This window comes from Bradyrhizobium sp. 2S1, assembly GCF_011516625.5.
Taxonomy (GTDB): Bacteria; Pseudomonadota; Alphaproteobacteria; order Rhizobiales; family Xanthobacteraceae; genus Bradyrhizobium; species Bradyrhizobium septentrionale.
Genome location: NZ_CP147717.1, coordinates 2,286,868 through 2,344,538, shown reverse-complemented (window position 1 = coordinate 2,344,538; position 57,671 = coordinate 2,286,868). Strand labels below are relative to the sequence as shown.

The following is a 57,671-nucleotide window of genomic DNA, read 5'->3' as shown; positions in this document are numbered from 1 at the left end:
GATCTTCCTTCTCTCCCCGGTCATTGGCGCGTTGTCCGACTTTATCGGCCGGACTGCGACCATGACGATCGGAACCGTTGCGGCGCTCGTTTTGGCCTACCCGGCCTTCGCCGTGGTGAAGCAGTCTCCGACGCTCGGCATGTTGGTGACCGTGCAAGGTCTGCTGGGCCTCGTCATTGCGCTCTATTTTGCGCCATTGCCCGCGCTGATGGCCGAGATCTTTCCGGCCAGGATGCGTACGAGTGGTCTTGCGCTTAGCTACAATCTCGGCGTGGGCATCTTTGGCGGATTTACGCCCTTCGTGCTGACGGGCCTGAGTTCGATAAGCGGTGACCCGCTTTTGCCAAGCTACTACGTCATGTTTGGCGCGCTGGTCAGCGGAGTGGCGATCTGGGTTGTCCGAGTTCGCTTCGCGTTGCGGTAAGTCTTTTAAAACAGGCGCGGTAGCATCGGTCGTCCGGCGATTGCCGGGCGACGGAACTTCGACGTGATCGCGACCCTCGCCGACGATCTCCGGACGCCATGCTACTCCGCGGCCAGCGGCGTCGGCGACGGCGGCGACCAGCACACGCAGCAATTCCGCCCCTGCGCTTTCGCCTGATACAGCGCCTGGTCGGCGGCGCTCATCAGGGCTTCCGTGCCAGCCATGCTGAGCGAGGCTTCGGCGATCCCGATACTCGCCGTGATCTGGAACGGTGCATCACGCACGCGCAGCGTCTGGGAGGCGATGCGCTTGCGGACGCGCTCCGCAACGATCCTGGCGCGCGACAGATTCGTCTCCGGCAGCACGATGGCGAACTCCTCGCCGCCGACCCGGCCGACAATGTCGGATTTCCGCTTGCCGTGCAGGCAGGCGCTGACCATGGCCTTGATCGCCTCGTCGCCGATGGCGTGGCCATAGCGGTCGTTGACGTTCTTGAAGTGATCGATGTCCACCATCAGAACCGACATCGCGCGGTGGTAGCGCTGGAAACGGCTCCACTCGGCATCCAGCGTGAATAGGAAGTGCCGCCGGTTGAAGAGACCGGTCAGCGGATCGGTGGTCGCGAGCCGCTCGAGCTGCTCCGCATTCCGGATCAGATCGGTGACGTCGTAATAGGTGATCATGCGGCCGCCACCGGCCATGGTGGTGCAATGCGCCCGGAGGCGGCGGCCGTCGGGGGTCTGCAGCTCGCGGACATGATCGCCTGCCTTGACCTCGGCGATCCGTTTGCTCGCAAAGCCCATGAGCTCCTTCGGCGATGCATGCGGATCGACCGCCCGCCGCGCGCGGGTGATCAACGAGGCATAGGTCGGACGTGTCGCCACCTCCTGTTCGTCGATCTCCCAGAACAGCCGTACTTTTTGATTCATGAATGTCGCCCTGAGCTCGCTGTCGAGCAGCAGCACGCCGTCCTGCACGGTTTCCAGCGCGTCGCGCAGTGCCTTCAGCTCATCCGACTGACGGACGATATCGGTGACCTCCATGTAACTCAGCATCCGGCCGCCGTCGGGCAGCGGCGTGCATTGCATGCGGATGACGTCGCCCTTGCTGCGACGCAGATCGAGCTGAAAACTCTCGTTCCGCGCGACGCGCTCGATGCGCTCGGCGACATAGGCTTCGATCCGGTCTGCCGGAATGTCATAGGCGCCGGTATCGCGCCCGTGGAAGATCAGCTCCGCAAAGGATGGATGCCGGTCGGCGACCGCGTCGGACAACGCCCACATCCGCCGGAACGCCTGGTTGATGAAACGGGCATTCAGCCTCGGGTCGAGCAGAACGATGCCGAGCGGCACCTGATCGAGCGCCGCCCGCAGGGCCAGCATCTGGCGGCGCACGACCTGATCTCCACCATGCTCGCCTGACGCCTTCTCATTCGACGCGGCGGTGTCGGCGACCTGCTGCAGTTCGAAGGTGACCCCGATCTGCTTTTCGGATTGCCAGGTCCGCCTGCAAGCAAGCACCGCGCTTTCGCTGGCGATCGAGAGCTGGAAGTGCTCGGGAATCCCGAGCCCGCTTTCCAGTTCGATGGTCGCGCCATCGTCGGTGATCCGGCGCACCACGCAATCGATCGCGGATTGGCCGAAGTTGAAGATGACCTTGGCGGCGAGCAGCGTGCGGCCGCGGATTTTGAGATTGGGTACGGACATGGCGGCGTTTCCCAATGAAGAGCCGCTATTCGAAACTCACAGACGATACAATGGCCCGAGGTTTCTTCTTGAGAGTTCGGTTCCTGCCTAACATGCGGTTGACGGGAACCGGCGACTTTGCCGCAACAACGCCGTGCTCGCGCGGCTTGGGATGGGTCATTGCGAGACTGGCCGGGCCCTGTTCGGCCGCCGGATGAAGTGCTCCCTCACACGCCCTTGTCGTTCGGATTGGCGACCGCGTCCTTGAGCGGCGCTGTCATCGGAAAGTTCAGGTTCACGTTCTTCGGCGGGATCGGCCGCGTGAACCATTTTGCGTAGAGTTCCTGGAATTCATTGCTCTTCATCATGGTGACCAGCGTCTTGTCGACCAGCGCCTTGAACTCCGGATCGCCCTTGCGAATGATCAGCCCGTAGGGCTCGGTGCGCAGGCTGTCGTCGATGATGCGCCAGTCGGCCGGGTTGGGGCTGCCCGCGATCAGGCTGGCGAGCAGGATGTCATCCATCACGAAGGCGTCGCTGCGCCCGGTGGTCAGCGCCAAGAACGAGGCGGCATGATCCGGCGTCAGGATGTTCTTGGTCTGAAAGTTCTTCGCCTGGGCGCGCGCGCTCAACAGCCCGATCGAGGTCGAGCCTGAGGTCAGCGAGACCGGCCGGCCGGCGAGATCCTCGAAGCTCTTGATCGGCGCGTCCTTCTGCACCACCGCCCGGATGCTCGACACGAAGATCGTGGTGCTGAAGGCCACCACCTTCTGCCGCTCCAGCGTGTTGGTGGCAGGACCGCAGACGATGTCGATGGTGCCGTTCTCGATCAGCGGGATCTGGGTGGAGAGCTGGATCGGCTGCAACCTGGTCTGCAGCGCGGGCAGCTTGAGCTCGCCCTTCACCGCGTCGACGATCCGCGCGCAGAGGTCCATGGCGAAGCCGACCGGCTTCTGGTTGTCGTCGAGATAGGAGAACGGGACCGAGACGTCGCGGTGCCCGAGCCGGATTTCGCCGGCGTCGCGGATCTTGGTCAGCGTGCCGCCGGCTGATTGGGCCTGCGTCGGGGCTGATGCCGCCACTGAAAGAAAAGCCATACAAATCAACTGCTTGAAAGTCTGATTCATCAGATGGGCTCTCGACCGTCGGCAGAATTGGATATGATAAGAGCAGATTTTATACATTACATTGCATAATCGGCAAATAGATTTTATACAATCTGAGCCCGGTCGGATATCATGACCGGGTTACCCATCGAGAGAGCAGTTGGATGGAACCTGCAACCGCAACAAGCCCTCGAGCGGCCGGACCGCACGGTTCCGCGCCGGATACCGTGCGCGAAGCGCTGCGGGCTGCTATCAGCTCGGGCGAGCTCGCGCCCGGATTGCAGCTGCGTCAGGACGAGCTCGCCGCGCGGTTCGGGACCAGCCGTATCCCGGTGCGCGAGGCGCTGCGCCAGCTCGAGGCCGAGGGCTTTGTCAGGTTCCTGCCCAACCGCGGCGCTGTTGTCTCCGACCTGTCGATCGACGAGGTGATCGAGCTGCTCGAGATCCGGATCGCGCTCGAATGTCATGCGTTGCGCTTGGCGATCCCCGCCATGGGCGAGATCGATCTCGAGCAGGCGACGAAAATCCTCCGCGCCTACGACACTGAGCCTGATCCGGCGCAATGGGGTGCCTTCAACTGGAAATTCCACGCGACGCTCTATGCGCCGTGCAATCGCCCGCGGCTGCTCAGCATGATCGAGGCGAATTACGGCCACGTCAGCCGCTTCACGCGGGCGCTGGTATCGCAAGCGACCGGCAAGGAACGTCCGCAACGCGAGCACTACCGGCTGCTCGAATTCTGCCGCGACGGCGAGGTCAAGAAGGCCGTCCGGCTGCTGCGCGATCATATCGAGGAAACCCAGAAGACGCTGCGATCGGCACAGCGTCAGGCGTTGCGCGATGCCGGCGAGGGGCGCCCGGTCTGATCGCTCGAACAATGTGAATCATCGCAGGCCCCGTTGCGGGCCTTTGGGAGACTACGCGTGAAGACCAATGACGTCGAAATCCTGGTGATCGGTGCGGGCATCGTCGGCATCGCCACGGCCTATTACCTCGCGGTCCAGCACAAGCGCGCGCGTCTGTTGATCGTCGATGAGGGCCAGCCGATGGCGCTGACCTCGGCGCAGTCGGGCGAGAACTATCGCAACTGGTGGCCGCACCCGACGATGGCCAATTTCACCAACCATTCCACCGACCTGATGGAGGAGATCGCGCGCCGCAGCGACAACCGCATCCACATGACGCGGCGCGGATATCTCCTGGTCACGCGCGAGGAGCGATCGGACGACCTGTTGCAGCAACTCTACGCCGGCTATGGCGAGCAGGCTGCGAAACTGATCCGCCTGCATGAGGGCGCAAGCCGCGGCTATCTGCCGCCGCATTCGGCGGACTGGCAGAGCGCGCCCGACGGTGTCGACGTCCTGCTCGGCCGCGATCTGATCGCGGCGCATTACCCGACCTTCGACAAGGAGGTTGCGACCGCGCTGCACATCCGCCGCGCCGGCGATATCAGCGGGCAGCAGCTCGGCCAGTACATGCTGGAGACCATGCGACCTCTGGGTGCGCAATTCCAGCAGGCAAAAGTCGTCGGCATTGCGAAGACCGATCGCTTTGCCGTCGATGTGCTGGCCGATGGCGCAAGACAGACCATCAAGGCCGATATCATCGTCAATGCCGCGGGCCCATTTGCCGCGCATGTGGCTGCGATGCATGGCGAGCGGCTTCCGATCGTCAACGTGCTGCAGCAGAAGATCGCCTTCGCCGACCGCAACCGCGCGGTCGATCGCAAAATGCCGTTTGCAATCGATCTCGACGGCCAGACCCTGGCCTGGTCCGATGACGAGCGCGAGGCGCTGTCCGCGGCGCCGGAATTTTCGCGCCTGCTGCAGCCGATGCCGGGCAGCATCCATTGCCGGCCCGATGGCGGAGATCATGGCGAGTGGATCAAGCTCGGCTGGGCCTTCAACGCCGAGCAGACCACGGAGCCGGTCCGCGAGCCGGAGCTGAATCCTTATTTCCCCGAAGTGGTGCTGCGCGCCGCGAGCCGGCTGCAGCCGCGGCTCGCGCACTATCTCGGCGCGCTGCCGCGCGACCGCGTGCATTACGGCGGCTATTATCCGATAACGAAAGAGAACTGGCCGCTGATCGGGGCGGCGAAGACATCAGGCGTGTTCCTCGCCACCGCGCTGTCCGGCTACGGCACCATGGGCGCCTGCGCCACCGGCGATCTCTGTGCCCGCACGGTCGTCGGCGCGCCCGTGCCGGCCTTCGCCCGCAGCCTTTCGCTCGCGCGCTATCAGGACAAGGCGCTGATGGACGAGCTCGCGGCGAGCGAAAGCCGCGGATTGCTGTAGCTTAAACCGACCTTCGTAGCCCGGATGCAGCGAAGCCAAATCCGGGATTGTAACCGCGGACGCTCCCGGACGCGCTCGGCTTCATCCGCGCCCGTCGCGCGCGCACTCAGTGGCTATCATTGCCGATGAGCGCCCTGATGCGCCTTGCCGGGGGCCCGAACAAGCTGGCCAAGGGCGTTCTCACCCGTTCCGGCAGCCTCAGCCAGAGGTCGCGGGCCTTGCCCGAGATGAGCGGATGCGGCTGTGGCGACCGCAGCTCAATTGGTGCGGTAAGAGGCAGGTGCGGCGTCAGTGCCGACCAGCTCTGTTGTTGCGCATCGATACGCACCAGCGCGAATGTCGGCCGCCGCTCGCGCGGTGGACCAAGCGTGCTGGCTTGCTCGATCGCCTCGTCGATGTCGCTGACAAATCGGTGGTAGCCATACGCGCCGCCTAGAATGACGTCGTGATAGGCGCGATCGACCGTTTTTTGCAGGCTGGGTACGTCGGCGAGCCGCTTCAGCACGTCATCCAGATTCCTGTAGTCCTTTCGGAGCGGAATGTAGTGTTCGTCGGGTCGGATCACATTGGAGTAGGAACCTTCGAACAATATCAGCCCGGTCTTCAGTGCAATCGCTTCGAAGAATTTTGGGCTCATTTGGCCCATGCTGACGTTGTTCTCGTGCGGAGCCACGACGCGCGCGTAGATCTCATCGTCGCTGAGGTCGGGATGCGCCCTTGCCGTGGCCTCAACACTGCTGCGAATATCACCCCACGCGTCCATGATATTGGCGCCACTCTCGGTCCCGAGCATGGCTCTCGTATCCGTCATGAAGGCGAACCAGGCGGAGCCGTTAACTCGTTTGTCTTCCTCCCATTCGATGTCGTGAGGGACATTGCGAGCGGCGCATTCAGCCTTCATCCGCTGCGCGATGGTGGATTTTTCGAATCCCAATTGCCCGTACCAGATCGGCAGCTTTCTTCCACGGTAAGCGAGCCAGAGGCGTCGTTCCGCCAGCGGCGTGCCAACTCGAACGGCAGTTCGTCGGGAACATAGCCCGTCAGGCAGGATCTGAACTTCACGTTCGGGAGTTCGGCGGACGGATAGAACTTTTCGACAAACGGCTTGGGCACGGTCGTGAAGATCGTGTCGACGCCGAGCTTCCTGATCAAGGCGCATGCCTTCCGCGGCATGTCGTATTCGTCCTGGATCAGCAGCACCTTGGGTCCGCTGAACCTGGACACAAGCTCCACGAACGAGGGCGACATCGTTTCGAACGGCATGCGCACCGAGAAATGAATGACAAGCGCATCGAACAATTCGAGAGGAAAATCGGCCTTGCAATCGAACGTCGCGGCGGCATAGGCCACGTCATGCCTCGAATGGCGCTGGATCGCCATCAGGTGCTGACGGACGAATTCGGTGGCCAGGGCATTCGGGTCGTAGAGAACGAGAATGCTGTGCGATCTGGTCTGAATGACGCTGTGCATCGGCTGGCGGCTGCTTCAACGATCTCCGGAATGCCGGTCTCGCAGGATGGAAATGGCCGGCGTCGGCCAATCGAACGGGTTGCCGTACCGCGTGAGATAGTCCTCGACGGTCGGGAAATAGTACAGGAGATCGGATGGTCGGAATTGCCCCTCCAGCAGTGCCGTAATGAAGACAACTCTTGAAGCGTTGAGTTGTTCCGTCGCGCCGATGATCGCGATCGCATCAGCCGGAACCGGCTTGCCCGACGCGATATCGTCAAAGCTCGCGATGCAGGCGATGCCCAGGGTCGGATCGATTGCCAGATGCGGCGTCTTGCCGGGTTCGCTCAGGAACAGCATCTGATGATTTCCGACGGCGCCTCCGTCCCATCCGACAAAGGAGAGCGGCCTGCGATCTGCTTCGCCGAGGAGAAGACGCGAGAAGTAATAGGTCAGCAGGCCGTAGTTCGAGCAGTCGAGATGCTCCGAGCGCAGCAGCTCACTGTAGTCCTGCGACGAGCATCCTTCGCCGTAGGGCTTGAGATTATGCGCCTCAGTTGAGGCAAACACGTATAAGAGATCCGCGCGGGTCAGCCCTGACCAGGATTGCGGCAAACAGCGCTGCATGTGTTCCAGCGCCGTCGCTGAAACATCCCGCAGAACATCCGGTCGCTCGGACATCGCATCGCCGGTGATTGCGCCGAGGCGAGGCAATTCGACGATCTTGATCTGAGATAGTGCGCGCGTTGTCCGTAGCGAAGATATTTTTTTTGCGAAACGAAGAAACATTTTGAAATTGAAGGCTGGCGAAAATATTTCGCTCCGCCTTCTTACTTCAATAAGCCGCTCCATGACAGTCGCCGCCCCGGGATTGTGTCATCTCAACGATGCAATTCGGCGAGCGGGTTGTCAGGTTAAAAATCGGCAAAGCTTCTCATGGCAGCATGTGATCTTGTCCTACGGCGTGGTCACACTTCCCGCGCGCGCGGCGCAACGTGCTGATCGCTCGGCTGAATCGGCTTCACGCCCGCGGCAGGCGCTGCGGCCTCTGCTGCGGGGAGAGGCCGCCTCGCATCCGTCGGAACAGATGATCTTATTCCTTGCCGAAGGCGCCGTGACGACCGACGCCGGAGGCGAAGCGCGTTGCGCCCGACAGCGTCTCGCCCGAGGCGATCACATCGAGCCCGCCGCGCATCTCGTTCCTGATCGCCTCTTCCTCGTCGAGGTCCCACTGCCGCAGCGCCGACAAGCGGTCGGCGCGCATGCAGTTCTGCGGAAAGCGGGTGATGTCATTGGCAAGCGCGATCGCGTGCGCGCGCGTCTCGCCCTTCGGCACCAATCGGTTGGCGAGGCCCATGCGATACGCCTCCGCGCCGCCGACCGGGCGTCCGGTGAGGATCAGATCGATCGCCTGCGAATGGCCGATCAGCCGCGGTAGGCGGATGGTGCCGAGATCGATCAGCGGCACGCCGAAGCGGCGGCAGAACACGCCGAAGGTCGCGTCCTCGGCAACCACGCGCATGTCGGCCCACAGCGCGAGCTCCATGCCGCCGGCCACCGCAAAGCCCTCGATCGCGGCGATCACGGGTTTCGAAAGCCGCAGCCGGCTCGGTCCCATCGGCGCGATCGTGTTGTGGCCACCGATCTCGCGCTTCTTGTTGGGATCGCCTGCCGCCACCGCTTTCAAATCGGCGCCGGCACAAAAATAGCCGCCGGTGCCGGTGAACACCGCGACCGCCGCGCTCGCATCGGCGTCGAAGGCAAGAAACGCGTCATACAGTTTGCGCGCGGTGGCGCCGTCGACGGCGTTGCGGTTGTGCGGACGGTTGATGGAAATGATTGTGATCGGGCCATCGCGCTCGACGAGCACGGTATCGGCATAGGACATGGGGCGCTCCCTGGGCTGTTCTTGTTGTGCCCAGAGAGTGACATCAGTGGCGAGGTGCGCGCAATCCCGTGACAGACAGCACAATTCCGTAGGGTGGACGTCGCGGCGCACGCCGTTCTTTCCCCGTCATCCTGAGGTGCGAGCGGAGCGAGCCTCGAAGGATGCACGGCCTCGCTGGTGGCCGTCGACCCTTCGAGGCTCGCTTTCGCGAGCACCTCAGGGTGACGGTGATAGATCAAAAGTGACGGTGATAGATCGAATATGAGGACGGTAGCTAAACCTTCAGCTCGGTCCCCGTCACGCGGCGATATGCCTCAAGGTATCGCTTGCTGGTCGCATCCACCACGCTGGCCGGCAGCGGCGGGGCGGGCGCGTCGCCGTTCCAGCGGCCGGCGTGGCGCTCGACGTCGAGATAGTCGCGCAGCGGCTGCTTGTCGAAACTCGGCTGCGGCTGGCCGGGCTTGTAGGCGTCGACCGCCCAGAAGCGCGACGAATCCGGCGTCATCACCTCGTCGATCAGGATGATGCGGCCATCCTTGTCGCGCCCGAACTCGAATTTCGTGTCCGCGATGATGATGCCGCGGGCGCGGCTGGTCTGTTCGCCGTAGCCGTAGACGTCGCGCGCCATCTTCTCGAGCGTCGCGGCAACCTCGGCGCCTACGATCTCGCGCACCCGCGCCACCGTGATGTTCTCGTCATGGCCGGCCTCAGCCTTGGTCGCCGGGCTGAAGATCGACGGCTCCAGCTTCTGGCTCTCGACCAGGCCGGCCGGCAGTTTCTCGCCCGCAAGCGTGCCGTCGGCCGCGTATTCCTTCCACGCCGAGCCGGAGATGTAGCCGCGGATCACGCATTCGATCGGGAACACGGTGGTGCGCTTGCACAGCATCGCGCGCCCCAGGATGTCGGCGCGATGGTTCTTGAGCTCAGGCACCGCGCGGATGATCTCGTCGGCGTCGGCGCTGATCATGTGATGCGGCACGGTGCCTTCGAGCTGCCGAAACCACCAGGCGCTGATCTGGGTCAGCACCGCGCCCTTCATCGGAATTGTTTCCGCCATCACGACGTCGAACGCCGAGATGCGGTCGGTGGTGAGCAGCAGCACCCGATCATCGCCGACGGCGTAGATATCGCGCACCTTGCCGCGGCCGATCCGGGGCAGAGGCAAATCGCTGGATAGCATCGCGGTCATGGGCGGGGTCTTTCCGGGCTCGTTTCTCAAAGACGGACGCCCGCACGAGGCGTGCGGGCGCCGAAGATTAACACAGGAAATAGCTCACTCCGGCAGCGGAATGAACTCGTGTTCGTGCGGAACCTGCGCGAAACGCCCGGTTTTCCAGTCCTGTTTGGCCTGCTCGATCCGCTCCTTCGAGGAGGAGACGAAATTCCACCAGATGTGGCGCGGCCCTTCCAGGGCGTCGCCGCCCAAAAACATCATGCGGGTCGGCCGCAGCGTCTTCACGGTGATGCGGTCGCCGGGCCGGAAGATCAGGAGGCGCGGTCCCTCATGGCGGTCGCCCGCGATCTCGACCTCGCCGTCGACGAGGTAGATCGCGCGCTCCTCGTGATCGGGGTCGAGCGGCACCGAGGTGCCGGCCTGGGCGGTCACCTCGGTGTAGAACCATGGCGAGACCATGCTGACCGGCGAGGTGATGCCGAAGGCAGAGCCCGCGATGACGCGCGCGGTGAAGTCGCGCTCGGAGATCATCGGCAGGTCGCCCGCGCCATAATGCTGGAACGACGGCGCGATCTCTTCCTTGCCCGCAGGCAGCGCGATCCAGCTTTGCAGCCCGAGCATCTTCTGGCCGTCGCGGCGCTGCACGTCGGGGGTGCGCTCGGAATGCGCGATGCCGCGGCCCGCGGTCATCAGGTTCATCGCGCCGGGCTGGATCTCCTGGATGTTGCCCTCGCTGTCGCGATGCATGATGCTGCCGTCGAATAGATAGGTGACGGTGGCAAGCCCGATATGCGGATGCGGCCGCACGTCCATGCCCTTGCCGGCGAGGAATTGCACCGGCCCGAAGTGGTCGAAGAAGATGAAGGGCCCGACCATCTGCCGCTTGCCATGCGGCAGCGCGCGGCGCACCGCAAAGCCGTCGCCGAGATCGCGGGTGCGCGGCACGATGATCAGATCCAGCGCGTCGCAGGTCTGGGGATCGCCGAGTTCGGGATCGGTCGAGGGCTGCCAGCTCATGGAAAGTCTCCTTCTCTTTTGCCGCGATCATACTCCAATCGTCGTCCCGGCCAAGCCAACGGGTCGGCGCGAAGCGCCGCCCGATGACAGGCTCCGCGCGAGCCGGGACCCATAACCACGGATGCTTACGTTACGAACGCTGTGGCCCCAGCTCTCCGCACCAACTGATAGCGGTGGGTATGGGTCCCGGCCTTCGCCGGGACGACGACATACTTCTGACGCGTGAGCGCGCGTGATAACAGCGTAAACTTGGAAACTGGAGGAGGCCATGGTTTCTCTGATCAGGCCGGGCGCAAAGCTGTTGCAGGTCGACGGTCCCGTGATCGAGACGGAACGGCTGTTGCTGCGGCCGTGGCGGGCGTCCGACATCGCTGACAACACGAAAATGCTGTCCGATCCCGAGACGGCGCGCTTCATCACGCCGGATCATCAGCCGGTCACCTCGGAGCTGAAGGGCTGGCGCAATGCCGCCGTCATCTCGGGCCATTGGGCGCTGTATGGCTTCGGCATGTTCGCGCTCGAGGAGAAATCCTCAAGCCGCTACATCGGCCGGGTCGGCCCATATTATCCGCCGGAATGGCCGGGCTTCGAGGTCGGCTGGGGCATCGCCAAGGCACATCGCGGCAAGGGCTATGCGGTGGAAGCCGCGCGCGCCGCGATCGACTTTGTGTTCGCCAATTTCACCGTCGACCGCATCATCCATTGTATCGATCCGGCCAACGTCGCCTCGCAGGCCGTGGCGCGGCGGCTCGGTGCTGTCAACGAGGGGCCGGGCCAGCTCGAGGGCGATGTGGTCGATATCTGGGTGACGACACGTCAGCGCTGGCAGCACGAGCCGTCTTGAAAAACCTCGTTCAACCGACGATTGTTCGGCGATGAAATCGGCCGCACTTGAACTCTGCCTGCGCAGCGCCAGCGTGGCACTGCTGCTGGTGCTTGCCGCCTTGCTGCTCACTGATTTTCGCAAGGTGCTGTCCGGGCGCCTTGCGGCCGCCTTCGCGCTTGGTTCGGCCGCGCATGCGGTGACCGCGTCGATTGGTGCCGGGCCGCCGGTCTCGGACTGGCATGCGCCACTGATCGCGCTCTCGACCGGCGATATCGTAGTGTTCTGGCTGTTCACGCGTGCGCTGTTCGATGATGCGTTTCAGCTGCGCTGGTGGCACGGCCTGATCTGGGCCGCGGTCGTGGCTTACAGCTTCGTCGTGGCTTACAGCTTCGTCAATTGCATGTGGATTGCACCCGCCGGTCACGCGCGGATCGCGATCATCATGGTCAATTCGCTCACGCTCGTCTTCGTTGCGCTCGCGGTGGCGCAAACCATCGGATCGTGGTCGGCAGATCTGGTCGAGCGTCGCCGCCGTGTCCGCGTCTTCATCGTCGCCGCATCTGCGCTGTACGGCGGCATGAACGCGCTGCTTCAGATCGCCTATGCCGGCAGCCGCGTGACCGTGGAATGGGCCAATTTGCTGAACGTGGCCGTGCTCACCGCCATCGTGGCCGCAATCACCTGGGCGATGATGCGCGTCGACGGCGCCGAGTTGTTCACGGTGCCGGCGGAGGCCGTCGTGCTGACGAAGCCGGCCGCGGTCGAGGAGGCGGCGGACCAGAGGCTGGTCGATGCCCTGATGCGGCTGATGGCGGACGAGCGGGTCTATCGCCACGACAACGTCACGATCGGCACGCTGGCAACCCGGCTGAAGATCCCCGAATATCGTCTCCGGCGGCTGATCAACCAGCGGCTCGGCTACCGCAATTTCAACGTCTTCCTCAACAACCACCGCATCGAGGAAGCCAAGGCCGCGCTCGCCGATCCCTCGCAGGCTGAAGTCCCCGTCATCACCATTGCGATGGACGCCGGATTCCAGTCGCTCGGCCCCTTCAACCGCGCCTTCAAGGCGACCACCGGCGTGACCCCGACGGAGTACCGGAAGGTGAAGGCGGGTGTGGTGTGAGGGTTGCCGCCGGCTCCGCTGCACCCTCTCCCCTTGTGGGAGAGGGTGGCGCCGAAGGCGCGGGGTGAGGGGTTTCTCTCCGCGGATAGAGACCCCTCATCCGGCGCGGATTGCATCCGCGCCACCTTCTCCCACAAGGGGAGAAGGGAAGGGACGTCACCGCAGCTGTCTGTAATCACAACACAATTCCAGAATCGGCGAGCCGCCGCCAATCCTCGACTAGCCGCATTTCCAAATCCGGCGAGCGTTTCCCGGCGTCCCGCGGCCTGATCCCGGCCACGCCCATCGCGTCATTGCCGGAGGATCCCGTGACCCGTCGAAAGCTCTTTCTTGTTCTCGCCGCCACCACCGCTTTCGGTGCGTTGGCGCTGTCTGCCGCCCGCGCCCGCGATGTGCCCAGGGTCGCGACCGGTTTTGTTGCGAACATCGTCTGCTCGGAGACCTTCGTCAGCGGACTCGACCCGAAGCGAAACCTGGCCGAGACCACGGACGCGATGCCGGGGACCGGCCTGATCACCTGGGCGATGGACACCGAGGTCGACCTTGATCGCAAGGACGTCACCGTGACGCTGTTCGGGCTTGGCCGCAGCCACGCAGTCTATCGCGAGGGGCTCGGCTGCACGCTCGACCACGGCGCGGTGCTCGCCGATGGCCCGCTGCCGCCGTCGAGGCCGCAGGCCGCGTTGCTGCCCGAGATCGCCGGTCCCGCGATCGTTGCACCACAGACCCCGCAGCTTGCGGCCGCGCTGGATCGCGCCTTTGCGGAACCGGCCGAGCCGCCGTTCCGCCGCATCCGCGCGGTCGTCGTCATGAAGGATGGCCGCATCGTCGCCGAGCGCTATGCCGACGGCATCGGCATCGACACGCCGCTGCTCGGCTTCTCCGCGACCAAATCGGTGATCTCGGCCCTGATCGGAATTCTGGTGCGCGACGGCAAGCTTGCGGTCGACCAGCCGGTGCCGATCGCCGCCTGGCAGGATCCGAAGGATCCGCGCCACGCGATCACGGTCGATCAGCTCCTGCGCCACACCGCGGGCCTCGCGCTCGGCAGCTCGCTGCAGGCCTCGCTGGCCTCCGCGCTCGAGCCGGTCAACCGGATGAAGTTTATGGAGCCGGACATGGCCGCGTACGCCGAGAGCATTCCGCTCGAGACGGCGCCGGGCAAGGCGTGGAATTATCACGACGGCAATTTCATCATCCTCTCGCATCTGATCCGCAACGCGGCCGGTGGCCACGCCGCCGATGTGATACGGTTTGCGCGGGCTGAATTGTTCGGTCCGCTCGGCATGCGCAATGTCGTGATGCAGTTCGATGCTGCGGGCACGCCGGAAGGATCGGGCGCGATGATGGCGAGCGCACGCGACTGGGCGCGTCTCGGCCAGCTCTATCTCAATGACGGTGTCGTCGGGGGAAAACGCATCCTGCCCGAAGGCTGGGTGAGGTATTCGGCCGCGCCGACGGCGAATGCCTGGGTCGGCATCGGCGCGGGCTTCTGGACCAATCTCGGCGACAGCTTTGGCGCCAATTATCGTGTCGCGCACGGCATGCCGCGCGACGCCTTCTTCGCCAAGGGCACGATCGGGCAGTATGTCGTGATCGTGCCGTCGCAGCGGCTCGTTATCGTCCGGCTCGGCCGTTCGCCGAACATGCCGGCTGAGGCGGACGGCGTGTTCGACCTGGTCCGTGACGTCGTCACAGCGACTCCCACCGGCGCGCGGCTCCCGGCGGCAATTGACTAGGGCGTTTTCCAGCGAAGTGGATACCGGTTCGCGTGAAGAAAACGCGTCAAAACAAGAATCTAGAGCTCCGTTCCGATTCCATCGGAACGGAGATAGCTCTAGCACGTCACACACCCGCGCGATCGTGATTTGAATCTCCGCGTGAGGAATTTTCTGATGCCGCGGCGCATCTCGCGCCAGATGCGCCGCAGTTCCCTCAGATTGCCTCAGCCGGAGACCATCATGCCGAAAGCCTACTGGATCGTGCACGTCACGGTTCACGACGAAGCCCGCTATCCCGAATATCTCGCTGCCGCGATGCCGGTGTTCGCGAAATACGGCGCCAACTTCATCGTGCGCAACGGTCCCTATGAGGTGATGGAAGGCGCGACCCGCCAGCGCAACTTCGTCATCGAGTTCAAGGATCGCGCCACCGCGATGGAATGCTACACCTGCCCCGAATATCAGGCCGCGAAAGCAATCCGGCAGAAATATTCGGATGGGGATTTTGTGATCATCGATGGCGCGGAGTAGGCGAGCCTCGTACTCTCGGACATCGCAGTGAGGTGAGCACACCTCTCAGGCTCCCTCCCCCCTTGCGGGGGAGGGTTGGGGAGAGGGGTAAGCCGCGGGCTCAGATGTTCGATGAACGCATCGCCCTCGTAAATGCTTTTGTCTGTCGTCACGACAGATACGGAGAGCGCACGCCGTGTGACACCCCTCTCGCTAACCCTCCCCCGCAAGGGGGGAGTGAACCCTTCCATCTATGGCTCCCTTACGCGCTCAATCACTGAGTTGCCCGACGGGTCAAGCCCGGACGGTAAAAATATTTCGCTTTATCAGAAGTATGACTCAGTGTATGGTTTGCCCGTCTCACCCGATCGAGGGGCGCTTCGCGGTCGTCACGAACGCGGTGTGGGATGCGGTGGACGCTGAGATCACGACGGACGAAGCGTGATTGAGGCGGACGGTGAAGTCGTGTGGTTCTGGCGCCCAGTGGCAGGTGCCCCCTAGCAAAACGCACAAGCGTTTTTGCGACGGCGGTGACAAGCAAGCCCGGTCTCACCGGGAAGAGCACGAAGTAAGCCGTAACCCATTGCGCAGGGAAGGCCGGATGTTCCGGTTTCGCCTGTGGTCCTGTCTCCCGTGCTTTTTGTTGCACGGGACCCGCGGGTGCAATCGGCGCCCGGCCTTCCCAGCGCCCTCTCACGATCGAGGAGGGTGATTTGATCGCTCACTCGGGCGCAACGCGTCGCGAGGATGCGAACGCATATCCCTCACGCTGTTTGACAATGTTGATCCGGGACTAACGTGGCTCCGTCGGCGCTGCCGCTCCGTCACCCTGAGGAGCGCGCTCTTGCGCGCGTCTCGAAGGGTCGACGGCCACCAGTCGGGCCGCGCATCCTTCGAGGCTCGCCCGGCGGCGCTGTTGCGCCGCAAGGCTCGCACCTCAGGATGCACCTCAGGATGACGGGATTAACGGTTGTGCAGAAATCGCAAAAGCAGCGCGCAGCGTCAGCGCACGATGCGCTTCACGCGCGCCTTCTTCTTGGCGATGGGGGCTGGCGCCAGTTCGGCCTCGGCGGCGGCTTGGGCCTCGCGCGCTTCGCGCAGCGCGCGCAGCCGCTCCATGTTCTTGCGGATCGCGGCCGCGTCGCGCTCGACCATCGGCGATGGCGCGCGCGCCTTCCTCGGCCGCCATCCGCTGGCGGTCGGCTCTCGCAAGGCTTGCGGGCGATGGAGCGGGCTTCCTGGCGTTCATCGGCATCCTCTCAAGGGCATGATTCCCCCGCGCAAGCGCGTCGCGTCTGTGTCCTGCGGCGCTTCTGTCTCGCCAAACGGCGCGACGTCGCGTTCTCAGGGATCACGCGCAAAAGCACATGCTAAAGCCCGCCCAATCCGGGTGGATCGAGCGGGCAGCAACGTCATTCCAGTACATCCGTGGAATGACGAACCGGCATGATCTCCGCGCAAACGCTAGCGTTTGTCGCGAGCGAAAAGCGCGTCGCGCTTTCCGCCGTAATCATGCCCAAGCAGGAATCTCAGACGATCTGAAGATTCTCGGCGCTGGTCTTGCCGCGCATCTTGTCGGTCTTCAGCTCGAACGAGACCTTCTGTCCTTCAGCGAGGCCAGTCAGACCGGCACGCTCGACCGCGCTGATGTGAACGAACACATCCTTGCTGCCGTCGCTCGGCTCGATGAAACCGAAGCCCTTCTGGCCGTTGAACCACTTCACAGTACCTGTCGCCATCTTCTCTTCTCCAAAGCGCGTAAGCGCGTTTTTGCGCAATACTGCGCGTCACATCCATTCAACTGGCGATGTCTTTGGAGGAGGGCCGTTCTGGCCATTCAACAAGGCACAACGGCTAATCGAATGGCCCTAATATACACACTTTCCCCGCGAATGCAAGGTTTCGGCGGTAGCGGGTTCCCGCTGGCGGATGCGGCCGAGAACGCCGCAGCGATGCGAATTCTCAATCCGTCACCCTGAGGAGGCCGCAACGCGGCCGTCTCGAAGGGTCGACGGGCACGAGCGGGGCCGTGCACCCTTCGAGGCTCGCTCCGCTCGCGCCTCAGGATGACGGAATTGGGTGAGTGCACATCAATGACGAGTGGAGGAAGCAGGGCTCACTCCGCCGCCGCCTCGGCGCTCGGCTCGCCCTTCCAGCTCAGAATCTCCGCGGCGAGGATCGGGTGATTGAATCCCTTCAGCACGAGGTCGTCGATGGCGCGGCCTTCGACATGGGGTTCGACGATGCCGTAGACGCGGCGGCTCACCACGATCTGGCCGGCCTTGGCCTCGCCGCACAGGCGGGAGGCGAGGTTGGTGACGCTGCCGATCGCGGCATATTCCAGCCGCTGCTCGAAGCCGACCTGGCCGAGCGTGGCGTAGCCGACCGCGATGCCGATGCCGAACCCCAGGCTATGCCCGCGGTTGCGCCAGCGCTCGGTCAGCGGGCCGATGGTGTCGCGCATCTCGAGTGCCATCTTCACCGCGCGCAGCGTGTGGTCTGCGAGCAGGATCGGAGCGTTGAACAGGATCATCACGCCGTCGCCGGCATATTTGTCGAGCGTGCCCTCATACTTGAAGATCAGCGTGCCGAGCGCCGCGTGATACTCGCGCAGTACGTTCATCGCCTCTTCCGGCTCGGTCGCTTCGGTGAAGGCGGTGAAGCCGCGCAGATCGCAGAACACCACGGTGACTTCGCGGCGGTGGCTGGCGAGCAGCCCCTCGGGACTCTCGGAGGAGGCGATCAGCTGCGCCACCTGCGGCGCCAGGAAACGCTCGAGCTTGCGGATGCGCTCGATCTCCGAAAGCTGGGTCTCGACGCGGGCCTCCAGCGACTTGTTCCAGTCCTTGAGCTCCTCGGTCTGCTCGCGGAGCTTGTCGGCCTGCTCGCGCACGGTGGAATGGGCTTGTTCCAGCGCGTGACTCTTCTGGTCGACTTCGGTGAACAGCCGCGCGTTGCGCATCGCCAGCACCGCCTGGTTCGCAAAGGTCTTCATCAGGCCGATCAGGCTCGCGGGGAAGTCGCCCGCCGCCTTGCGCAGCACCACCAGCGAACCGAGCACGCCCTGCTGGTCGACCAGCGGCACCACCAGCACCGAGTGGAAGCCGGCGCCGACCACGACATCGCGCAGCGCATGATCGCCCTCGCCTGCGAGATTGGGGAACGCCAGCGGCTCGCCATTGGCCGCGGCTTCAGCAAGGGGGCTGTTCGCCGCATCGATCGCGCGATGGCGGCCCTCGGCCTCAGCGTCGATGCCGATCGATTGCGTCAGGTTGAAGCTGCGGTGCGCGGCGTCATAGCCATAGATCAGCACGGCGTCGGCATGGGTGATCTCGAGCGCGCGGGCGGCGACCGTCGGCAGCACCGCGTTGAGATCGAGCGAGGAGGCCACCGCGCGGCCGACCTCCTCGAGCACCTTCAGCTCGTTGATCGATTGCGCGAGGTCGCGGGTGCGCTCCTTCACCTTCCATTCGAGGTCGGAATAGGTTTCCGCAAGCTGCGAGGCCATGCTGTTGAACTGCCCGGCGAGCTCCTCCAGTTCGTCCGCGGTCTTGACCTCGATGCGATGGCCGAAGTCGCCGGCGCCGAGCCGCCGCGCGCCGGCACGAAGGGCTGTGATCGGCACCAGCATGCGGCGCGCCAAAATCGTGCCGGCGATGATTGCGACCAGGAGGCCGAGCGCGATCAGCAGCGCGATGCGCACCAGCTGGTCGCGGATCGGGGAGAGCGCCTGCGACGTCGGCTGCTCGACAAACACGTGCCAGCCGAGATTCGGTGCGGCGCTCGCCGTGGTCAGCACCGCGTTGCCGTTGATGTCGGTGCCGGAGGCGAGCCGCTTGCCGGCGGGCGACAGCACCGCGGCGACCTGCGGCAGCGCGGCGAGATCCTTGCCCGTCTCCGGGCCCTTCGACGAGCTCGCCAGCACGCGGCCCTTGCCGTCGACGACATAGGCAAAGGCGAGGCGGCCTATCTGGGAATCGCCGAAATAGTCGTTGAGAAAACGCAGGTCGATCTCGGCCACGGTGACGCCGGCATTGAAGCCGGAATGCTGCTCGCCGATCGACATGAAGGGCCGCCCGTCGCGGAAAGTGGCCGGCGCGTAGGCGGTGCCGCGGCTCACTGCCTCGATGAAGCGGAGGTCGCGGGACAAGTCGGCGTTGGAGTTCACGGTGATGCTCTGGCGCGACAGCCGCAGCAGCTCGCGGCCCTGGCCGTTGATCAGCGTGAGCTGGCTCACCGCCGGCACCTGGCCGAGCAGCTGGGCATAGTCGGCGCGGCGCAGCTCGATGGTGTTGGAGGAGGCGCGGGTCACCCAGGAAATCTGCCGCTCGAGATCGGAGATCGCCTGCTCGATGCGCTTGGCGGTGGCGTCCGCCTTCTCGCTCATCGCGTCGGTGAGCGTGCTCCTGATGCCGCGGTAGCTGATCCAGGTCTCAAGCGCGCCGTTGACCGCCAGCACGAACACGACAAGCCCGACCAGCGCGAGGACGTATTTGGCGAACAGGCCGCCGCGCAGGAACCAGATCTTGCCCTTGTCCATCACCCCGTTCATCCAGCCTCGTCCGCCCCCTCGCAATCGGGGGCGCCGCATCATCCGGCGCTGTTTAGCACGGATCGGCGGGGCAGGGCGGAGCCTCCCGCCGCATGGTTAGCCCCGGATATTGGCGGGGGATATCCGGGAATAATCAGCGATTGAACAGCTGGCGCAGCACGTCGTTCATCGCCGGATTGTCGTGCTGCTCGGCGGTCGTACCGGGCGGGGGATTGGGTGGCGGGGGTTGGTCGGCGGCCGGCGGTGCGTCGGGCGCGGATGGGGCCAAGTTGCGGCTCGGGCGGGAGGCGTTGCCCTGGTTCATTGTGGAGAGGCCCTGCTGCAGCAGGTTGCCGATGGTCTCGCCAAGCTGGCCGCCGAGCGGGTTGCTCTGGCCGGCGCCGCCTGGAGGTTGGCTGGTGCCGGGCTGTCCGCCGGTTCCGCCGCCCTGCGCGCCGTTGAGGAGATTGCTCAGCCCGCTGAGGCCCTCGGTCAGACCTTGGCCATTCGCGCCGAACAGGCCCTTGCCCATCTCCTTGAGCTTGGCATAGGCGGCCTGGGGATTGTTGAGGATGCCCTGCATCTCCGGATAGATCCGCGGGCTGACCCAGGGGCCCTCGACCATCACGGGGATGCCGAGGCCGACCGGATTGCCGGCGCGGCCCTGGCCTTCGGTGGTCATCACGAGCTGCGGCTCGACGCGAAACCCGATCTGCCTTGTGTTGAGGTCGACGGTGCCGACCCCGGTCATCTTCACCAGCGGGCCGACCAGATTGAGATCGGTGGTGATCGCCTGGCCCTTGTCGATCTTGAACGACGCCGAGAGCTGGCTGAGATCGGTCGAAAGCTCCTGGCTTTCCTGCCAGCCCGACAAGGTGCTGGTGGTGAGGCTCCGGATCATCTGCGCGACGTTGAGGCCGAGGATCTTGCCGTCCTGGAACACGACGAAGGCCGTGCCGCCGAGATTGCCGACGATGGCGCGCTCGCTTCCGCCCTGCGAGCTCAGCGCGATCTTGGCCTGCATGCGTCCGTCGAGCTTGTCGAACTCGGCGAGGCTCTTCAGCACCGGCAGCGCGCGCACGCCGGCGAGATCGAGCCGCAGCGCGTAGGTTGGAGCAGCGCCCCTCGCGTCGATGGTGAGGTCGCCATTGGCGGTGCCCTCATAGGCGCCGAGATTGGTGAGCCGGCCCTTGAGCACGCCGCTGTCGACCGAGGCATCGATCGCCGCGGACGCGAAGCGGCCGTCGCCGATCACAAGCTCGGCCGCCGAGATGCGCGCCTGCGCGTCGACATAGTTGAGCCCGCCAAGGTCGATCGAGGCGTTGCTCCAGCTGTTCGTGCCCAATGGCTGCGATGTGCCGGACTGGCTCGGCGTCAGCGCAATCGCAATGCGCTGGAAGTCGAGATCGAGCTTCACCAGCGGCTTGTTGCTGGCGAAGTCGACCGAGGCCCAGCCGGTGAAGCCGCCGTCGCCGAGCGTGCCGGACACGCCGTTGAACATCACGACCGTGCCGTTCAACCTCAGCTCGGCATTCGCCTTGATCGCCGCGGGCAACAGGCCCGGCGCATCGATGTTGAACTCGGCCGGCACGCTCTGACGCTCCAGCGGCGCTTGCGGTGTGGTCGCGCGGATCTCGAACTTCAGCGGCTTGTCGCTCGCGCGCGCGTCACCCGTGACCACGATCTTGCGGTCGGCGCCGATGGTCGCGTCGGCGTTGAGCATCTCGATCCGGTTCTCGATCCGATCGCGCACATTGGAAAACACGATGGTGCCGCCGCTGACGCTGACATGCCGGATCGTGATGCCGCCATTTTCGGACGCAGCAGACTTCGCCGGCGGATTATGGTCGCGGGTGCGCTCGCGCTGCAGCGGCAGGTTGATCACGGGCTTGACGATGATGAGGTCGGTGATATCGGGCTGGCCCGACCACAGGCTCGACAGCGTCATCTCGGCTTCGACGCTGGCAGCGGCGAACCGGTTATTGACCTCGCGCTCCCGCGGGTCCTGCAACACGACGTCGCTCAGCGTCACATTGACGGTCGGCCAGAGGCCAATCTTGGCGCCGCCATTGATCGCGAGCTTGTAGCCGGTCTCGCGCTCGACCCGCTCGGTGATACCAGAGGTGAGGAAGGTGGTCGGAATCCCGACCGCCGCCACCAGCGCGATGATCACAATCACGGCAGCAATGGCGGCCCCGGCAAATCTCAGTGCTCTCATGTCGTCGTTCCAGGCCGGGCAAGCGGGGTTCCGCCGCGGAAAAGCACGGCCGATCGCACGAGATTATCCCGCAAACGGGACCTCGCTCCAATGAGGCGAAAAATAATCCGTTACCAGCATGAACTTATGTGACCTCTCACACACTCCCATGAGGGTGATTTTTGCTAACCGAGCGTCGGGGACTGCTTGGATCGATTTGGAAGGCAGTACAATGAACAAACAGGCCGAATTTGCGGTCATTCTAAAGATGAACCCGATGTTCGCCGATCTCGGTGCGGACGAGTTGCAGCGGCTTTCGGGCCTCTGCCACACCCAGCAGCTCTCGGCCGGCGAGGTGTTGTTCCAGAAAGGCGATCCCGGCGACGCGCTGTTTGGGGTCCGCCGCGGCCAGATCCGGATCGAGACCGGGGCCTCCGACGGCAGCCGGCTCACGCTGAACTTCATGGGATCCGGCGATCTGTTCGGCGAAGTCGCCGTGCTCGACGGTCAGGACCGCACCGCGGACGCGACCGCGGGCGAAGCCAGCGAATTGTTCGTGTTGCGGCGGGAAGATTTCCTCAGCTTCCTCGAGCGCGAGCCGAAGGTCGCGGTCAGGTTGATCGAATTGCTGTGCCAGCGCATCCGCTGGCAGAGCGAGCGGATGGAAGAATCCGTGCTGCAGCCGTTGCCGGTCCGCCTCGCACGCCGGCTGTGCGCACTTGCCGAGGATTTCGGCTCCGAGGTACACATCTCGCAGGAACAGCTCGGCATCTTCGTCGGCGCCGCGCGCGAAAGCGTCAACCGGCAGCTGCAGACCTGGCGCAAGGACGGCATCGTCGACCTGCAGCGCGGCCGGATCATGCTGCACAACATGACCAAGCTGACGGCGGTCGCGCGCAACGACTAAGCGGATGCCTGCAATGTGCGCGCGAGGACCGCGAATGTCTCGCGCGCGCTGCTTCTCCTGCCCAAAAGACTTGCTTGCGGGAACAGGCCGGAGTCGCTTTCATTGCAGCCGGTCCTTGGGGTGACACCCAGCCTTGCTGGCCTCACGCCATCCACCAGCAACCCCTGCGGTCTCTTCCCGTGACCGCAGGGGTTTTGCGTTCCTGGCCATCGGCGCGACCGCGTCATCGTCCTGCAGAACGGCAGATCGTCGAGAAAAGCGCTGCGGCGGAAGCCCGCATGCGCCGCAGCGGGCATCAATTCAGGCATCGACGTGGTATAGACCGACCAGAGGGAGTCGGTCATGGACAGCCAGAACACGGACGGCAAGCCGCCGGTCAAGTCGCAGGAGGATCTGCGCGCGCATTTCGGGCAAGTGAGCCCGCTCGCGGAGAAGAAGGTCCTCAATCATCTCGACAAGTTCTGCCGCGACTTCATCGCACTGTCGCCGTTCCTCGTCATCGCCACCAGCGACGGCAAGGGCCATGCCGACGCCAGCCCGCGCGGTGATGCGCCGGGCTTCGTCTCCGTGCTCGACGACAAGACGCTGCTGATCCCGGACCGGCGCGGCAACAACCGGGTCGATACGTTCGGCAACATCATCGCTTCGCCCGGGGTCGGGCTGATCTTCCTGGTGCCCGGCATCAACGAGACGCTGCGCGTCAACGGGCGGGCGGAGATTTCGCAGGAGCCGGACCTCTTGACGCCACTCGCGGTGCAGAACGTCACGCCGATCATCGGCGTGAAGGTGCATGTCGATGAGACCTACTTCCATTGCGGTAAGGCGCTGATGCGCTCAAAGCTCTGGAGTCCCGCCACGCAGGTCGAGCGCCACAGCTTCCCGACGCTGGGCCGGATCATCGCCGAGCAGACCGCCGCCGTCGAAGTCGAGGTCGCCGAGAAGGCGATGGAAGAAGCCTATCGCACGAGACTTTACTAGACCGCGATGAAGTTGGGTTAGACGTCAGCGCGCTCACTCCGCTGCGGGTGAGATCATGCTCGGCGGGCCGGGCTTCTTGGCCTCGTCGGCCGGATGCTCGCTCGGAGTCAGCTCGTGGTCGGCGTGCGAAACGACAAGCCGCTTGCCGAAGCGCCAGATCAGGCTGCCGATATCGTCCATCACCATGAACATCGCCGGCACGAACACCAGCGACAGCACGGTCGAGAAGATCAGGCCGCCGATCACCGCGAGCGCCATCGGCGAGCGGAATTCGCCGCCGGCGCCGAACGCTAGCGCCGACGGCATCATGCCGGCGGCCATCGCGATCGTGGTCATCACGATCGGGCGGGCGCGCTTCATGCCGGCGTCGATCATGGCGTCTTCGCGCGCCTTGCCGTCGCGGATCGCCTCCACCGCGAACTCCACCAGCATGATGGCGTTCTTGGTGACGATCCCCATCAGCATCAGGATGCCGATCCACACCGGTGTGGTGAGCTGCTTGCCGGTCAGCAGCAGCGCGCCGATCGCGCCCCCGATCGAGAGCGGCAGCGAGAACAGGATGGTGATCGGCTGCAGGAAGGTGCCGAACAGCAGCACCAGCACGGCATAGACCATCATCAGGCCGGCGGTGATCGCGGTGGCGAAGCCGTCGGACAGTTCGGCGAGGCTCTCGGCGTCGCCGGACGGGCTGACCCTCACTCCCTTGGGCAGGCTCTTCATGACCGGTAGGTCGTAGATCAGCTTGGTGGCGTCGCCGAGCGCGGCATTGCCGACCAGATCGGCGGCGACGGTGGCCTGCCGCTCGCGGTCGTAGCGGTTGATGCTGGTCGGGCCCTGGTCGAGCTGGATGTCGGCAACCACGGAGAGCGGCACGCCGCCGCGTTCGCCGCGCTGGCCGAGCGGCACACGCAACTGCTCCAGCATCTGCAGGTCGCTGCGCGCATTGTCCTCGAGCTGGACGCGGATCGGCACCTGGCGGTCGCCGGCGTCGAACTTGGCCAGCGCCGGGCCGACGTCGCCGATGGTGGCGACGCGGATGGTCTGCGACAGGCTCTCGGTCGAGACGCCGAGCCGCGCGGCGAGCTCGGCGCGCGGACGGATGCGCAGCTCGGGCCGGTCGAGCGCGGTCTCCGAGATCACGTTGGCGATGATCGGGATCCGCTTCATCTGCGTTGCCAGTTCGCTGGCGACGTTGTTGACGATGTTGCTGTCGGTGCCGGTGACGACGAGCGAGATGGCGCGCAGGCCGTTCTCGTCGAGGAACCAGAACCTGATATCGGGAACGTTCTCGAGCTCCTTGCCGATCGCAAGCTCGAGCTCGCGCTGGGTGATCTTGCGGTCCGCCTTCGGCGTGTAGTTGATGATCAGCGCGGCGCGGCGCACTTCTTGCGTGCCCGGCGGCACGCGGCCGCCGTCGACGAAGATGCTCCTCACCTCGGGCCGCTTGCGCAAGCGCGCCACGATCTCCTCGGTCACCTTCTCGGTGTAGGCGAGCTGCGAGCCGGGCGGCAGCTCCATCGCGAGCAGCGAGCGCGCGGTGTCCTGCGCGGGCAGGAAGCCCTGCGGCAGCAGCGTGATGCTCCAGATCGACGCGGCAAAGACCGCAAAGCCGATCAGCACCGTGATGTAATGGTGCTTCACCGACCAGGCGACGAGGCTGTGATAGCCGCGCAGGATAGGGCCGGGCGGCGGGTCGTCGTGGTCATGGTGCTTGAGGAAATAGGCGGCCAGCACCGGCGTCACGAAGCGCGCGGCGAGCAGCGAGAAGAACACCTGCACCGACACGGTGATGCCGAACTGCTTGAAGAACTGTCCGGCGATCCCCGACATGAAGCTCGCCGGCGCGAAGATCGCGATGATGGTGAGCGAGATCGCGATCACCGCAAGGCCGATCTCGTCGGCCGCTTCAAGCGCGGCACGATAGGGCGACTTGCCCATCCGCATGTGGCGGACGATGTTCTCGATCTCGACGATGGCGTCGTCGACCAGAATACCGGTCGACAGCGTGATGGCGAGGAAGGAGACCAGGTTGAGCGAGAAGCCGAGCAGGTCCATCGCCCAGAATGCCGGGAAGATCGACAGCGGCAGCGAGACCGCCGCGATGATCGTGGCCCGGATATCGCGCAGGAACAGCAGCACGATGATGACGGCGAGGATCGCGCCCTCGAACAAGGTCGAGATCGCGGCTTCGTAATTGCCCTTGGTGAACTCGACCGAGGTGTCGATCAGCTTGAGGTCGACGTCGGGATAGGCCACCTTGAGCGCGTCGATCCGCTTCTGCACTGCGGCTGCGACCACCACGTCGCTGGCGCCCTTGGAGCGCTTGATGCCGAGCGCGACCACCGGCTCGCCGTTGAAGCGGGCGAAGGTGCGCCGGTCGGCGATGGTGTCGGTGACGGTGCCGAGGTCGTCGAGCCGGATTTCGCCGCCGCCGAACAGCGGGATCATCGTGCCGGCGAGTTCGTTCAGCGTCTTGGCGCCGGCCAACGTCCGGATCGCCTGGTCGTTCTTGCCGATCTCGGCGCGGCCGCCGGCGACGTCGACATTGGTGCCGCGCAGGATCTGGCTGACATTGACCGCGGTGAGCCCCACCGCCTGCAGCTTGTCGGGATCGAGCGAGACCAGGATCTCGCGCTCGACACCGCCGATGCGCTCGACCTGGGCGACGCCGCGCACGCCCTGCAGCGCGCGCTTGACCACGTCGTCGACGAAATAGGAGAGCTGCTCCGGCGTCTTGCCGGGCGAGATCGCGGCATAGGTCACGATCGGCAGGCCGATGACGTCGACGCGCTGGATCAAAGGCTCGGTGACGTTCTGCGGCAGGTTGGCGCGGACCCGCGTCACCGCGTCCTTGACGTCGTTGAGCGCGCGGTCGGTGTTGGTCTCCAGCGCGAACTGGATCGTGGTCACAGACAGGCCGTCGGTGATCGATGAGGAGATGTGGCGCACGCCCTCCACGCCGGAGACGCCGTCTTCGATCGTCTTGGTGACCTGCGATTCAAGTTCGGACGGCGCGGCGCCGAATTGCGAGACCGCGACCGAGATCACCGGAATGTCGGCGCTCGGCAGCCGCGTCACCGCGAGCTTGGTGAAGGAGACATAGCCCAGCACGAGCAGGATGATCGAGAAGACGATCGAGGGAAGCGGGTTCCGGATCGACCATGCCGAGATGTTCAAAGCCATTAGCGTGCCCGATTACCGTGTCCGAGTGCGATCGAGTTCGTCGGCGAACATGGTCTTGATCTGGTCGCCGTCATGCAGCGAGGTGCCAGCATCGGCCACGACGATTTCGCCGACGTCGAGGCCTTCAAGGATTTCGGTCGAGGTGTCCGAGGTCAGCCCGACACGCACCCTGCGGGTCTCGACCGTGTTGCCCTTGACGACCTGCAGGGTCAGGCGGTCGATCGCGGTGCGCGGCACCGCGACGCCGCAGGAGCGCTTGGCGTCGATATTGGCGCGCGCGAACATGCCGACCTTCAGCGTCGGATTGTTGTTGATGGTGATGCGGACATGCCCGAGCTGGGTGGTGCGGTCGATCTGCGGCGAGATCAGGCGGACCTTGCCGACCATGTCGGGCGCATCGTCGCGGCTGATCCGCACATTGGCGCCGGGGTTGAGCTTCAAGAGCTGGAAGCCCGGTACCTCGGCGTCGAGCTCGATCTCGTTGTTGATCGAGATCCTGAACATCGGCGGCGCCTGCGGCGAGGCCGGCGCGCCGGGCGCGGTACGCACCTCGGTGACGAGGCCGGCCGCGGGCGCGCGCAGCACGATCGGCTTGGCATTGCCCTGGGCGGCCCGCTGCGGCGGCGGAGTCAGCCGCGCCAGTTCCTGGTTCTCGGTCACGGTATCGCCCTCGCGGACCAGCACGTCGGTGACCTTGGAGCCTTCCTGGTCAACATTCACCTGAGCCTCGCGGCGCGGCACGATGAAGCCGGTGACGCGGACCATGTCGGAGAAGCAGGCATTGGTCGACTTCGTCACCACCACCAGCGCCTGGCCCGGCGTCTCCTTCTCCTCCGGATGGGAGCGGTGCTCAAACGCGTAATAGGCGACAGCGAGGATGATGACAAACAGCGTGCCGAGCGCAGGCTTGAGGTACTGGGAAAAATTCATCACCGGATCAATCCAGAACTTGTCGCGCCAGAACGTGTCGCGCCATGGGTGTTCGTCGAAGTCTCATCCCGCCCGCCATCGTATTTGTTTGAGCATGCGATAGGCCGGTGTCCATTGTTGGGGATCATGCCCTGACGTCATGTGAGGCGGGTCACGTGTGGGCCGCTTTGGACTTCGGTCCAAAGCATTGACCCAAAAGCAAATGCGCCCCGCCGGGGTGCGGGACGCATTGTAACCGCAAAAAGGCGGTCCGCCACGCCCATCGCTTCCAGATCACTTGGAGGTCACTTGGAGGCGGTGGCCTTGTTTTCCATATTCACGACCTGCACGCGCCGGTTCACGTCCGCCATCGGGTGGCCCGGGTCCTTCAGCTTGCTCTTGCCGTAGCCGACGGTGACGAGATCGGTGCCGTTGATGCCGTATTTGTCGACCAGATAGCGCTTGATGGCGTCGGCGCGGCGCTCCGAGAGGCCCTGATTGTACTCCTCGCCGCCGGCGGCGTCGGTGTGGCCGGCGACCACGAAGGTCGAGCCCTTCAGATCCTGATTGGTCAGGGCGCGGCCGAGTGCCTGCACCGACGTCAGCGATTTCGCGCTGATGTCGGCGGAGTTGTAGTCGAAGTTGATCTCGAGATCGATCTTGGGCTTGTCCTGGACGATGGTCGCGATTTCCTCGCGTTCGGCCGAGGACAGCGAGCGGGTGGCGCGGCCGCGGACGCTCTGCACGAATTTGGCCTGGTCGGCGTTCAGCTCGGGCGAGGTGGTCTGCGGGCCGGCCGACAGGCCGCGGGTCAGCGATTTCTTCTCGGGCGTCAGCGCCTTGATGATCTGGTCCTCGGTGACGTTGTCACCGGCGCGGACGGCGGTCATGCCGAACGACAGCACGACGCCGGCGGTCATGATTGAAAGGATCGCGGCCTTTGCCGACGGCTTGAACATTTCGGTCCCCCCCTGCGCGAGTTGGCGCGGTTCCAGGCAATTATTCAGATCGATTGCCGGCAGCGGTGGCCGGCACGCACCCTCTGATTAGTCGTGCAATTCCATCAGCGGTTCGAGTCGCGGGCAGGCCTCGTTCGATTGGTCATTGCACGCCGTAGTCGGCGAATTCCTTGACGATATTCGGATCCATCGCCTTGGCGTTGGCGATGTCGAGATCGCCTTCCGCGACCGCGCCGTTGCGCTTTTTGGCAAGGCCGCGCCCGTACAGCGACGAGGTCAGCCGCGGGTTGATCTTCAGCGCAGCGTCGAAATCGGCGATCGCGTTCTTGTTCTGGCCGCCCTTCAGGTTCATCAGCCCGCGGCTGTCGAGCGCATCGACGAAATTCGGGCGCAGCCGCAGCGCCTCGTTGCAGTCCTTCAGCGCCGCCTGCAGGTCGCCGATGACGGTGCGAACCCAGCAGCGGTTGTTATAGGCCTCGACGTCCTTCGGGTTCAGCCGCAGCGAATTGGTGAAATCCTTCACCGCGAGGTCGTAGGCACCCTTGCTGGCATAGACCTGGCCGCGGCGGTACAGCGCGGCCGCATCATCGGGGTTCTTGTCCAGTTTTTCGCTCAGGCTCTTGATGGTCGGATCGTCGGCAAGCACAGGCGAACTGCTCGGCGCGGGCGCCGGCTGGATCACCACCGGCGGGGGAGGCGCAGGTGGCGGCAGCGCGATCTCGGGCGCCTTTGGCGGGGGCGGCGGTGAGGTCGGCGCTGTGGCGACGGGCGGCTTCGGCGGCGCCGGTGCCGGCGTCGGCGCGGGTGGCGTCGGCGTGGTTGCCGGAGGCGGCGTCGGCGGAGGTGAAACCGGTGGCGCGGCTGCCACCTCGGGCGACGGCGATGCGGCAGGCGCGGGAGCCGGTGCCGCGGTCGACGGCCCCGCCGCGCCGCTTGGACTGGCTGCGCCGCTTGGACTGGCTGCGCCGCCTGGAATGAACGAGAAGTCCTCGGCGAGGGACGACGAGATCCACGGCACCTGTTCCTGGCGCGAGGCCCGGGTGACGCCGACGTGGGTGCGGTTCAGCGTTTCCTCCGCCATCAGATCCGGGGTGCGGATCTCCTTCAAGAGTTCCCGCACGAACAGGCTGTGGTCGCTGCCATTGTCCGAGATGACGGACGACAGTGCCGCCGAATACATCACCAGCGTACCGTTGGGCGCGATCACGGGGGCGAGCCCGGCCGAGAAGCTGCGGAAACGGCGCTCGAACGGGTTGCGCCTCGAGGCGTCGACCAGGGCGATCTTCACCCCGGCGCCGCGGCTGTTGATCTCGCCGAGCACGGTCTCGAGGCTGAAACCGTCGCGGCGAACGTCGGCTTCGGCCCAGATCTGGGCATCGACCGGGATCATGTAGCTCTGCCGGTTCGACTGGATGCCGTAGCCCGAGAAGAAGATCAGGGCGACCGAGCCCGGCTTGATCCTGCCATAGAGCCTGTCGAAGGCGCGGCGCATGCCGTCGCCGGTCAGGTTCTCGCCGACCTCGACGGTGAAGCCATCGCGCTTGAGCTCGTCGGCGACGTCGCGCGCGTCGTTGATCGGCTCCTTCAGCGGCGCGTCGGCGTCGGGATATTTGGCGTTGCCGATCACCAGCGCGAAGCGGTCGCCGGCGGCGAAGGACAGGGTCGGCGACGCGATTGAAAAAATCAGCGTGGCGAGCAAGGCAAGGCGGATTTTCATAATCGCGGCAAATCCAGATCGCGGCTTCCAATGAAATGGCGCCGCTTCGAGCCTGCGCCTCGGGGCGCCTTACTCTAGAGCCATTTCCGTTCCGATGGAAATCGGAACGGGGCTCTAGATTCTTGTTTTGACGCGTTTTCTTGACGCGAACCGGTGGCCATCCCGCATCGAGTGCGGGACAGGCTTCGCTCGAAAACGCACTGGCGAAAACCCATTATCAAGCCACGGCTAAACTCCCGTCAACGGCTTGCGGCGCCATCGCTAATCGCGGCGGTGCTGGCGAGGCCGCAGTGCAACAGCCGCGATCATGGCCGCCATCGCCATCGTGGCATGGTGCAGGTTCCTGCGACCGGATAATGTGATTGCACTCACAGAGGCGCTCGCCCCTGTCATGCGCTCGTCGCACTTCGCGCGGTTTGACCTTTGCGCGAGGCGATGGCTTTGTGTCCGGGACGGCAACGTGCACAACAAGTCACGCAAACAAGAGCGAAACCGATGGGAAACGCCTACGAAATCTACGCCCTGCGCTATGCGACGATGTCGCCGCGCACCCCACACCTCAACTTCCTGGTGCCCGATCCGCACGACACCACCGCGCAAGACCTCGATTATTTCGTCTGGCTGATCCGCGGCCACGGCCGCGACATCCTGGTCGACACCGGCTTCAACGCCGAGGAGGCCAAGGCGCGCGCCCGCAAGCTGACGCTCAATCCGGTCGATGCCCTGGCCGGCTTCGGCGTCAGTGCCGACGTGATCCGCGACGTTATCGTCACCCATCTGCATTATGACCACGCCGGCAATCTCGATCGCTTCCCGAACGCCAGATTCCATCTGCAGGAACGCGAAATGAGCTACGCAACCGGCCGCTGCATGTGCAACGGCATGCTGCGTGATCCGTTCTCCATTGAACATGTCACGCAGATGGTGCGCCATGTCTTTGGCGAGCGCGTCACCTTCCATTCCGGCGACGGCGAGATCGCGCCCGGCGTCACCGTGCATCGGGTCGGCGGCCATTCCGATGGCCTGCAGGTGGTGCGGGTCGAGACCGCGCGCGGCCCGGTCGTGCTGGCATCCGACGCCGCGCATTACTATGCCAACCTGCACAAGCGCAGCCCGTTCCCGATCGTCTACAATGTCGGCGACATGGCGCAGGGCTGGGAGACCGTCGAGCGGCTCGCCGGGCATCCGGACCGCTTCATCCCCGGCCACGATCCGATCGTCAGCGAGATCTATCCGCGCGCCAGCGACAAGGTCGATGCGTTCGCGCTGCATCTGGCGCCGTCGCGATCGTTCGCGAAATAGCCCCGCCGGTTCGGCGAGGCGCGTCCACAGCACCTCAAGAAACTTCAAAAAGAAGAAGCGATATGACGGACACCAAGACTGCTGACTACAAGACTCTTGGGTTCATCGGCCTCGGCGTGATGGGCGAGCCGATTTGCCGCAACCTGGTCAGGAAAAGCGGCAAGCGCGTCGTCGTGTTCGACATGTCGGCCGAACCGCTGCAACGGGTGCGCGCCGACGGCGCCGAAGTGGCTGAAACGGTCGCCGAAGTCGTCAGGCAGAGTGAGGTGCTGTTCCTCTGCCTGCCGAGCGCCAAACATGTGCGCGCGGTGTTCGAGGGCGACGGCATCCTGAAGAATGTGGGAAGCGGCCAAATCGTGGTCGATCTCGGCACGTCGTCGGTGAGCCAGACACGTGATTTCGCCGGGCAGTTGCGGGCCAAAGGCGCGGCCTGGGCCGATGCGCCGATCGCGCGCACGCGGCAGGCGGCGCAGGACGGCACGCTCAGCGTGATGGTCGGCGCGGTGCCCGCGCTCTATGCGGCGATCGAGCCGCTGATCCGCTGCTTTGCGACCGACGTCACCCATTGCGGCGAGGTCGGTGCGGGGCAGGTGACCAAGATCCTCAACAACATGGTGCTGTTCGAGACCGTGAACGCGCTGGCTGAGGCCGTCGCGGTGGCGAAGCACAATGGCGTCGATCCGAAGCTGTTGCTCGACACCCTGTCGAAGGGCTCGGCCGACAGCTTTGCGCTGCGCAACCACGGCATGAAGGCGATCGTGCCGGGCGTGTTTCCCGAGCGCGCTTTCTCGACCGAATATGCGCTGAAGGATTTGTCCTACGCGCTGGAGCTGGCGGCCGACGCCGGCATCAAGATCCGCGGCGCGGAGCTGATCGGCACTGTGCTGCAGGAGGCGATCGACAAGGGATCGAAGGATAATTACTTCCCAGTGATCGCCAAGCATATCGACAGGGCGTGACGGCTCCGTCATTGCGAGGAGCGTAGCGACGAAGCAATCCATCGTCCCGCATGCTCGGATGTATGGATTGCTTCGCTTCGCTCGCAATGACGCTGGAGGGAGCCGCGCACAGACATTCCATCACCGTCACCCTGAGGAGCGCGCTCTTGCGCGCGTCTCGAAGGGTCGACGGCCGCCAGCTGGGCCGATTCATCCTTCGAGGCTCGCTCCGCTCGCACCTCAGGATGACGGGTTTGTAGGCGTGCGCGTCGCGCCGGCCTAATACACATCCTTCGCGTCGGCCTCTTCGCTGGTCTGCACCAGCTCGAGGCTGGTCTCGATCTTGCCGAGCAGGCGTCCGAGATCACGGCGTTCCTGCGCGGACAGGCAGGAGATGATCTCCTGCTCCTTGCGTAGCAGGCGCGGGATCAGCTCCTCGTACAGCGCCTGGCCCTTTTTGGTCAGCTGCAGGCGGAATTCGCGGCGGTCGTCGGCGTTCTCAACGCGCTCGACGATCTCGCGCTCCATCAGCGCCGACACCGCGCGGCTGATGGTGGACTTATGCGTGCGGGTGCAGTGCGCGATGTATTGCGCGCTGCAGGGATCGCTGCGGAAGCCCAGCGTGGCGAGCACGCGCCATTCCGGAATGTCGAGGCCGTAGCGCGCCTGATACTCGCTCGATAGCGCCGAGCTCACCTCGGCCGCCAGCCGGTTGAGGCGGAACGGCATGAAGTGGAAGAGGTCGAGGCGCTTCTTTCCTGGCGCGGCATTGTCGCGCACGTCCCCGTCCACGGCGCTGCGCGGCCGGGCTGGAGGCTGGCTTGCAGAGGTCCTGGCCAAAAATCCCTCCAATTTGAGTTGACGGCGGCCCCGACTGGGGGTTTAAGATAGTTGCAAGTGAGACTAATTTAGCAAGGTCGCGGCCGACCCGCAAGGTCCTGGTCGCAAGCCAGTCACACAGAACCGCAGCCAAGGGCCGCGGCGCAAGGGAACATCCAGGGTCATACAATGGCAAACGCCAATACGGCACAGGCCAAAACCCAGTTCGGCTATCGCCGCCAGCCCGACCAGGAGCGGTCGGGCGCCAACATCGCAGAGCATCCCGTCGTCGTGGTCGGTGCCGGACCGGTGGGGCTGTCGCTCGCGATTGACCTCGCGCAGCGCGGCCAGCGCGTGGTGCTGCTCGACGATGCCGACCGGATCGGCGAAGGCTCGCGCGCGATCTGCTTCTCGAAACGCTCGCTGGAGTTCTGGGACCGCCTCGGCGTCGGCGACCGCATGGTCGAGAAGGGCGTGGTGTGGAGCGTCGGCAAGATCTTTCACGGCGCCTCGCAGCTTTATCAATTCAACCTGCTTCCCGAAGAGGGCCACAAGCGGCCCGCCTTCATCAACCTGCAGCAGTTCTACGCCGAGGCCTATCTGGTCGACCGGGTCGAGCAGCTGCCCGGGATCGATCTGCGCTGGCGCAACAAGGTGATCGCGCTGGAGAGCCGCAATGATGGCGTCGCGCTGACCATCGCCACTCCTGAAGGCTCGTACCAGGTTCATGCCTCTTTCGTCGTCGCCTGCGACGGCGCCCGTTCCTCGCTGCGCCAGATGGTCGGTGCGGACTTTACGGGGCAGGTGTTCGAGGACCAGTTCCTGATCGCCGACGTCAAGATGACCGCGGCGTTCCCGACCGAGCGCTGGTTCTGGTTCGATCCGCCGTTCCATGCCGGACGTTCGGCGCTGCTGCACAAGCAGCCCGACGACATCTGGCGGATCGATCTCCAGCTCAATCCGGATGCCGATCCGGTGGCCGAGAAGCAGCCGGAGAATGTCCGGCCGCGGATCGAGCGCATGCTCGGGCATGACAAGTTCGAGTTCGAATGGATCTCGCTCTACAAGTTCCAGTGCCGTCGGATGGCAAAATTCATCCACGGGCGGGTGATCTTCGCCGGCGATTCCGCACATCAGGTCTCGCCGTTCGGCGCGCGCGGCGCCAATTCCGGGCTCGAGGATGCCGAGAACCTGGCGTGGAAGCTCGACCGCGTGCTGCGCCGGCTCTCGCCGGAAGGCCTGCTGGAGAGCTATCATATCGAGCGCAGCGCGGCGGCGGACGAGAACATCCGCGAGTCGACCCGCTCGACCGATTTCATGGCGCCGGCGACGAAACAGGAGGCGCGGCTGCGCCAGGCGGTGCTGTCGCTCGCAGAGGATACCGAGTTCGGCAAGCGCATGGTCAATGGCGGCCGGCTCTCGGTGCCGTCGGTCTATGACACGCCGCTGTCGAGCGGCGATCGCGACGACTGGCGCGGCGGTCCGCGGCCGGGCGCCTCGATGCTGGATGCGCCGGTGACCGAGCAGAGTGGCGGTTCCACCTATTTGACCGACGTTTTCATCAGGCAGGGAACGCGTTTCACGCTGCTGGAGTTTGGCAATGGCGCGGCTGCCGATGTCCCTGATGGCGTCGGCAGCATCCGGATCGGCGGTGAGGGCGGCCTTGTCGACACGCAGGGCCTCGCCGGCAAGCGCTACGATGCCGAGTCCGGCACCGCCTATCTGCTGCGGCCGGACGGCTACGTCGCGGCGCGCTTCCGCAACGCTGAGCGGCCGTCGCTCGATGCGGCGCTGGCGCGCGCCGCCGGCCTGAACTGAGGAGCGGTCATGGCGCTGTCGACCAGTTCGAATTTCGCAAAGCCCGATGACGCCTTCCGCGCCATCGTCGAGGCGCATCGCGGCCTCTCCGAGGCGCAGAGCGCCGATCTCGATGCCGCGCTGGTTCTGGTGCTCGCCAACCATATCGGCGATCTCGACGTGCTGCATGATGCGATCGCGCTGGCGAAGCGGCGGATGCTGGACGCGAGCCAGCAGCAACAACAGCAACAACAATAGACTGATCAAACGGACAGGATTGAACTGATGGCCAAAGGTTTTGCATCGACCACGGATCTCGCGGAAAAGAAGGTCACCTTCTCGGAGATCGGCACCGATCTCTACGCTTTCACCGCCGAGGGCGATCCCAACACCGCCGTCATTGTTGGCGAGGACGGCTGCCTGGTGTTCGACGCGCAGGCAACGCCGGCGATGGCGAACAAGGTGATCGAGCGGGTCAAGACCGTTACCGACAAGCCGATCAAATATGTCGTGCTGTCGCATTATCACGCGGTGCGTGTGCTCGGCGCTTCGGCCTACAAGGCGCAGGGCATCGTGGCCTCGCAGGAGACCTACCGGCTGATCCAGGAGCGCGGCCAGCAGGATTGGGATTCCGAATACGGCCGCTTCCCGCGCCTGTTCCAGGATGCCGCGAGCATTCCCGGCCTGACCTGGCCGACGCTGACCTTCGAAGGCGAGATGTCGATCTATCTCGGCAAGCGCGAGGTGCGGCTGATGCAGCTCGGCGCCGGCCACACCTCGGGCGACATCGTCGCCTGGGTGCCGGACGCCGAGGTGATGTTCTCCGGCGACCTGATCGAATATCACTCGGCCTGCTACTGCGGCGATGCGCATCTGCGCGAATGGCCAATGACCTTGAACGAGATCCGCGCCTTCAATCCGAAGGCAATCGCGCCGGGCCGCGGCGATGCGCTGAAGGGCCTGGAGACCGGGCGCGATGCGATTGCGATGACCCGCGATTTCGTCACCACGCTGTATGGCGCTGCCGAATCGTCCGTCGCCAAGGGCCGCACGCTGAAGGAATCGATGGCGGCGACGCGCGAGGTGATGGATCCGAAGTTCTCGAAGTTTGCGATCTACGAGCACTGCCTGCCGTTCAACGTTTCGCGTGCCTATGACGAGGCGTCCGGGATCGACGATCCCGTGATCTGGACCGACAAACGCGACCAGGAAATGTGGGCCGCCCTGCAAGGAGGAGGATAGAAATGAACATCAATACCTCGCCTGATCGGATCGTTCGCAGCTCGGGGCAAGTGACGCCGGGCTACATGTCCGGCTTCGGCAACAGTTTTGAGACCGAGGCATTGCCCGGCGCGCTGCCGATGGGGCGCAACTCGCCGCAGCGCTGCGCCTACGGGCTCTATGCCGAGCAGCTCTCGGGCTCGCCGTTCACGGCGCCACGCGGCACCAATGAGCGCTCATGGCTCTATCGCATCCGGCCGTCGGTGCGGCATTCCGGCCGCTTCGCCAAGGCCGACGCCGGGCTGTGGCGCACCGCGCCGTGCCACGAATACGACATGCCGATCGCGCAACTGCGTTGGGATCCGGCGCCGATCCCGAAGCAGGACATGACCTTCCTGCAAGGCGTGCAGACCATGACCACGGCAGGCGATGCCAACACCCAGGCCGGCATGGCGGCGCACATCTACCTCATCACCAAATCGATGGTCGATCAGCATTTCTACAATGCCGATGGCGAGATGATGTTCGTGCTGCAGCAGGGTAATCTGCGCCTCGTCACCGAATTCGGCCGCATCGATGCCGAGCCGGGCGAGATCGTGGTGATCCCGCGCGGCGTCAAATTCCGCGTCGAGATTCCCAATGGCCCGGCGCGCGGCTATCTCTGCGAAAATTACGGCGGCGCGTTCACGCTGCCGGAGCGCGGCCCGATCGGCGCCAACTGCCTGGCCAATTCGCGCGACTTCCTGACGCCGGTCGCGAGCTACGAGGACAAGGACACGCCGACCGAACTCTACGTGAAATGGGGCGGCGCGCTGTTCAAGACCACGCTGCCGCATTCGCCGATCGACGTGGTCGCCTGGCACGGCAATTACGCGCCCTACAAATACGATCTGCGCACCTTCTCGCCGGTCGGCGCGATCGCGTTCGATCATCCCGATCCCTCGATCTTCACGGTGCTGACCTCGCCGTCGGAGACTGCGGGCACCGCGAATATCGACTTCGTGATCTTCCCGGAGCGCTGGATGGTGGCCGACAACACCTTCCGCCCGCCGTGGTACCACATGAACATCATGTCCGAGTTCATGGGCCTGATCTACGGTGTCTACGATGCCAAGCCGCAAGGCTTCGTGCCCGGCGGCATCTCGCTGCACAACATGATGCTGCCGCACGGGCCCGACCGCGAAGCGTTTGAGCACGCCAGCAACGGCGAGTTGAAGCCGGTGAAGCTGACCGGCACGATGGCCTTCATGTTCGAAACCCGCTTCCCGCAGCGCGTGACGCAGCACGCCGCGACGTCGTCGACGCTGCAGGATGATTACTCGGATTGCTGGAAGGGGTTGGAGAAGAAGTTCGACCCGAACAAGCCGTGATGCTTGCCCTCTCCCCTTGTGGGAGAAGGTGGCGAAATCGACCGGAGGGAGATTGCGCCGGATGAGGGGTTTGTATCCGCGGAGACAGACCCCTCACCCGTCTCGAATTCGCTGCGCTCATTCGAGCCCCCCTCTCCCACAAGGGGAGAAGGAAGAAAGGACGAGCCCAAGCGATGCCCCACCCCAACGACCCAAAACTCCGCTCCTTCATCGACGTCGCGCCGACCTCGGACTTCCCGATCCAGAACCTGCCCTACGGCGTGTTCTCGTCGAAGGACGGCCTTGCGCCGCGCGTCGGTGTCGCGATCGGCGACTTCGTGCTCGACCTCTGGGAGCTCGAGCAGGATTCCCGGCTCGATGTCGGGCCGCTCGGCGTGTTCTCGCAACCCTCACTCAACGCCTTCATGGCGCTCGGGCCAAAGGTGTGGTCGGCGACGCGGGCGCGGATCAGCGAGCTGTTGCGCTCGGACCATCCGGAGCTGCGCGACAACAGGGAGTTGCGGGCGCGGGCGCTGGTGCCGATGGCCGACGTCAGGCTGTACATGCCGTTTGCCGTCTCGGGCTACACCGATTTCTATTCGTCGAAGGAGCACGCCACCAATGTCGGCGTCATGTTCCGCGGCAAGGACAATGCGCTGCAGCCGAACTGGCTGCACATGCCGATCGGCTATAACGGCCGCGCCTCGACGGTGGTGGTGAGTGGCACGAAGGTCCGGCGCCCTCGCGGCCAGCTGAAGCCGCCGACCGCTGAGGTGCCGAGCTTCGGCGCCTGCAAGCGGCTCGACTTCGAGCTGGAGATGGGCGTGGTGGTCGGGCAGGCATCGCCGATGGGCGAGATGCTGACCGAGAAGCAGGCCGAGGAGATGATCTTCGGTTTCGTCATCCTCAACGACTGGAGCGCGCGCGACATCCAGCAGTGGGAATATGTGCCGCTCGGGCCGTTCCAGGCCAAGGCGTTTGCGACTTCGATCAGCCCGTGGGTGGTGACGCGCGAGGCGCTGGAGCCGTTCCGGATGCAGGGCCCGGCGCAGCAGCCGGAGCCGCTGGCTTACCTGAAGCAGACCCAGCCGAACAATTACGACATGCAGCTCGACGTCGCGCTGCGCGCCGGCGCAACGAACGAAGCCAGGACGATCTGCAGCACCAACTTCAAATACATGTACTGGTCGTCGGTGCAGCAGCTGGTGCACCACGCCTCCAGCGGCTGCGCGATGAATGTCGGCGATCTCCTAGGCAGCGGCACGATCTCCGGCCCCGAAAAGCACCAGCGCGGCAGCCTCTTGGAAATCAGCTGGAACGGCACCGAGCCGGTCGAGCTTGCCAGCGGCGTGACGCGCTCGTTCCTCGAAAACGGCGATTCGCTCGTGATGCGCGGCTGGTGCCAGGGCGACGGCTATCGCGTCGGTTTTGGCGAGGTCGAAGGAACGATCGTCGCGGCGGAGTAATTCGCACGGGCGCTGCTTCACCTCCCCTAGAAAAGGGGAGGTCGGTTTGCGCAGCAAAACCGGGCGGGGATCTGCTCTCTCCACGGACGCCAGCGCCCGCGGCTGACCCCCATCCCACCTTCCCCCTTTCAGGGGGAAGGAGCCCGAGAGCAGGGCAGCCTCACCGCTCCTCGGGCCTGATTTCCCTCAGCCGTGCCGTATTCGCCGCGACATCGTCGAGGCTGTATTTCAGATGCACCCGCTTGTCCGACGGCGGCTGGTTCACCGTGCAGACGCCCGGCCGCCATGGCTTGGCGGGGCGGATCGGCCGCGGCGCGAACCCGCCGCCGCAGTTCGGGCAGACATTGCCGAGCTTGGTCTCGGCACAGTCCGCACAGAACGTGCATTCATAGGAGCAGATCCGCGCGTCCACAGCGCTCGGCGGCAAGTCCTTGTCGCAATATTCGCAGTTCGGTCGCAGCTGCAGCGCCATGATCGTCTCTCTTGCTCAATTTTGAAGGAATAATCGCAAGTCGCGCCACAGAAGCGAACGGCGTATTTCCCTCGATTTGCGCCATCACGTCTGTAGCGATTTGAGCGGCAGCTTCGTACTCTCCTTCAACCGGTCGAGCACGATCGAGGAGCGCACATGCGCGACGCTCTGGTGCGGCATCAGCACGTTGTTGACGATGTCGGACAGGCTCTTCAGGTCGCGCAGCATCACCTTGAGCACGTAGTCGGCATCGCCGGTCAGCGCGTAGGCCTCCTGGATGTCGTCGACGCGGTTGACCAGCTCGCGAAACCGCTTGGCATTGTCGGGCGAATGGGTCGCGAGCGTGATGTGGATGAAGGCGATCAGGCCGAAGCCGAGCGCCTCGCCGGCGAGGTCGGCATGGTAGCCAGCGATGACCTTCTCCTCCTCCAGCCGCATCCGGCGCCGCGAGCATTGCGAGGCTGAGAGCCCGACCAGGTCGGCGAGCTGCTGGTTGGTCAGCCGGCCGTCATCTTGCAGCGCGGCGAGCATTTTGAGGTCGAACGCGTCGACTTCAGGCATGCGTGAAATGTCCAATTCATGCACAGATCGTGCGCGATCCTAGCAAAACGACGGTCATTTTGCACGCACGTTGCACAGCAGATGACGGAAACTGATCTCCAGACAAATCAGGGAGTTACCGTCATGGGTCCGTTTCCGCACGATGCGCCGCCGGCCGAGATCAGCGCCGACAATCCGATGGGCACCGACGGCTTCGAGTTCGTCGAATATGCCCACCCCATTCCCGGCGAGCTGCACGCCCTGTTCAAGCTGATGGGCTTTGTCGCGGTGGCTCGCCACCGGACCAAGAGGATCACGGTCTATCGCCAGGGCGACATCAACTATCTCGTCAATGAGGAGCCGGGCACCCACGGCTTCAACTTCGTCGCCGCGCACGGCCCCTGCGCGCCGTCGATGGCGTTCCGCGTGGTCGATGCGAAGCAGGCCTATGAGCGCGCGATTACGCTCGGCGCGGAGCCGGCGGATGTTTCATCCGCAGAGAAGACGCTCGATGTGCCCGCGATCAAGGGCATCGGTGGCAGCCTGCTCTATTTCGTCGATCGCTACGGCGCCAAGGGCTCGGCCTATGATGCCGAGTTCGAATGGTTAGGGGCCGCCAACCCGCGCCCCGCGGGCTCCGGTCTCTATTATGTCGATCATCTCACCCACAACGTCCATCGCGGCCGCATGGATGTCTGGACCGGCTTCTATGCCAAGCTGTTCAACTTCCGCCAAATCCGCTTCTTCGACATCGAGGGCCGCGCGTCGGGCCTGTTCTCCCGTGCACTGACCAGCCCGGACGGCAAGATCCGGATTCCGATCAACGAGGACGCCGGCGATTCCGGGCAGATCGAGGAGTATCTCAACGTCTACCGCGGCGAGGGCATCCAGCACATCGCCTGCGGCGCGCGCGATATCCATGCGACGGTCGAGACGCTGCGTTCGTCCGGCTTGCCGTTCATGCCGTCGCCGCCCGAGACCTATTTCGAGCGGATCGACGCCCGCCTGCCGAAACATGGCGAGGACCTCGCGCGGCTAAAGACCAACGGCATCCTGATCGACGGCGAGGGCGTGGTCGAAGGCGGCCAGACCAAGGTGCTGCTGCAGATCTTCTCGGCGAACGCGATTGGGCCGATCTTCTTCGAATTCATCCAGCGCAAGGGCGACGACGGATTCGGCGAAGGCAACTTCAAGGCGCTGTTCGAGTCGATCGAGGAAGACCAGATCCGCCGCGGCGTGCTGAAGGTCGATCACGCCGCGTAGGTACAGCGTTAGCGTGCCACGCTAGCGCACAGCCAACAGGTGTCGTCCCGGCGCATGCCGGGACCCATGCCGCGGAATTGATCGCGTATGCCGGATGGCAGTCCCGCGGAGCGGTCGTGCGCCACAACGACGTTCCGGGGTTATGGGTCCCGGATCCGCGCTCGCTACGCTCGCTTGTCCGGGACGACAGCGAGATTATTTCCCCGCCTTCCAGGCCGCCGTCACATCCCCAATGCTCGCCAATTCCGGCTCGCGGATTGCGGACGGCGTGCGCGAGAAGCGCGGCGCGGGGGCGGGCTGGGTGACGCCGTGGCGCTCGACGAAAACCTGGCGCGCCGCCATGTGCGGATGCTTCGGGGCTTCCTCCATGGTCAGGATCGGCGCGAAGCAGATGTCGGTGCCTTCCATGATCGTGCACCAGTCGGCGCGCGATTTGCTCTTGAACACCTTTTCCAGCTTCTCCTTCAGCGCAGGCCAGGCCTTGCGGTCCATCTGGGCGTCGAAGTCGGCGTCGGAGAGATCGGCATGCTTGCGCAGCAGCGCGTAGAACTGCGGCTCGATCGAGCCGATCGAGATGAAGTTGCCGCAGGAGCATTCGTAGACGCCGTAGAAATGCGCGCCGCCGTCGAGGAAATTCTGGTCGCGGCCGCCGCTCCAGCGGCCCTGCGCGGCCATGTCGTAGAACATCGACATCAGAGACGCCGCGCCGTCGCACATCGCGGTATCGACCACCTGGCCCTTGCCGGACTTCTGCGCTTCCAGCAGTGCCGCGAGCACGCCGACCACGAGGTAGAGCGCGCCGCCGCCGAAATCGCCGACCAGGTTGAGCGGCGGCACCGGCTTCTCCTTGGTGCCGATCGCAGCCAGCGCGCCTGTTATCGAGATGTAGTTGATGTCGTGGCCGGCGGCGTTCGCCAGCGGGCCCTCCTGGCCCCAGCCGGTCATGCGGCCATAGACCAGCTTGGGATTGCGCGCGAGCACGACATCGGGGCCGAGCCCGAGGCGCTCCATCACGCCGGGACGAAAGCCTTCGATCAGCGCGTCGGCATGGCTGAGCAGGTCGAGCACTTCCGATATCGCGGCCTTGTTCTTGAGATCGAGTTCGATCACCTTGCGGCCGCGGGTGGCCACCGCCTTCAAATTCTTGCCCGCGCCGACCCGGTCGAGCGTGATCACCTCGGCGCCCATGTCGGCGAGCAGCATGCAGGCGAACGGGCCGGGGCCGATGCCGGCGAATTCGACGATGCGGAAGCCGGCGAGCGGGCCCGAGGCGCGAGCGGCGGTCTGGGAGGCAGGTTTATCGAGCACGTTGCTGTTCCGTTGGTTGTAGGGCGTTAAGCGGCTGAGGTGTTGCGACTGGCGCGAAGCCGAACTTTACGCGTTCTCCCAGCCGTCCATGGGGGACGGTATTTTTAATTAGCTGATTAGCTAAATTGTCTCGCCTTATGCGGGATGTGGCAAGCGTCTTTTGCCTTGGAACGCCGGTAAAGCGGAGCGCCGGTAAAACGCGAACGGCGCGCATCGCTGCGCGCCGCCCCTCGACTTGTGTTTAAGCGCTATCAGCCGGCCGCGGTCACTGCCCGCTGTCCCATCACCTTGATCAGGTTCGCGCGATAGTCTGCCGACCCGTGGATGTCGGCGAGCAGGCCGCTCGCCGGGATCGTCACGCTGTCGAGCGCCGAGGCCGCCCAGTTCGCCTTCAGCGCCTGCTCGATCGGCGCTACCCGCATGACGCCGCTTTGCGACGCGCCGGTTGCCGTGGCGCGGACGTCGCCCGACTTGGTCTTGGCGACGAACACGCCGGTCAGCGCGAAGCGCGAGGCCGGGTTCGGAAACTTGGCATAGCCCGCCTTGGCCGGAACCGGGAACGATACCGCGGTGATGATCTCGCCATCCTCGAGCGCCGTCGTGAACAGGCCCTTGAAGAAATCATCCGCCGCGATCGACCGCTTGTTGGTCTTGACCGTCGCGCCGAGCGCCAGCACCGCCGCCGGATAATCCGCCGCCGGGTCGTTGTTGGCGAGCGAGCCGCCGATGGTGCCGCGATAGCGCACGGCGGGATCGCCGATCATCGACGCCAGATTGGCGAGCGCCGGGATCGCCTTCTGCACGGCGTCGCTTTGCGCCACATCGTAATGCGGCGTCGCGGCCTTGATGGTGACAGTGTCGCCCGAAACCTCGATGCCGATCATCTCCTGCAGCTTGGAGAGGTCGATCACGTCGGAAGGGGCGGCGAGACGCTGCTTCATCACAGGAAGCAGGGTTTGTCCGCCGGCAAGGAATTTTGATTCCGTGCCCTTGGCGAACGTGGCCGCGGCGTCGGCGACCGAGGAAGCGCGGTGATAGTTTGTCTCGTACATGGCTCTTCCTCCCTCAACCGTGAATGGCGTGCCAGACGCGATCGGGCGTCGCCGGCATTTCCAGCTTGTTGTTGCCGATGGCGTCCGTGATCGCGTTGATCACGGCAGCCGAGGCGCCGATCGCGCCGGCTTCGCCGCAGCCCTTGACGCCGAGCGGGTTGCCCGGACACAGCGTCGTGGTGTGGGAGAGCTGGAACGACGGCAGGTCGTCGGCGCGCGGCATGGTGTAATCCATGAACGACGCGGTCACGAGCTGACCGGTGTCGTCATAGACCGCGCCTTCGAGCAGCGCCTGGCCGATGCCCTGCGCGAGGCCGCCATGGACCTGGCCCTCGACAATCATCGGGTTGATCAGCCGGCCGAAATCGTCGGCTGCCACGAAGTTGACGAAGGAAGTCTTGCCGGTGCCGGGATCGATCTCGAGCTCGCAGATATAGGCGCCGGCCGGGAAGGTGAAATTGGTCGGGTCGTAGAACGCCGTCTCCTTCAGGCCGGGCTCCATGCCGTCAGGCAGATTGTGCGCGGTGTAGGCGGCGAGCGCGACCATCGGCAGCGCGATCGACTTGTCGGTGCCGGTGACCTTGAACTCGCCATTCTCGATCACGATGTCGCTCTCGGAAGCTTCGAGCGCATGAGCCGCGATCTTCTTGGCCTTGGCCTCGACCTTCTCCATCGCCTTGACGATCGCCGTACCGCCGACCGCAAGCGAGCGCGAGCCGTAGGTGCCCATGCCGAACTGCACCTTATCGGTGTCGCCATGGACGATCGAGACCTGGCTGATCGGGACGCCCAGGCGTTCTGAAATCAGCTGCGCGAACGTCGTTTCGTGGCCCTGGCCGTGGCTGTGCGAGCCGGTGAGCACCTCGATGGTGCCGACCGGATTGACGCGGATCTCCGCCGACTCCCACAATCCTACGCCTGCGCCGAGGCTGCCGACCGCCTTCGACGGCGCGATGCCGCAGGCCTCGATGTAGCAGGAGACGCCGATGCCGCGCAGCTTGCCACTGGCTTTCGCCTTGGCCTTGCGGGCCGGGAAGCCGGCATAGTCGATCGCCTTCATTGCGGCATCGATCGAGGCGTGGAAGTCGCCGATGTCATACGCCATGATGACGGGCGTCTGATACGGGAACGTGGTGATGAAGTTCTTCTTGCGCAACTCGGTCGGATCGACCTTCAACTGCCGCGCCGCAGTCTCCATCATCCGCTCGACCAGAAAGCTCGCCTCGGGGCGGCCTGCGCCGCGATAGGCGTCGACCGGTGTGGTATTGGTGTAGACGGCGATCACCTCAGCGTAGATCGCCGGAATCACATACTGGCCCGACAGCAGCGTCGCGTAGAGATAGGTCGGCACCGCCGAAGAGAACAGCGACATATAGGCGCCGAAATTGGCATGGGTCTTCACCCGCAGGCCAAGGATCTTGTTGTCCTTGTCGAACGCCATTTCCGCCTTCGAGACATGGTCGCGGCCATGCGCGTCGGTGAGGAAGGCTTCGGAGCGGTCGCCGGTCCACTTCACCGGGCGGTTGACCTTCTTCGAGGCCCACAGCGCCACCATTTCTTCCGGATAGATGTAGATCTTGGAGCCGAAGCCGCCGCCGACGTCGGGGGCGATCACGCGCAGCTTGTGCTCGGGTGCGATGTTGTAGAATGCCGACAGCACGAGGCGGGCGACGTGCGGGTTCTGGGACGTGGTGTAGAGCGTGTAGTGCTCTTCGGCATGATCGTAATGCGCGACCGCCGCGCGCGGCTCCATCGCGTTCGGCACCAGGCGGTTGTTGGTGAGCTCCAGCGTCACCACGTTGGCCGCCTTGCTGAAGGCGTCGCCGACCGCGGCTTCGTCACCGATGTGCCAGTCATAGATGATATTGCCGGGGGCTTCGGGATGCAGTTGGGGTGCGCCCGGCTTGATCGCGGCCTTGATGTCGGCCGCGGCGGGAAGCTCTTCATAGTTGACGACGACGGCTTCGGCGGCGTCCTTGGCCTGGTTCTTGGTCTCGGCGATCACGACCGCGACCGCCTGTCCGACAAAGCGCACGGTCTCCGGCGCCATCGCTGGCCACGCGCCCATTTTCATCGGCGAACCGTCCTTCGAGGTGATTGCCCAGCCGCAGATCAGATTGCCGACCTTGTCGTCGACGATCTGTTGCCCGGTCAGCACCGCGATCACGCCGGGCATCTTCATGGCCTCGGCTGAATCGATGCCCTTGACCTTGGCATGTGCATGCGGGCTGCGGATGAAGTGAGCGTAGCTCATGCCCACCATCTTGACGTCGTCGACGTAACGACCCTGGCCGGTAATGAACCGGCGATCTTCCTTGCGCACGACGCGTGCGCCAATTCCTTCAACACCCATGGTCTGGTCCTCCCGACCGGAGATTCGTTTTGCCGCCGTTTCCATCGAGACTGGCGGTGATGAGCTTGATCGTGTGTGCTGCGTGGGCCGGCTACTCGGCGGCCTGCGCGACCTTCATGCGGCCGGCTGCATCGAGCACCGCCTTGACGATGTTGTGGTAGCCGGTGCAGCGGCAGATGTTGCCTTCTAGCTCGTGGCGAACCGTTTCCTCGTCGAGCTTGCCACCATGGCGGTGCACGATATCGACCGCGGACATGATCATGCCGGGGGTGCAATAGCCGCACTGCAGGCCGTGATTGTCGCGGAACGCCGCCTGCATCGGGTGCAGTTCGTCGCCCTTGGCGAGGCCTTCAATCGTGGTGACGTTGGAGCCCGCGGCCTGGCCGGCCAGCATGGTGCAGGATTTAACCGCCCGTCCATCGACATGGACGACGCAAGCGCCGCACTGGCTGGTATCGCAGCCGACATGGGTGCCGGTGAGGTTCAGGTTTTCGCGCAAGAGGTGCACGAGGAGGGTTCGGTCCTCAACGTCGACCGAGACCGCCTTGCCGTTTACCGTCAATTTGACTGTAGACACGCGTTTCTCCCAATAGCTTCGTTATGGGCCCAGTAGATCACGCTTCAAGTGGGGCGTAACCGCGATCAAAGTCGTAGTCGCGGCCCTGTCATGAAGGCGCCGGGCTGTGTTTCCGATCCTAGCAGGCGGCCGTTCAATGAGCAATTTGCAAGCTGGCAGCGACGTGCTCCGGCGCGATCAAATTGCGCTGCGGCGCAAGCGATTCTCGGCAGGCTGACGGTGCTCGCAACGTGCCGAAAATCGTCGCCGTGATTGCTACTACCTTCCGCCTATAACGGCGCAAAAGCGTTGCTGTCATTTTCATCGCCGACGCAGCGACAGAGATCGCTGGTTCATGAAATTGGGTAGCGATCCGCGCGCGCGATGCATCCATCGCGGCAACGAAACCATATTGGAGGAAGCCAATGAAGCTGAGGAGCGGGATTTTCTTTGCCGGTGTGTCGCTGGTCGTCATGGTGATGGCAGGCAATTGGTGCGTCGAGAGCCAATGATTCCGTCGTGAAGGCGGCGTCCGATCCCAACGGATGGGCGATCGCCGGCCATGACTACGGCAATACGCGCTTCAGCCCGCTGAAGCAGATCAATTCCGAGAATGCCGGCAAGCTGCAGCTGGTCTACTCGCTGTCGCTGGCTTCGCTGCGATCCAACGAGTCTTCGCCGGTCGTGATCGGCAAGACACTGTACGTGTCGACCTCGTGGGGTCCGAAATACGTCTATGCGATCGATGCCGCGACCGGCGCGCGCAAATGGACCTGGCAGCCCGATATTCCCGATGACGTGCTTCAATACGCCTGCTGCGACGTCAACAGCCGCGGCGTGTCCTACGCCGACGGCAAGATCTTCGTCGGCCGGCTCGACGGCAAGCTGACCGCGCTCGACGCCGAGACCGGCAAGGAGCTCTGGACCTCGACGGTGGTCGACTACAAGCAGGGCTCGGTCATCACCTCGCCGCCGCTCGTGGTTCGCGACAAGGTGATCACCGGATTCGGCGGCGGCGAATACGGCGTCCGCGGCTCGTTGCAGGCGTTCTCGCTCAAGGACGGCAAGCTGCTCTGGCAGACCTACACGGTGCCGGCGCCCGGCGAACCCGGCAGCGACACCTGGAAGGGCGACACCGGGCTGCATGGCGGCGGCGCCGCCTGGCTGGTCGGCTCCTACGACGCCAAGTCCGACACGGTCTACTGGGGTACCAGCAATCCGGGACCGTGGAATACCGCGGTGCGCTCCACCGGCGACGGCAATTTCGGCAAGCTGACCAACCTCTACACCGCCTCGACGCTGGCGATCGATCCCAACACCGGCAAGATCAAGTGGCACATCCAGGGCACGCCGGCCGACGCCTGGGACTATGACGGCGTCAACGAGCTGCTGCTCGCCGACCTGAAGATCAAGGGCAGTGAAACGCCCGTTCTGATGAAGGCGGACCGCAACGGCTTCTTCTTCGTGGCCAACCGCGAGACCGGCAAGGTGATCTCGGCCGAGAAGTATGTCTTCGCCAACTGGGCCAAGAAGTGGGACATCAACACGATGCGGGCGGAAGAGGATCCGGACAAGCGTCCGGGCCCCGGCCATCCCGCCAAGGACATTTGCCCGAACCTGATCGGCGGCAAGAACTGGCAGCCCATGTCGTTCAACCCGGAGACTGGCCTGGTCTATATCCCGACCAACAATGTCTGCATGGACTGGTCGGTCAGCGACGTGAACTACAAGCGTGGCGTGTTCTATCTCGGCGCCGAATTCCCGACCAAGGAAGGCCCCGGCGGCTTCCTCGGCGAGCTGGTGGCCTGGGATCCCGTCGCCAACAAGAAGGTATGGGGCATCAAGGAAGACCTGCCCTTCAACGGCGGCACGCTGACGACCGGCGGCAATCTCGTCTTCTCGGGCAATCTGCACGGTGACTTCCGCGCCATCGATGCCAAGAACGGCAAGGTCGTGTGGAGCAAGAACCTCGGCAGCGGCATCGGCGCCGGTCCGGTGACCTATTCGGTCGACGGCAAGCAGTATGTCGCGATCGTGGTCGGCCGTACCGCCGCGCTGCCGGCCTTCCTCGGTGACATCGGCAAGAAGATGGTTGCCGCAGCACCCGAAGGCGGCTCGCTGTTCGTGTTCGCCCTGCAGTAACGCATCGTCCAAGGAGGCAGCATTGTCCGTGTCCTGCATCAATCGGAACGAAGCGCCCAGATGTGCGCGCGGCGCCCAGTTGGGAAGGGCGATCCGGGCCGTGCTGCTCTCCACCGCGCTGCTCGCGCCGGCCCTGTCGGCCGGCGCGGACGAGGCCAGGCCGCCGCTGCGGCTCTGCGCCGACCCGACCAACCTGCCGTTCTCGAGCGACGATCCGGGCAAGCCCGGCCTCTATCTCGAGATCGGCCAGGCGGTGGCGCAAAAGCTCGGCCGCACGGTGAGCACCAATTGGTACAAGTCCTATTTCGGCAAGCGCACCGTGCGGGAGACGCTGCTCAGCAAGCAGTGCGACGCCATGGTCGGCCTGCCGCTGATCGACGATTTCATGGGTCCGGCCGTGATCTTCTCGAAGTCGATCGCCCATGAAGGCTATGCGCTGGTCGGCGCCAAAGATCGCAAGCTTGCTGGCGTCGACGACCTCAAGGGATTGCGGGTTGCGGTGCAGTATCAGTCGACGCCGCAGAACCTGCTTGCGCTGCGTGACGATATCCAGAAGGTCACCGTGCTGAGCCCGGAGGAGGGCATGGCGGCGCTCGACCAGGGCAAGGTCGACATCGCCTTCATCTGGGCGCCGGTGGCGGGCTGGCTCAACAAGACCAGCTATGGCGACAAATATCAGATCGTGGCGACCGAGGGCGACGGCCTCGTGTGGGCGACCGCGATCGGCTTCGCCAAGGCGTCCGGCGCCCTGCGCGATGAGGTCGACGGCGTGCTGCCGTCGCTGCAGCCGGACATTTCCGCGCTGTTTGCCAAATATGGTGTGCCGAACGGTGCTCCGGTGAAATTCGGCGAGGCGGCCCCGGCGACGACGTCGTCTGTCGGGGCGGGCGAACCCGTCACGGTCGGGCAGGCGGCCGCGGCCGAGAAACCGGTTCAGACCGCGGCTGTCGCCGGCGACGCCAAGGGGGATGCCACGGCGGGGCGGGAGGTCTTCAACGGCACCTGCGCCCATTGCCATGGCCCGGACGCGGTGCAGGCCGAGCGGAAGATCGACCTCAGGCTGCTGAAGAAGCGCTATGCTGACGACATGGAATCGACCTACTGGAAGACGGTCCATGACGGGCGGCCAGCCAAGGGCATGCCGGCCTGGAAGGACGTCTTCAGCGACGACGAGCTCAGAAACGTATATGCCTATCTGCAGAGCGTGCAGGATACCGGCGGATCGAACTAGCCGCGGCCATCGGCGATTGGAGCGTTTTCGAGCGAAGTGGATACCGGTTCGCGTGAAGAAAACGCGTCAAAACAAGAATCGAGAGTCCCGTTCCGATTCAATCGGAACGGAAAGGGCTCTAGCAGTGCGAGGGTCCTCATGATGGGGTTCCTGATCATCGACGATCACCCTCTGTTTGGCGAGGCGCTTGGCAATGCCATCCGCATCTCGCACCCGGATGCCCGGATCTATGAGGCCACCTCGATCAAGGGGGCGCTCGGCATCCTCGCCAGCGAGCCGAATATCGATCTGGCGCTGCTCGATCTGCTGTTGCCCGATGTTGTCGGCTTCTCCGGCTTCCAGAAGATCCGGGATCGCTATCCACGGCTGCCGATCGCCATCGTCTCGAGCGAGGAGGACAAGCACACCATCCGCGAGGCCCTGGAGATGGGCGCGGTCGGCTATCTGCCGAAGTCGACCTCGCTCGGCGAGCTCTCGCAGGCGATCGCGCGGGTGCTGAGCGGGTCGGTCTCGGCGCCGCGGGATTTCGTCGCGGTCGGCGCACTGGATCAATCCGAGACGGCGCGGACGCTGCGCGAGCGGATCCAGAAGCTGACGCCGCAGCAAATTCGCGTGCTGCACCTGATCATCCGCGGTCTGCAGAACCGCGAGATCGCCTCCGAGCTCAAGCTCGCGGAATCCACCGTGAAGGCGCATGTGACCGAGATTTTGCGCAAGCTGAAGCTGTTCAGCCGCAACAAGGCGATCATCGAGCTCGGCAAGATCCCGCTTCCGGTCCCCGACGCCTGCGCCGGCGCGAAGGCAGAGAAGGCGCCCTAGGCTTGCTGCACTGCGAGGCACGCGCATTGAAGGTCGCCCCTATAGGCTGCTGGTCGGCTTTGGGATAACCTCGTGCGCACAATGGCTGTCATCAGCGATCCGAGGGAGGACGGCGCAGCATTGACCACGACCGCGCCCCTGGCGGACGAGCCGCCGCTCGGCAAGGCGGGTGCACCTCGACTGCTGATCGTCGAGGATCACCCGCTGTTCCGTGCCGCCCTGATCGGCGTGATCGGGGCCGAGTTTCCCGATGCCGAGGTGCTGCAGGCGACCTCGATCGACGGTGCGCTGGATGTGATCGCCGCGCGCGACGGCCTCGATCTGATCCTGCTGGATCTGTCGATGCCCGGGATCACGGGCCTGCTTGGCGCCTACCGGGTGCGCGCCGCCGCGCCGCGCAGTGCGCTGGTGATCGTGTCGGCGCATGACGATTCCCGGATCATCGGCGGGGCGATCTCGCTCGGTATTTCCGGCTTCATGCCGAAATCGACGCCGAAGGTCGAACTGGCGCGGCTGTTGCGCGGCATCCTCGAAGGCGCGGTGTGCCTGCCGGCCCGCTTCCGCGACACGGCTGCTGCCCGCAAGGGCCAGGCCGAGACGCGCGAACTGATGCAGCATCTCGGCCAGTTCACCGCGCAGCAGCTTCGCGTGCTGGACATGATCTGCCGCGGGCTGCAGAACAAGCACATTGCCTATGAGCTCGATATCTCGGTGACCACCGTGAAGGTGCATGTCTCGGAGATCCTGCGGAAGCTCGGCGTGCGGAGCCGGACCGAGGCGATCATCGCGATGTCGAAGCTCGACTTCGGCAAGCACGACCACGCGCCGGTGACGGCCTCGCCCTCGCGCGGCGCCTCCTCATAGCCGCGCGGCTGACTGTTCCGCCGCCAGCAGGAACGACAGCAGCGAGCGCATCTCGGCGGGCTTGATCGGCTTCTTCAACAGCTCATGGCCGTAGGCCGACACGTCGGAGGCGGCCTTGGCCGAGTAGTCGGCGGTGACGATGATCGCCGGAACCTTGGCGTTGATCTCGCCGCGGATCACGTCGACGGCCTGGATGCCGGTCTCGCCATTGTCGAGATGCAGATCGGCGATGATGGCGTCGGGAATGCCGTCGAGCGCGTGGATGCGCTCGAGCGCCTCGGTCTTGGAGATCGTCACCGCGACGTCGCAGCCCCATTTCTCCAGCAGATGGGCGAGACCCTCGGCGCTCGAGAGGTCGTTCTCGATCAGCAGGATTTTTGCGCCCTCCATGCCGCCATAGCGATAGTCGACGCTGGCCTGCTCGCGCACCGGGATCGCAACCGGATCGAGGGTACGCGGCACGGTGACCGAGAACACCGAGCCCTTGCCGGCGCGCGAGTTCAGCCTGATGTCATGACCGAGCAGGTCGGCAAACCGCCGCACGATCGAAAGGCCGAGCCCGATACCCGCCTTGTCGCCGGCACTGGCGTCGCCGCGCTGAAACTCGACGAAGATGGCCTCGCGCTGGGCTTCCGGGATGCCCGGCCCGGTGTCGTGCACCTCGATGCAGATATCCTCGCCCTTGAGACGGCATCCCATCAGCACGGTGCCGCGCTGGGTGTAGCGCAGCGCGTTGGCCACAAGGTTCTGCAGGATCCGGCGCAGCATCAGCGGATCGGAGCGCACCACCGCGGATGACGGCATGATCTTGAAGCCGAGGTTGCGCTTGGCGGCGGTCGCCACGAATTCCTGCTCCAGCGGCTCGAACAGCGAGGCGATCGCGACCGGGCCGAACTCGGGCCGGAGCACGCCCGCATCGAGCTTCGAGATGTCGAGCAGCGTCCGCAGCATGTCCTCGAGCGTCGCCAGCGAACGGTCGATCTGGTCGGTCAGCGCGACGCTCTTGGGCTCGGGCGCCATTTCGGTCAGCGCAGACAGCGTCAGCCTTGCCGCGTTCAGCGGCTGCAGCAGGTCGTGCGTCACCGAAATCAGCACCGATGATTTCAGCGAGCTTGCCGCCTCGGCCTGCTGCTTGGCCTGCAGCAGGCGTCCATTGGTCTTTTCCAGCGATTGCAGCGCCTGCTTGAGCTGCTTGGTGCGGTCGCGGACCTGCTGATCGAGCGCAATCGCGGTCTCGAACAGCGAGAACGCGTTGAGCTGCTGATCGGTCGAGCGTTCGACGCGCGACATCAGCGCCGCGTTGATCTTGCGCAGCTTCTCGGCCTCGCGTTCGAGCGTCGCAATTCGCGTGGTCTTGGTGTCGGTCATTGCGGCGCGACAGCCCGCTTGCCGATGGCGATGCCGGTCAGCGTCTGGTTGACATGCATGGAGCGATACTGCTCGCCATAGGTCTGAAAGCCAATCACTTTGTTGCGGCGATAGAGCTCCGACATCTCTCGCGACAGCTGGCGCTGCTCGACATCGAGCCGGCGCAGCACGCATTCGAAGCCGATGAACATCGAAACCTCGCCGAGATCCTCGGTCAGCTCCTCGAGCAGGCGGCTGGTCACGTCGATCGGATCGCGCTCGCGCGCCACCGTCAGCACCATGCCCTCGTCGATGGCGCAGAAGAATTGCAGCGATCCGTCCGGATTGGTGCGCTGGATCGACCGCGCGTAATAGGCGCCGCCGACGCGGACCAGGACCGGATGCGCGGCAAAGGAGAACAATTCGAGCTTGCTGTCGCTGAGGCCGACGGCGCGGGAATATTCCAGCGCGGCCGGCTCGGCATTCAATTCCTTGACGATACGGTGCTCGGTATCAGCCTCGGTCACCACCATCTTGGTCGAGGTCGGCTCGAAATGGTCGCACTTGAACAGGCGGAACGGCAGCCGGGTCCGGATCAGGATCAGGACGGCGGCGTCGGTATGGGCCTCGCCGCCATGGAACACCCAGGACTTCTCGAAGCGCAGACCGTCGCCGGCCGAGCCGCCGACCACCGGAATGTCGCCGAGCGCTGCATAGATCGCCGACATGATGGTCTCCTCACGCTGGCACATGCCGTCGATGAAGAGCAGCCCGAAGGAATCCTCGGTGTGGTCGCAATGCTCGGTGCGCTGCGCGAATTCGTTCTGCAACTCGGTGCAGATCGAGCGGCCATGATCGACCCGAAACGTCGCGAGGTCGAACAGCGGCCGCGCCGCGATGACGAAATCGGCTGCGTTGAAGCCCATCGCGACGACGCTGTCCTCGTCCCAGCCGCCGGGCGACAATTCGCCGGCCGTGGTGCAGCCGAAGATCGGAACGTCGGGCATCCGGCGGGACAGTTCGGCAATGAATTCCTGCGGGTCATAGAACGGCGACACGAACACCACGAGCATCGCGAGATCAGCTGACGCCAATTGGCGTGCGATCTCGTCCGCTGCTTGCCGCGGCCCGTCGGTCTTTGCCTGCACCACGATAATGCTGTCGGTGGCGCTGCCGTTCTCCTTCGCCAAAGGCGTTCTCCCTGATCAGAATTTTTTGCTTTTCTTGGCGCGGCCGGTTGAGGCAGCGCGGGTCGTAAGGGCATACGGACCATGCCGCGATTGGTTGCGGTCAGGCCCGCCGATAAATTCTAGGTCGTGAGGGGGAATGTCATTGGCCGGACTTTGCCGGCAGCTTCGCTCGCCGCAAGCGCCAACGGCGCCGGTCGACGCGATGACATGGGACACCTCCCGATGTGTTCTCCTGGCCCGGGCAGGGACAGGTTTGATCGGTTCTAAACTATCGGGCCGGTCCCGCGCGTCAATCACCAAGCCCACCCTCCTGGCCCGACCAAGGTAGTAGCGTGCCGATTCAGGCGAACTTGTTGCCCATTTACCGGGCCTTATCGATTCTGCCTTAGTTTTGCCCTCCGGGGTCTGGGGCGGGTTGCTGCCGGACACCGCGTGGTTTTCAGAATGAAGACGGGGGGTGGAATGCCGGGACTCAAGCGATCGCTCTCGATCAGGTTCCCAACCCTCAGATTCCGCGCCAAGATCATGCTCGGCTTTGCCGTCACGCTGGCGCTCTCGGCCGCCACCATGGGCTTCGCCTATATGGGCTTCGAGCGGGTCTCCGCCGGGGTCGGCTCCTATCGCCAGAGCGTCGCGGAAGCCGATCTCGCCCGCAACATCGACCGCGAACTGATCTCCTACCGCTCGCTGGCGCGCTACTACGTCGCGACCGGCAAGGAGGACGACGCCAAGGCGGCGCTCGCCGCCGAAGCCAGCCTGAAGGACGCCATCATGGCGTCGATGAAGGGCACCACCTACCCGGCCCGGCTCGAGCAGATCACCAAGCTGGAGCGTGAATTCCGCGCCTTCACCAAGATCTTTGCCGAGATCGTCCGGATCAAGGACGAGAGCGCGCAGACCGCGCAGAACAGGCTGGTCCGCAGCGCGACCTCGATGCGCTACAAGCTCGACGACCTCCCGAGCAATGCCGATGATTCCGAGCTGCAGTCGATCCAGTTCGGCGCCAAGAAGGTGGCCGACCAGCTGCAGTCGATCACCGGGGCGGTCAACACCTTCGTCGTCAACGGCGACAAGACCGTCGCCTCCAGCGCGCTGGCCCGGCTGAAATTCGCCGACAATCTGGTGAAGGGGATCACCTCGCAGAACGAGCGGATCACGCAAGGGGGAGCTATCGCTGAAAGTTGGTGACGGCGGGAATCGGGAAGGCGGCATATCGTGGGGGTGCTTGACGCCTCCACTTCTCCACCGAAGGAGCGATATGCCGTGGCCAAAGATAACATCATCAAGTTGATTCAGCCAGGAAACGTCGACGATCAACTCACCGAAATCTTGCGCAATGGGGCGCGTGCTCTGTTGGCCCAGGCGGTCGAGGCCGAGGTCGCGGACTTTCTCGGCAAGCATGCCGATTTGAAGACTGCGGACGGCCACCAGCGCGTCGTGCGCCACGGTCACCTGCCGGAACGCGAGGTTATGACCGGTATCGGTCCGGTCGGCGTCCGCCAGCCGCGTGTACGCGATCGCGAGGCGGAGGCTACCGATCCCGACCGCATCCGGTTCTCTCCGTCGATCCTGCCGCCCTACATGCGCCGCTCGAAATCGATCGAGACGCTGCTGCCGATCCTTTACCTGAAGGGTATCTCCACCGGCGACTTCTCCGAGGCTCTGGCGGCGCTGCTCGGCAAGGATGCTGCCGGGTTGTCGGCATCCGCCATCGGCCGTCTGAAGGACGGTTGGCTTGACGAACACACCGCGTGGCAGAGGCGCGATCTGTCGGCGAAGCGCTACGTCTACATCTGGGCCGATGGCATCCATCTCCAAGCACGCCTCGAAGACGAAAAGCAGTGCATCCTGGTGCTGATCGGCGCGACGCCGGAAGGCCGCAAGGAACTGGTCGGCTTCACCGATGGCGCCCGCGAGAGCGCGCAGGACTGGCGCGATCTGCTGCTCGACCTGAAGCGGCGCGGGCTCGGCGTGCCACCGCGGCTCACCATCGCCGACGGCGCGCTCGGGTTCTGGAAGGCCGCCGGCGAGGTCTGGCCGAAAACGCGCGAGCAGCGCTGCTGGGTACACAAGACCGCCAACGTGATCGCCAAGTTGCCGAAGAGCCAGCAGCCTAAAGCCAAACGCGCGTTGCAGGAGATCTGGATGGCCGAAACCAAGGCCGCCGCCGAGCTGGCGTTCGACGCCTTCATCGAGAGCTACACGCCCAAATACGAGAAGGCGGCCGACTGCCTGAGCAAGGATCGGGACACGCTACTGGCGTTCTACGACTTCCCGGCCGAACACTGGAAACACCTGCGGACCACCAATCCCATTGAAAGCACCTTCGCTACCGTGCGCCACCGCACGATCCGATCGAAGGGCTGCCTGTCCAACAGAACGGCGCTCGCGATGGTCTTCAAACTGCTTGAGGCCGCGCAGAAAAGCTGGCGTCGTCTCGATGGCCACAACCAGTTGCCAAAACTCGTTCTCGGTGTGACATTCAACGATGGGATCGAGGTCATCGCCAAACCGACTGACCGTCAGCCCATAACCGCCGCCGCCTGACCGGCCGCGCCGTCACCAAAATTTGGCGATAGCTCCGCAAGGGGTGAAGGAAATCACTGCGCTGCTCGAAGAATATCGCGAGGCGCTCGCCAAGCTGATCGCCAATGCGAAGTCGATCGACGAATTGACCGTCGAGATGACGGAATCCGCGGCCGCGATCAGCCAGGGCGCGGCGGCGATGAAGTCCGATCTCTTCGCCGACCAGAAGCGGCTTGAAAGCGAATCGCACACGATGATCGGCGATACCGAGCAGCTGATCCTGATGCTCGCCGCCGGCAGCTTCGTGCTCGGGCTGGTTTGGGCGTTCCTGCTCGGCAAGGGCATTTCGCGGCCGATCGCGGCGATGTGTGCCGCGATGCGCGAACTCGCGGCGGGCAATTTCGATGTCGTGCTGCCCGGCCTCGGCCGCCGTGACGAGCTCGGCGAGATGGCCGGCGCCGTGGAGGAATTCAAGGTTCAGGCGGTCGCCAAGGCCGAGCGCGATGCCGCGACGC

General features: G+C 64.6%; 46 protein-coding genes and 3 pseudogenes (2 of these 49 only partly in view). 24 read left to right on the top strand and 25 right to left on the bottom strand.

Going from position 1 to position 57,671, the window contains the following annotated elements; genetic code table 11:
* On the top strand, positions 1–424 hold the 3' end of the coding sequence (locus HAP54_RS11075; RefSeq protein WP_224741944.1) for an MFS transporter. The gene continues 842 nt to the left of window position 1, outside the view; the window shows 424 of its 1,266 coding nt (coding positions 843–1,266); the start codon falls outside the window, past its left edge; it ends in the stop codon at positions 422–424.
* A 101-nt stretch (positions 425–525) separates the two neighbouring features.
* Here the strand turns inward: HAP54_RS11075 and HAP54_RS11070 are convergent, their stop codons facing one another.
* Together HAP54_RS11070 and HAP54_RS11065 are read right to left on the bottom strand one after the other, a co-directional pair.
* On the bottom strand, positions 526–2,130 hold the full coding sequence (locus tag HAP54_RS11070) for a sensor domain-containing diguanylate cyclase (RefSeq protein WP_166299960.1): 1,605 nt from the start codon (positions 2,128–2,130) through the stop codon (positions 526–528).
* 206 nt (positions 2,131–2,336) lie between these two features.
* Positions 2,337–3,206, bottom strand: coding sequence for an amino acid ABC transporter substrate-binding protein (locus HAP54_RS11065; RefSeq protein ID WP_224741299.1), 870 nt, complete (start codon positions 3,204–3,206; stop codon positions 2,337–2,339).
* A gap of 236 nt (positions 3,207–3,442) precedes the next feature.
* Here HAP54_RS11065 and HAP54_RS11060 point away from each other — a divergent pair, with 236 nt between their 5' ends.
* Both HAP54_RS11060 and HAP54_RS11055 read left to right on the top strand, forming a co-directional pair.
* On the top strand, positions 3,443–4,081 hold the full coding sequence (locus tag HAP54_RS11060; protein ID WP_248114242.1) for a GntR family transcriptional regulator: 639 nt from the start codon (positions 3,443–3,445) through the stop codon (positions 4,079–4,081).
* A gap of 57 nt (positions 4,082–4,138) precedes the next feature.
* Positions 4,139–5,509 carry an NAD(P)/FAD-dependent oxidoreductase gene (locus HAP54_RS11055; protein ID WP_166299954.1) on the top strand — a complete coding sequence of 457 codons (1,371 nt, stop codon included), beginning with the start codon at positions 4,139–4,141 and terminating at the stop codon, positions 5,507–5,509.
* Between the two features lie 106 nt (positions 5,510–5,615).
* On the opposite strand, the gene HAP54_RS11050 is transcribed toward HAP54_RS11055, so the two are convergent.
* The 6 genes from HAP54_RS11050 to HAP54_RS11025 form a co-directional block, all read right to left on the bottom strand.
* The gene (locus HAP54_RS11050; protein WP_166299952.1) at positions 5,616–6,443 is read right to left on the bottom strand and encodes a hypothetical protein; all 828 of its coding nucleotides are present in this window, start codon (positions 6,441–6,443) and stop codon (positions 5,616–5,618) included.
* Entirely contained in the window at positions 6,407–6,859 is a 453-nt protein-coding gene (locus tag HAP54_RS11045) for a hypothetical protein (protein ID WP_166299950.1), read from the bottom strand. Before HAP54_RS11045 ends, HAP54_RS11050 begins: the two co-directional genes overlap by 37 nt.
* A gap of 135 nt (positions 6,860–6,994) precedes the next feature.
* Positions 6,995–7,747: a hypothetical protein gene (locus HAP54_RS11040; protein WP_166299948.1), complete on the bottom strand. Its 753-nt coding sequence runs from the start codon at positions 7,745–7,747 to the stop codon at positions 6,995–6,997.
* A gap of 304 nt (positions 7,748–8,051) precedes the next feature.
* Positions 8,052–8,846 (bottom strand): crotonase/enoyl-CoA hydratase family protein, encoded by a 795-nt coding sequence (locus HAP54_RS11035; protein WP_166299946.1) that lies wholly within the window; start codon positions 8,844–8,846, stop codon positions 8,052–8,054.
* Between the two features lie 274 nt (positions 8,847–9,120).
* Complete coding sequence (locus tag HAP54_RS11030) at positions 9,121–10,035, bottom strand: phosphoribosylaminoimidazolesuccinocarboxamide synthase (RefSeq protein WP_166299944.1); 915 nt, start codon at positions 10,033–10,035, stop codon at positions 9,121–9,123.
* 84 nt (positions 10,036–10,119) lie between these two features.
* Entirely contained in the window at positions 10,120–11,037 is a 918-nt protein-coding gene (locus HAP54_RS11025) for a pirin family protein (protein ID WP_166212595.1), read from the bottom strand.
* Positions 11,038–11,305: 268 nt separating this feature from the next.
* Between HAP54_RS11025 and HAP54_RS11020 the strand changes: the two genes are divergently transcribed.
* From HAP54_RS11020 to HAP54_RS11005, 4 genes are all read left to right on the top strand, one after another.
* Positions 11,306–11,881: a GNAT family N-acetyltransferase gene (locus HAP54_RS11020; protein WP_166299942.1), complete on the top strand. Its 576-nt coding sequence runs from the start codon at positions 11,306–11,308 to the stop codon at positions 11,879–11,881.
* A gap of 31 nt (positions 11,882–11,912) precedes the next feature.
* Positions 11,913–12,989 (top strand): helix-turn-helix domain-containing protein, encoded by a 1,077-nt coding sequence (locus HAP54_RS11015; protein ID WP_166299940.1) that lies wholly within the window; start codon positions 11,913–11,915, stop codon positions 12,987–12,989.
* Between the two features lie 308 nt (positions 12,990–13,297).
* The gene (locus HAP54_RS11010; RefSeq protein ID WP_166299938.1) at positions 13,298–14,728 is read left to right on the top strand and encodes a serine hydrolase domain-containing protein; all 1,431 of its coding nucleotides are present in this window, start codon (positions 13,298–13,300) and stop codon (positions 14,726–14,728) included.
* Positions 14,729–14,950: 222 nt separating this feature from the next.
* On the top strand, positions 14,951–15,241 hold the full coding sequence (locus tag HAP54_RS11005; protein WP_166299936.1) for a DUF1330 domain-containing protein: 291 nt from the start codon (positions 14,951–14,953) through the stop codon (positions 15,239–15,241).
* A gap of 981 nt (positions 15,242–16,222) precedes the next feature.
* Here the strand turns inward: HAP54_RS11005 and HAP54_RS11000 are convergent.
* The 4 genes and pseudogenes from HAP54_RS11000 to HAP54_RS10985 all read right to left on the bottom strand — a co-directional run bounded on the left by HAP54_RS11000 (position 16,223) and on the right by HAP54_RS10985 (position 21,969).
* Positions 16,223–16,469, bottom strand: a pseudogene (locus HAP54_RS11000) (hypothetical protein).
* 280 nt (positions 16,470–16,749) lie between these two features.
* Positions 16,750–16,959: a cold-shock protein gene (locus tag HAP54_RS10995; RefSeq protein WP_029084280.1), complete on the bottom strand. Its 210-nt coding sequence runs from the start codon at positions 16,957–16,959 to the stop codon at positions 16,750–16,752.
* A 377-nt stretch (positions 16,960–17,336) separates the two neighbouring features.
* Positions 17,337–19,772: an adenylate/guanylate cyclase domain-containing protein gene (locus HAP54_RS10990; RefSeq protein WP_166299934.1), complete on the bottom strand. Its 2,436-nt coding sequence runs from the start codon at positions 19,770–19,772 to the stop codon at positions 17,337–17,339.
* A gap of 133 nt (positions 19,773–19,905) precedes the next feature.
* A complete protein-coding gene (locus HAP54_RS10985; RefSeq protein WP_166299932.1) occupies positions 19,906–21,969 on the bottom strand; it encodes an AsmA family protein in 2,064 nt (687 codons plus the stop codon).
* A 211-nt stretch (positions 21,970–22,180) separates the two neighbouring features.
* Here HAP54_RS10985 and HAP54_RS10980 point away from each other — a divergent pair, with 211 nt between their 5' ends.
* Both HAP54_RS10980 and HAP54_RS10975 read left to right on the top strand, forming a co-directional pair.
* Positions 22,181–22,855: a Crp/Fnr family transcriptional regulator gene (locus HAP54_RS10980; RefSeq protein WP_166299930.1), complete on the top strand. Its 675-nt coding sequence runs from the start codon at positions 22,181–22,183 to the stop codon at positions 22,853–22,855.
* A 342-nt stretch (positions 22,856–23,197) separates the two neighbouring features.
* Complete coding sequence (locus HAP54_RS10975; protein WP_166299928.1) at positions 23,198–23,833, top strand: pyridoxamine 5'-phosphate oxidase family protein; 636 nt, start codon at positions 23,198–23,200, stop codon at positions 23,831–23,833.
* Between the two features lie 33 nt (positions 23,834–23,866).
* Here HAP54_RS10975 and HAP54_RS10970 read toward each other — a convergent pair whose 3' ends face one another.
* The 4 genes from HAP54_RS10970 to HAP54_RS10955 form a co-directional block, all read right to left on the bottom strand.
* Positions 23,867–27,016 carry an efflux RND transporter permease subunit gene (locus tag HAP54_RS10970; protein WP_166299926.1) on the bottom strand — a complete coding sequence of 1,050 codons (3,150 nt, stop codon included), beginning with the start codon at positions 27,014–27,016 and terminating at the stop codon, positions 23,867–23,869.
* Positions 27,017–27,028: 12 nt separating this feature from the next.
* Complete coding sequence (locus HAP54_RS10965; RefSeq protein ID WP_166299924.1) at positions 27,029–27,946, bottom strand: efflux RND transporter periplasmic adaptor subunit; 918 nt, start codon at positions 27,944–27,946, stop codon at positions 27,029–27,031.
* Between the two features lie 284 nt (positions 27,947–28,230).
* A complete protein-coding gene (locus HAP54_RS10960) occupies positions 28,231–28,884 on the bottom strand; it encodes an OmpA family protein (RefSeq protein ID WP_166299922.1) in 654 nt (217 codons plus the stop codon).
* A gap of 142 nt (positions 28,885–29,026) precedes the next feature.
* The gene (locus tag HAP54_RS10955) at positions 29,027–30,601 is read right to left on the bottom strand and encodes a caspase family protein (RefSeq protein WP_166299920.1); all 1,575 of its coding nucleotides are present in this window, start codon (positions 30,599–30,601) and stop codon (positions 29,027–29,029) included.
* Positions 30,602–31,096: 495 nt separating this feature from the next.
* On the opposite strand from HAP54_RS10955, the gene HAP54_RS10950 reads away from it, so the two are divergent.
* Both HAP54_RS10950 and HAP54_RS10945 read left to right on the top strand, forming a co-directional pair.
* Positions 31,097–31,903: an N-acyl homoserine lactonase family protein gene (locus tag HAP54_RS10950; protein ID WP_166299918.1), complete on the top strand. Its 807-nt coding sequence runs from the start codon at positions 31,097–31,099 to the stop codon at positions 31,901–31,903.
* 62 nt (positions 31,904–31,965) lie between these two features.
* Positions 31,966–32,862 carry an NAD(P)-dependent oxidoreductase gene (locus HAP54_RS10945; protein ID WP_166299916.1) on the top strand — a complete coding sequence of 299 codons (897 nt, stop codon included), beginning with the start codon at positions 31,966–31,968 and terminating at the stop codon, positions 32,860–32,862.
* A 258-nt stretch (positions 32,863–33,120) separates the two neighbouring features.
* On the opposite strand, the gene HAP54_RS10940 is transcribed toward HAP54_RS10945, so the two are convergent.
* Positions 33,121–33,681 (bottom strand): MarR family winged helix-turn-helix transcriptional regulator, encoded by a 561-nt coding sequence (locus HAP54_RS10940; protein WP_175619407.1) that lies wholly within the window; start codon positions 33,679–33,681, stop codon positions 33,121–33,123.
* Between the two features lie 168 nt (positions 33,682–33,849).
* Here HAP54_RS10940 and HAP54_RS10935 point away from each other — a divergent pair, with 168 nt between their 5' ends.
* The 5 genes from HAP54_RS10935 to fahA all read left to right on the top strand — a co-directional run bounded on the left by HAP54_RS10935 (position 33,850) and on the right by fahA (position 39,493).
* Positions 33,850–35,478, top strand: coding sequence for an FAD-dependent oxidoreductase (locus tag HAP54_RS10935; protein ID WP_166299914.1), 1,629 nt, complete (start codon positions 33,850–33,852; stop codon positions 35,476–35,478).
* 9 nt (positions 35,479–35,487) lie between these two features.
* Positions 35,488–35,715 carry a DUF2783 domain-containing protein gene (locus HAP54_RS10930; protein ID WP_166299912.1) on the top strand — a complete coding sequence of 76 codons (228 nt, stop codon included), beginning with the start codon at positions 35,488–35,490 and terminating at the stop codon, positions 35,713–35,715.
* 27 nt (positions 35,716–35,742) lie between these two features.
* Positions 35,743–36,699, top strand: a complete 957-nt coding sequence (locus HAP54_RS10925; protein WP_166299910.1) for an MBL fold metallo-hydrolase — start codon at positions 35,743–35,745, stop codon at positions 36,697–36,699.
* A gap of 2 nt (positions 36,700–36,701) precedes the next feature.
* Complete coding sequence (gene hmgA / locus HAP54_RS10920; protein WP_166299908.1) at positions 36,702–38,048, top strand: homogentisate 1,2-dioxygenase; 1,347 nt, start codon at positions 36,702–36,704, stop codon at positions 38,046–38,048.
* A gap of 173 nt (positions 38,049–38,221) precedes the next feature.
* Positions 38,222–39,493, top strand: a complete 1,272-nt coding sequence (gene fahA / locus HAP54_RS10915; RefSeq protein WP_166299906.1) for a fumarylacetoacetase — start codon at positions 38,222–38,224, stop codon at positions 39,491–39,493.
* Positions 39,494–39,653: 160 nt separating this feature from the next.
* On the opposite strand, the gene HAP54_RS10910 is transcribed toward fahA, so the two are convergent.
* Together HAP54_RS10910 and HAP54_RS10905 are read right to left on the bottom strand one after the other, a co-directional pair.
* Positions 39,654–39,965, bottom strand: coding sequence for a DUF1272 domain-containing protein (locus HAP54_RS10910; protein ID WP_166299904.1), 312 nt, complete (start codon positions 39,963–39,965; stop codon positions 39,654–39,656).
* An 84-nt stretch (positions 39,966–40,049) separates the two neighbouring features.
* Positions 40,050–40,526: an Lrp/AsnC family transcriptional regulator gene (locus HAP54_RS10905; protein ID WP_166213366.1), complete on the bottom strand. Its 477-nt coding sequence runs from the start codon at positions 40,524–40,526 to the stop codon at positions 40,050–40,052.
* A gap of 123 nt (positions 40,527–40,649) precedes the next feature.
* Between HAP54_RS10905 and hppD the strand changes: the two genes are divergently transcribed.
* Complete coding sequence (gene hppD / locus HAP54_RS10900) at positions 40,650–41,768, top strand: 4-hydroxyphenylpyruvate dioxygenase (RefSeq protein WP_166299902.1); 1,119 nt, start codon at positions 40,650–40,652, stop codon at positions 41,766–41,768.
* Positions 41,769–41,963: 195 nt separating this feature from the next.
* Here hppD and HAP54_RS10895 read toward each other — a convergent pair whose 3' ends face one another.
* The 4 genes from HAP54_RS10895 to HAP54_RS10880 all read right to left on the bottom strand — a co-directional run bounded on the left by HAP54_RS10895 (position 41,964) and on the right by HAP54_RS10880 (position 47,058).
* The gene (locus HAP54_RS10895; protein WP_166299900.1) at positions 41,964–43,076 is read right to left on the bottom strand and encodes a CaiB/BaiF CoA transferase family protein; all 1,113 of its coding nucleotides are present in this window, start codon (positions 43,074–43,076) and stop codon (positions 41,964–41,966) included.
* Between the two features lie 251 nt (positions 43,077–43,327).
* Complete coding sequence (locus HAP54_RS10890) at positions 43,328–44,128, bottom strand: FAD binding domain-containing protein (RefSeq protein ID WP_166299898.1); 801 nt, start codon at positions 44,126–44,128, stop codon at positions 43,328–43,330.
* A gap of 13 nt (positions 44,129–44,141) precedes the next feature.
* Positions 44,142–46,481: a xanthine dehydrogenase family protein molybdopterin-binding subunit gene (locus HAP54_RS10885; RefSeq protein ID WP_166299896.1), complete on the bottom strand. Its 2,340-nt coding sequence runs from the start codon at positions 46,479–46,481 to the stop codon at positions 44,142–44,144.
* Positions 46,482–46,572: 91 nt separating this feature from the next.
* A complete protein-coding gene (locus HAP54_RS10880) occupies positions 46,573–47,058 on the bottom strand; it encodes a (2Fe-2S)-binding protein (RefSeq protein WP_024583646.1) in 486 nt (161 codons plus the stop codon).
* Between the two features lie 452 nt (positions 47,059–47,510).
* On the opposite strand from HAP54_RS10880, the pseudogene HAP54_RS10870 reads away from it, so the two are divergent.
* The 4 genes and pseudogenes from HAP54_RS10870 (at position 47,511) to HAP54_RS10855 (ending at position 52,093) form a co-directional block, all read left to right on the top strand.
* Positions 47,511–49,179 (top strand): annotated as a pseudogene (locus tag HAP54_RS10870) (PQQ-dependent dehydrogenase, methanol/ethanol family).
* Between the two features lie 79 nt (positions 49,180–49,258).
* The gene (locus HAP54_RS10865) at positions 49,259–50,410 is read left to right on the top strand and encodes a c-type cytochrome (protein WP_248114245.1); all 1,152 of its coding nucleotides are present in this window, start codon (positions 49,259–49,261) and stop codon (positions 50,408–50,410) included.
* Positions 50,411–50,548: 138 nt separating this feature from the next.
* A complete protein-coding gene (locus HAP54_RS10860) occupies positions 50,549–51,229 on the top strand; it encodes a response regulator (protein WP_092121932.1) in 681 nt (226 codons plus the stop codon).
* Between the two features lie 81 nt (positions 51,230–51,310).
* Positions 51,311–52,093 (top strand): LuxR C-terminal-related transcriptional regulator, encoded by a 783-nt coding sequence (locus HAP54_RS10855; protein ID WP_224741303.1) that lies wholly within the window; start codon positions 51,311–51,313, stop codon positions 52,091–52,093.
* On the opposite strand, the gene HAP54_RS10850 is transcribed toward HAP54_RS10855, so the two are convergent.
* Both HAP54_RS10850 and HAP54_RS10845 read right to left on the bottom strand, forming a co-directional pair.
* Entirely contained in the window at positions 52,088–53,461 is a 1,374-nt protein-coding gene (locus HAP54_RS10850) for a hybrid sensor histidine kinase/response regulator (RefSeq protein ID WP_166299892.1), read from the bottom strand. The genes HAP54_RS10855 and HAP54_RS10850 overlap by 6 nt on opposite strands.
* Complete coding sequence (locus HAP54_RS10845; RefSeq protein WP_166299890.1) at positions 53,458–54,630, bottom strand: FIST N-terminal domain-containing protein; 1,173 nt, start codon at positions 54,628–54,630, stop codon at positions 53,458–53,460. Before HAP54_RS10845 ends, HAP54_RS10850 begins: the two co-directional genes overlap by 4 nt.
* 462 nt (positions 54,631–55,092) lie before the next feature.
* Between HAP54_RS10845 and HAP54_RS10840 the strand changes: the two genes are divergently transcribed.
* From HAP54_RS10840 to HAP54_RS10830, 3 genes and pseudogenes are all read left to right on the top strand, one after another.
* On the top strand, positions 55,093–55,818 hold the full coding sequence (locus tag HAP54_RS10840) for a hypothetical protein (protein ID WP_175619406.1): 726 nt from the start codon (positions 55,093–55,095) through the stop codon (positions 55,816–55,818).
* Between the two features lie 75 nt (positions 55,819–55,893).
* Positions 55,894–57,177: an IS256 family transposase gene (locus HAP54_RS10835; RefSeq protein ID WP_166298302.1), complete on the top strand. Its 1,284-nt coding sequence runs from the start codon at positions 55,894–55,896 to the stop codon at positions 57,175–57,177.
* 43 nt (positions 57,178–57,220) lie between these two features.
* Positions 57,221–57,671, top strand: a pseudogene (locus tag HAP54_RS10830) (methyl-accepting chemotaxis protein); its annotated part runs 881 nt beyond the window's last position; the annotation flags it as partial.

Excerpts from the sequence above, each read along its gene's own strand:
- HAP54_RS11025 (WP_166212595.1), bottom strand. The coding sequence starts at position 11,037 with ATGAGCTGGCAGCCCTCGACCGATCCCGAACTCGGCGATCCCCAGACC.
- HAP54_RS10945 (WP_166299916.1), top strand. The coding sequence starts at position 31,966 with ATGACGGACACCAAGACTGCTGACTACAAGACTCTTGGGTTCATCGGC.
- HAP54_RS10905 (WP_166213366.1), bottom strand. The coding sequence starts at position 40,526 with ATGCCTGAAGTCGACGCGTTCGACCTCAAAATGCTCGCCGCGCTGCAA.
- HAP54_RS10965 (WP_166299924.1), bottom strand. The coding sequence starts at position 27,946 with ATGAATTTTTCCCAGTACCTCAAGCCTGCGCTCGGCACGCTGTTTGTC.
- HAP54_RS10840 (WP_175619406.1), top strand. The coding sequence starts at position 55,093 with ATGCCGGGACTCAAGCGATCGCTCTCGATCAGGTTCCCAACCCTCAGA.
- HAP54_RS10985 (WP_166299932.1), bottom strand. The coding sequence starts at position 21,969 with ATGAGAGCACTGAGATTTGCCGGGGCCGCCATTGCTGCCGTGATTGTG.
- HAP54_RS10885 (WP_166299896.1), bottom strand. The coding sequence starts at position 46,481 with ATGGGTGTTGAAGGAATTGGCGCACGCGTCGTGCGCAAGGAAGATCGC.
- HAP54_RS10930 (WP_166299912.1), top strand. The coding sequence starts at position 35,488 with ATGGCGCTGTCGACCAGTTCGAATTTCGCAAAGCCCGATGACGCCTTC.
- HAP54_RS11015 (WP_166299940.1), top strand. The coding sequence starts at position 11,913 with ATGAAATCGGCCGCACTTGAACTCTGCCTGCGCAGCGCCAGCGTGGCA.
- HAP54_RS10950 (WP_166299918.1), top strand. The coding sequence starts at position 31,097 with ATGGGAAACGCCTACGAAATCTACGCCCTGCGCTATGCGACGATGTCG.
- HAP54_RS11005 (WP_166299936.1), top strand. The coding sequence starts at position 14,951 with ATGCCGAAAGCCTACTGGATCGTGCACGTCACGGTTCACGACGAAGCC.
- HAP54_RS10975 (WP_166299928.1), top strand. The coding sequence starts at position 23,198 with ATGGACAGCCAGAACACGGACGGCAAGCCGCCGGTCAAGTCGCAGGAG.
- HAP54_RS10935 (WP_166299914.1), top strand. The coding sequence starts at position 33,850 with ATGGCAAACGCCAATACGGCACAGGCCAAAACCCAGTTCGGCTATCGC.
- HAP54_RS11020 (WP_166299942.1), top strand. The coding sequence starts at position 11,306 with ATGGTTTCTCTGATCAGGCCGGGCGCAAAGCTGTTGCAGGTCGACGGT.
- fahA (WP_166299906.1), top strand. The coding sequence starts at position 38,222 with ATGCCCCACCCCAACGACCCAAAACTCCGCTCCTTCATCGACGTCGCG.
- HAP54_RS10960 (WP_166299922.1), bottom strand. The coding sequence starts at position 28,884 with ATGTTCAAGCCGTCGGCAAAGGCCGCGATCCTTTCAATCATGACCGCC.
- HAP54_RS10990 (WP_166299934.1), bottom strand. The coding sequence starts at position 19,772 with ATGAACGGGGTGATGGACAAGGGCAAGATCTGGTTCCTGCGCGGCGGC.
- HAP54_RS10850 (WP_166299892.1), bottom strand. The coding sequence starts at position 53,461 with ATGACCGACACCAAGACCACGCGAATTGCGACGCTCGAACGCGAGGCC.
- HAP54_RS10860 (WP_092121932.1), top strand. The coding sequence starts at position 50,549 with ATGATGGGGTTCCTGATCATCGACGATCACCCTCTGTTTGGCGAGGCG.
- HAP54_RS11035 (WP_166299946.1), bottom strand. The coding sequence starts at position 8,846 with ATGTCCTATGCCGATACCGTGCTCGTCGAGCGCGATGGCCCGATCACA.
- HAP54_RS11040 (WP_166299948.1), bottom strand. The coding sequence starts at position 7,747 with ATGTTTCTTCGTTTCGCAAAAAAAATATCTTCGCTACGGACAACGCGC.
- HAP54_RS10855 (WP_224741303.1), top strand. The coding sequence starts at position 51,311 with ATGGCTGTCATCAGCGATCCGAGGGAGGACGGCGCAGCATTGACCACG.
- HAP54_RS10955 (WP_166299920.1), bottom strand. The coding sequence starts at position 30,601 with ATGAAAATCCGCCTTGCCTTGCTCGCCACGCTGATTTTTTCAATCGCG.
- hppD (WP_166299902.1), top strand. The coding sequence starts at position 40,650 with ATGGGTCCGTTTCCGCACGATGCGCCGCCGGCCGAGATCAGCGCCGAC.
- HAP54_RS11030 (WP_166299944.1), bottom strand. The coding sequence starts at position 10,035 with ATGACCGCGATGCTATCCAGCGATTTGCCTCTGCCCCGGATCGGCCGC.
- HAP54_RS11070 (WP_166299960.1), bottom strand. The coding sequence starts at position 2,130 with ATGTCCGTACCCAATCTCAAAATCCGCGGCCGCACGCTGCTCGCCGCC.
- HAP54_RS11065 (WP_224741299.1), bottom strand. The coding sequence starts at position 3,206 with ATGGCTTTTCTTTCAGTGGCGGCATCAGCCCCGACGCAGGCCCAATCA.
- HAP54_RS10910 (WP_166299904.1), bottom strand. The coding sequence starts at position 39,965 with ATGGCGCTGCAGCTGCGACCGAACTGCGAATATTGCGACAAGGACTTG.
- HAP54_RS10925 (WP_166299910.1), top strand. The coding sequence starts at position 35,743 with ATGGCCAAAGGTTTTGCATCGACCACGGATCTCGCGGAAAAGAAGGTC.
- hmgA (WP_166299908.1), top strand. The coding sequence starts at position 36,702 with ATGAACATCAATACCTCGCCTGATCGGATCGTTCGCAGCTCGGGGCAA.
- HAP54_RS10980 (WP_166299930.1), top strand. The coding sequence starts at position 22,181 with ATGAACAAACAGGCCGAATTTGCGGTCATTCTAAAGATGAACCCGATG.
- HAP54_RS10995 (WP_029084280.1), bottom strand. The coding sequence starts at position 16,959 with ATGGCGACAGGTACTGTGAAGTGGTTCAACGGCCAGAAGGGCTTCGGT.
- HAP54_RS10890 (WP_166299898.1), bottom strand. The coding sequence starts at position 44,128 with ATGTACGAGACAAACTATCACCGCGCTTCCTCGGTCGCCGACGCCGCG.
- HAP54_RS10970 (WP_166299926.1), bottom strand. The coding sequence starts at position 27,016 with ATGGCTTTGAACATCTCGGCATGGTCGATCCGGAACCCGCTTCCCTCG.